46 protein-coding genes and 1 rRNA gene are annotated in these 50,294 nt (G+C 70.9%); 25 read left to right on the top strand and 22 right to left on the bottom strand.

The genetic code is table 11. The features are described 5' to 3' along the window. The 9 genes from rrf to ACGF2Y_RS33680 form a co-directional block, all read left to right on the top strand. Positions 1-74, top strand: a 5S ribosomal RNA gene (rrf, locus tag ACGF2Y_RS33720); the annotation flags it as partial. Between the two features lie 71 nt (positions 75-145). After that, complete coding sequence (locus ACGF2Y_RS33715; protein WP_392955299.1) at positions 146-790, top strand: HAD family hydrolase; 645 nt, start codon at positions 146-148, stop codon at positions 788-790. Between the two features lie 42 nt (positions 791-832). After that, positions 833-2,044 carry an MFS transporter gene (locus tag ACGF2Y_RS33710; RefSeq protein ID WP_392955297.1) on the top strand — a complete coding sequence of 404 codons (1,212 nt, stop codon included), beginning with the start codon at positions 833-835 and terminating at the stop codon, positions 2,042-2,044. Continuing rightward, positions 2,013-3,185, top strand: a complete 1,173-nt coding sequence (locus ACGF2Y_RS33705) for an acetoin utilization protein AcuC (protein ID WP_392955296.1) — start codon at positions 2,013-2,015, stop codon at positions 3,183-3,185. The genes ACGF2Y_RS33710 and ACGF2Y_RS33705 overlap by 32 nt, the downstream gene beginning before the upstream one ends. 108 nt (positions 3,186-3,293) lie before the next feature. Beyond that, positions 3,294-4,109 carry a phosphatase gene (locus tag ACGF2Y_RS33700; protein ID WP_392955294.1) on the top strand — a complete coding sequence of 272 codons (816 nt, stop codon included), beginning with the start codon at positions 3,294-3,296 and terminating at the stop codon, positions 4,107-4,109. A gap of 128 nt (positions 4,110-4,237) precedes the next feature. Next, positions 4,238-4,450, top strand: a complete 213-nt coding sequence (locus tag ACGF2Y_RS33695) for a helix-turn-helix domain-containing protein (protein WP_003968329.1) — start codon at positions 4,238-4,240, stop codon at positions 4,448-4,450. Between the two features lie 110 nt (positions 4,451-4,560). Further along, positions 4,561-4,659, top strand: coding sequence for a 30S ribosomal protein bS22 (locus tag ACGF2Y_RS33690; RefSeq protein ID WP_003948845.1), 99 nt, complete (start codon positions 4,561-4,563; stop codon positions 4,657-4,659). 147 nt (positions 4,660-4,806) lie between these two features. Next, the gene (locus ACGF2Y_RS33685) at positions 4,807-5,895 is read left to right on the top strand and encodes an NAD-dependent epimerase/dehydratase family protein (protein ID WP_392955292.1); all 1,089 of its coding nucleotides are present in this window, start codon (positions 4,807-4,809) and stop codon (positions 5,893-5,895) included. Positions 5,896-5,910: 15 nt separating this feature from the next. Next, positions 5,911-6,990 carry a lysophospholipid acyltransferase family protein gene (locus ACGF2Y_RS33680; protein WP_392955290.1) on the top strand — a complete coding sequence of 360 codons (1,080 nt, stop codon included), beginning with the start codon at positions 5,911-5,913 and terminating at the stop codon, positions 6,988-6,990. A gap of 101 nt (positions 6,991-7,091) precedes the next feature. Here ACGF2Y_RS33680 and ACGF2Y_RS33675 read toward each other — a convergent pair whose 3' ends face one another. The 3 genes from ACGF2Y_RS33675 to ACGF2Y_RS33665 all read right to left on the bottom strand — a co-directional run bounded on the left by ACGF2Y_RS33675 (position 7,092) and on the right by ACGF2Y_RS33665 (position 10,696). Then, positions 7,092-8,294 carry a DUF5667 domain-containing protein gene (locus tag ACGF2Y_RS33675; RefSeq protein ID WP_392955289.1) on the bottom strand — a complete coding sequence of 401 codons (1,203 nt, stop codon included), beginning with the start codon at positions 8,292-8,294 and terminating at the stop codon, positions 7,092-7,094. A 211-nt stretch (positions 8,295-8,505) separates the two neighbouring features. Further along, positions 8,506-9,282, bottom strand: a complete 777-nt coding sequence (locus ACGF2Y_RS33670) for an ECF subfamily RNA polymerase sigma factor, BldN family (RefSeq protein ID WP_003968333.1) — start codon at positions 9,280-9,282, stop codon at positions 8,506-8,508. A gap of 433 nt (positions 9,283-9,715) precedes the next feature. Further along, positions 9,716-10,696 (bottom strand): HAD family hydrolase, encoded by a 981-nt coding sequence (locus ACGF2Y_RS33665; protein WP_392955287.1) that lies wholly within the window; start codon positions 10,694-10,696, stop codon positions 9,716-9,718. A gap of 246 nt (positions 10,697-10,942) precedes the next feature. Between ACGF2Y_RS33665 and ACGF2Y_RS33660 the strand changes: the two genes are divergently transcribed. The 6 genes from ACGF2Y_RS33660 to hemB all read left to right on the top strand — a co-directional run bounded on the left by ACGF2Y_RS33660 (position 10,943) and on the right by hemB (position 17,565). Then, positions 10,943-11,233, top strand: coding sequence for a glutaredoxin family protein (locus ACGF2Y_RS33660; RefSeq protein WP_392955285.1), 291 nt, complete (start codon positions 10,943-10,945; stop codon positions 11,231-11,233). Positions 11,234-11,490: 257 nt separating this feature from the next. Then, positions 11,491-12,252, top strand: a complete 762-nt coding sequence (locus tag ACGF2Y_RS33655; protein ID WP_392955283.1) for a redox-sensing transcriptional repressor Rex — start codon at positions 11,491-11,493, stop codon at positions 12,250-12,252. Continuing rightward, entirely contained in the window at positions 12,249-13,757 is a 1,509-nt protein-coding gene (locus ACGF2Y_RS33650) for a glutamyl-tRNA reductase (protein WP_392955281.1), read from the top strand. The genes ACGF2Y_RS33655 and ACGF2Y_RS33650 overlap by 4 nt, the downstream gene beginning before the upstream one ends. Then, complete coding sequence (gene hemC / locus ACGF2Y_RS33645) at positions 13,754-14,740, top strand: hydroxymethylbilane synthase (protein ID WP_392955279.1); 987 nt, start codon at positions 13,754-13,756, stop codon at positions 14,738-14,740. The genes ACGF2Y_RS33650 and hemC overlap by 4 nt, the downstream gene beginning before the upstream one ends. Beyond that, positions 14,737-16,407, top strand: coding sequence for a uroporphyrinogen-III synthase (locus tag ACGF2Y_RS33640; RefSeq protein WP_392955278.1), 1,671 nt, complete (start codon positions 14,737-14,739; stop codon positions 16,405-16,407). Before hemC ends, ACGF2Y_RS33640 begins: the two co-directional genes overlap by 4 nt. A 150-nt stretch (positions 16,408-16,557) precedes the next feature. Further along, entirely contained in the window at positions 16,558-17,565 is a 1,008-nt protein-coding gene (gene hemB, locus ACGF2Y_RS33635) for a porphobilinogen synthase (RefSeq protein ID WP_392955276.1), read from the top strand. Positions 17,566-17,590: 25 nt separating this feature from the next. Here the strand turns inward: hemB and ACGF2Y_RS33630 are convergent, their stop codons facing one another. From ACGF2Y_RS33630 to ACGF2Y_RS33615, 4 genes are read right to left on the bottom strand one after another with little or no spacing between them, the layout of a single operon-like run. After that, positions 17,591-18,067, bottom strand: coding sequence for a hypothetical protein (locus ACGF2Y_RS33630; protein WP_392955274.1), 477 nt, complete (start codon positions 18,065-18,067; stop codon positions 17,591-17,593). Between the two features lie 18 nt (positions 18,068-18,085). Beyond that, positions 18,086-18,469, bottom strand: coding sequence for a hypothetical protein (locus ACGF2Y_RS33625; protein ID WP_392955273.1), 384 nt, complete (start codon positions 18,467-18,469; stop codon positions 18,086-18,088). Between the two features lie 48 nt (positions 18,470-18,517). Further along, positions 18,518-20,566 (bottom strand): hypothetical protein, encoded by a 2,049-nt coding sequence (locus ACGF2Y_RS33620; protein ID WP_392955271.1) that lies wholly within the window; start codon positions 20,564-20,566, stop codon positions 18,518-18,520. After that, positions 20,545-21,375: a DUF4253 domain-containing protein gene (locus ACGF2Y_RS33615; RefSeq protein ID WP_392955269.1), complete on the bottom strand. Its 831-nt coding sequence runs from the start codon at positions 21,373-21,375 to the stop codon at positions 20,545-20,547. Before ACGF2Y_RS33615 ends, ACGF2Y_RS33620 begins: the two co-directional genes overlap by 22 nt. Positions 21,376-22,019: 644 nt before the next feature. Between ACGF2Y_RS33615 and ACGF2Y_RS33610 the strand changes: the two genes are divergently transcribed. Both ACGF2Y_RS33610 and ACGF2Y_RS33605 read left to right on the top strand, forming a co-directional pair. Continuing rightward, a complete protein-coding gene (locus tag ACGF2Y_RS33610; protein WP_392955268.1) occupies positions 22,020-23,261 on the top strand; it encodes an amidohydrolase family protein in 1,242 nt (413 codons plus the stop codon). Then, positions 23,258-23,911, top strand: a complete 654-nt coding sequence (locus ACGF2Y_RS33605) for a dihydrofolate reductase family protein (RefSeq protein WP_392955266.1) — start codon at positions 23,258-23,260, stop codon at positions 23,909-23,911. The genes ACGF2Y_RS33610 and ACGF2Y_RS33605 overlap by 4 nt, the downstream gene beginning before the upstream one ends. Positions 23,912-23,924: 13 nt before the next feature. Here the strand turns inward: ACGF2Y_RS33605 and ACGF2Y_RS33600 are convergent, their stop codons facing one another. The 3 genes from ACGF2Y_RS33600 to ACGF2Y_RS33590 all read right to left on the bottom strand — a co-directional run bounded on the left by ACGF2Y_RS33600 (position 23,925) and on the right by ACGF2Y_RS33590 (position 25,813). After that, on the bottom strand, positions 23,925-24,167 hold the full coding sequence (locus tag ACGF2Y_RS33600) for a DUF397 domain-containing protein (RefSeq protein ID WP_392955264.1): 243 nt from the start codon (positions 24,165-24,167) through the stop codon (positions 23,925-23,927). Then, on the bottom strand, positions 24,164-24,949 hold the full coding sequence (locus ACGF2Y_RS33595; RefSeq protein ID WP_392955262.1) for a Scr1 family TA system antitoxin-like transcriptional regulator: 786 nt from the start codon (positions 24,947-24,949) through the stop codon (positions 24,164-24,166). The genes ACGF2Y_RS33600 and ACGF2Y_RS33595 overlap by 4 nt, the downstream gene beginning before the upstream one ends. A gap of 156 nt (positions 24,950-25,105) precedes the next feature. Next, positions 25,106-25,813: a DUF4232 domain-containing protein gene (locus ACGF2Y_RS33590; RefSeq protein WP_392955260.1), complete on the bottom strand. Its 708-nt coding sequence runs from the start codon at positions 25,811-25,813 to the stop codon at positions 25,106-25,108. A 193-nt stretch (positions 25,814-26,006) separates the two neighbouring features. On the opposite strand from ACGF2Y_RS33590, the gene ACGF2Y_RS33585 reads away from it, so the two are divergent. Continuing rightward, positions 26,007-27,407 carry a helix-turn-helix domain-containing protein gene (locus tag ACGF2Y_RS33585; protein ID WP_392955258.1) on the top strand — a complete coding sequence of 467 codons (1,401 nt, stop codon included), beginning with the start codon at positions 26,007-26,009 and terminating at the stop codon, positions 27,405-27,407. Between the two features lie 97 nt (positions 27,408-27,504). Here ACGF2Y_RS33585 and argS read toward each other — a convergent pair whose 3' ends face one another. Next, a complete protein-coding gene (gene argS, locus ACGF2Y_RS33580) occupies positions 27,505-29,277 on the bottom strand; it encodes an arginine--tRNA ligase (RefSeq protein WP_392955256.1) in 1,773 nt (590 codons plus the stop codon). 135 nt (positions 29,278-29,412) lie between these two features. On the opposite strand from argS, the gene lysS reads away from it, so the two are divergent. Continuing rightward, the gene (gene lysS / locus ACGF2Y_RS33575) at positions 29,413-31,185 is read left to right on the top strand and encodes a lysine--tRNA ligase (RefSeq protein ID WP_392955254.1); all 1,773 of its coding nucleotides are present in this window, start codon (positions 29,413-29,415) and stop codon (positions 31,183-31,185) included. Between the two features lie 110 nt (positions 31,186-31,295). On the opposite strand, the gene ACGF2Y_RS33570 is transcribed toward lysS, so the two are convergent. The 6 genes from ACGF2Y_RS33570 to ACGF2Y_RS33545 all read right to left on the bottom strand — a co-directional run bounded on the left by ACGF2Y_RS33570 (position 31,296) and on the right by ACGF2Y_RS33545 (position 38,062). After that, positions 31,296-32,747 (bottom strand): DUF2637 domain-containing protein, encoded by a 1,452-nt coding sequence (locus tag ACGF2Y_RS33570; RefSeq protein WP_392955252.1) that lies wholly within the window; start codon positions 32,745-32,747, stop codon positions 31,296-31,298. Positions 32,748-32,943: 196 nt separating this feature from the next. Then, entirely contained in the window at positions 32,944-33,465 is a 522-nt protein-coding gene (locus ACGF2Y_RS33565; RefSeq protein ID WP_392955251.1) for a lasso peptide biosynthesis B2 protein, read from the bottom strand. After that, complete coding sequence (locus tag ACGF2Y_RS33560; protein WP_392955249.1) at positions 33,462-33,719, bottom strand: lasso peptide biosynthesis PqqD family chaperone; 258 nt, start codon at positions 33,717-33,719, stop codon at positions 33,462-33,464. Before ACGF2Y_RS33560 ends, ACGF2Y_RS33565 begins: the two co-directional genes overlap by 4 nt. 68 nt (positions 33,720-33,787) lie before the next feature. After that, positions 33,788-35,596, bottom strand: a complete 1,809-nt coding sequence (locus ACGF2Y_RS33555) for an asparagine synthase-related protein (protein WP_392955247.1) — start codon at positions 35,594-35,596, stop codon at positions 33,788-33,790. A 528-nt stretch (positions 35,597-36,124) separates the two neighbouring features. Then, entirely contained in the window at positions 36,125-36,982 is an 858-nt protein-coding gene (locus tag ACGF2Y_RS33550; RefSeq protein ID WP_392955246.1) for a DUF3558 domain-containing protein, read from the bottom strand. A 192-nt stretch (positions 36,983-37,174) separates the two neighbouring features. After that, positions 37,175-38,062 (bottom strand): DUF3558 domain-containing protein, encoded by an 888-nt coding sequence (locus ACGF2Y_RS33545; RefSeq protein WP_392955245.1) that lies wholly within the window; start codon positions 38,060-38,062, stop codon positions 37,175-37,177. A gap of 175 nt (positions 38,063-38,237) precedes the next feature. On the opposite strand from ACGF2Y_RS33545, the gene ACGF2Y_RS33540 reads away from it, so the two are divergent. Beyond that, entirely contained in the window at positions 38,238-39,431 is a 1,194-nt protein-coding gene (locus tag ACGF2Y_RS33540) for an RtcB family protein (RefSeq protein WP_392955243.1), read from the top strand. A 124-nt stretch (positions 39,432-39,555) separates the two neighbouring features. Here ACGF2Y_RS33540 and ACGF2Y_RS33535 read toward each other — a convergent pair whose 3' ends face one another. Then, on the bottom strand, positions 39,556-40,203 hold the full coding sequence (locus ACGF2Y_RS33535) for an HAD family hydrolase (RefSeq protein WP_392955241.1): 648 nt from the start codon (positions 40,201-40,203) through the stop codon (positions 39,556-39,558). Between the two features lie 117 nt (positions 40,204-40,320). Next, entirely contained in the window at positions 40,321-41,061 is a 741-nt protein-coding gene (locus ACGF2Y_RS33530; protein ID WP_392955239.1) for a GntR family transcriptional regulator, read from the bottom strand. Positions 41,062-41,369: 308 nt separating this feature from the next. Here ACGF2Y_RS33530 and ACGF2Y_RS33525 point away from each other — a divergent pair, with 308 nt between their 5' ends. The 4 genes from ACGF2Y_RS33525 to ACGF2Y_RS33510 are packed head-to-tail and all read left to right on the top strand — an operon-like array spanning position 41,370 to position 45,389. Next, positions 41,370-42,518, top strand: a complete 1,149-nt coding sequence (locus tag ACGF2Y_RS33525) for an extracellular solute-binding protein (protein ID WP_392955237.1) — start codon at positions 41,370-41,372, stop codon at positions 42,516-42,518. A 2-nt stretch (positions 42,519-42,520) separates the two neighbouring features. Continuing rightward, the gene (locus ACGF2Y_RS33520; protein WP_392955235.1) at positions 42,521-43,498 is read left to right on the top strand and encodes an ABC transporter permease; all 978 of its coding nucleotides are present in this window, start codon (positions 42,521-42,523) and stop codon (positions 43,496-43,498) included. Continuing rightward, complete coding sequence (locus tag ACGF2Y_RS33515) at positions 43,486-44,328, top strand: ABC transporter permease (protein ID WP_392955233.1); 843 nt, start codon at positions 43,486-43,488, stop codon at positions 44,326-44,328. Before ACGF2Y_RS33520 ends, ACGF2Y_RS33515 begins: the two co-directional genes overlap by 13 nt. Continuing rightward, positions 44,325-45,389: an ABC transporter ATP-binding protein gene (locus ACGF2Y_RS33510; protein ID WP_392955232.1), complete on the top strand. Its 1,065-nt coding sequence runs from the start codon at positions 44,325-44,327 to the stop codon at positions 45,387-45,389. The genes ACGF2Y_RS33515 and ACGF2Y_RS33510 overlap by 4 nt, the downstream gene beginning before the upstream one ends. Positions 45,390-45,530: 141 nt before the next feature. Here ACGF2Y_RS33510 and ACGF2Y_RS33505 read toward each other — a convergent pair whose 3' ends face one another. Further along, positions 45,531-46,289, bottom strand: coding sequence for an SDR family NAD(P)-dependent oxidoreductase (locus ACGF2Y_RS33505; protein WP_392955230.1), 759 nt, complete (start codon positions 46,287-46,289; stop codon positions 45,531-45,533). Between the two features lie 230 nt (positions 46,290-46,519). Here ACGF2Y_RS33505 and ACGF2Y_RS33500 point away from each other — a divergent pair, with 230 nt between their 5' ends. Next, positions 46,520-47,071: a hypothetical protein gene (locus ACGF2Y_RS33500; protein WP_392955228.1), complete on the top strand. Its 552-nt coding sequence runs from the start codon at positions 46,520-46,522 to the stop codon at positions 47,069-47,071. Positions 47,072-47,170: 99 nt separating this feature from the next. Here ACGF2Y_RS33500 and ACGF2Y_RS33495 read toward each other — a convergent pair whose 3' ends face one another. Further along, the gene (locus tag ACGF2Y_RS33495; protein ID WP_392955226.1) at positions 47,171-47,905 is read right to left on the bottom strand and encodes a Mut7-C RNAse domain-containing protein; all 735 of its coding nucleotides are present in this window, start codon (positions 47,903-47,905) and stop codon (positions 47,171-47,173) included. Between the two features lie 690 nt (positions 47,906-48,595). Next, entirely contained in the window at positions 48,596-50,167 is a 1,572-nt protein-coding gene (locus ACGF2Y_RS33490) for a hypothetical protein (protein ID WP_392955224.1), read from the bottom strand. Between the last annotated feature and the right edge of the window lie 127 nt (positions 50,168-50,294).

The following is a 50,294-nucleotide window of genomic DNA, read 5'->3' as shown; positions in this document are numbered from 1 at the left end:
ACCCGGAAGCTAAGCCTTTCAGCGCCGATGGTACTGCAGGGGGGACCCTGTGGGAGAGTAGGACGCCGCCGAACAATTTTTCCGGGAAAGCCCCGTGCCTTGTGGCACGGGGCTTTTCTGCGTTCTGAACGTCTAGGGTCGAACCATGCGCTACGAACTGGTCATCTTCGACAACGATGGTGTGCTCGTCGACAGTGAGCCGCTCGCCAACACCGTCCTCTCCGGCTACCTGACCGAACTCGGTCACCCCACCTCGTACGACGAGTCGCTCCGTGACTACATGGGGTCCGCCGTGCACCGGGTCCACGACCTCGTCGAGGAGAGGACCGGGCAGAAGCTGCCCGAAGACTTCGACTCCACGCTCAACACCCGTACGTTCGCGGCCTTCCAGCGGGAGCTCGTGGCCGTCGACGGGACCGAGGAACTGCTCGGGAAGCTCGTCGCGGACGGGGTGGACTACTGCGTCGCCTCCTCCGGGAGCCACGAGAGGATCCGGGTCGCGCACCGCAAGACGGGGCTCGACCAGTGGTTCGAGGAAGAGTGGATCTTCAGCTCGGAGGATGTCGGGCGGGGCAAACCGGCACCGGACCTGTTCCTGTACGCCGCCGAGCGGATGGGCGTCGCGCCGGAGAGGTGCGTCGTGATCGAGGACAGCCCGCTCGGGGTCGAGGCGGCGCGGGCGGCCGGCATGGACGTGTACGGGTTCACGTCGATGATGCCCGCGGACCGGCTCACCGGAGTGACCGGGCACTTCTCGGACATGGCCCAGCTCCCCGAACTGCTCGCCTGATCCCTCTACCCATGGGTAGAGCCTGGCTCTACGCTCGCGGCCATGACTGATGCGGGCTTGCGGCAGGGCAGGGCATCCCTGGGGTTGAGCTTCGGCGTCCAAGGGGTGGCCTTCGCCCTTCTGGTGACGCGTATCCCCGCCATCCAGGACCAGTACGGGATATCCGACGGGCTGCTGCCCGTCTTCCTCGCCGCTGTCCCGATCCTGGCGGGGGCCGGCAGCGTGGCCACCGAGAAGGTGGTAGCGCGGGTGGGGCCCGGCGTCGTCCTGCGGTGGACCCAGCCTCTCGTCCTGCTCGCGCTGCTCGGGGTGGGTGCGGGGCGGGAGGTAGGGCACGTCGCCCTCGCGCTCGGCGTCTTCGGGCTGGCCGTCGGGGCGCTGGACGCCTCCATGAACATGCTGGGCGTCAGCCTCCAACGGGCGTACGGGCGCAGCATCATGCTCGGCTTCCACGCGGCCTACAGTCTCGGCGGGATCACGGGGGCGTCCCTGGCATGGGTCGGGGCGCGGTGGGATCTGCCGTTGCTCGTGTCCTATCTCCCCGTCGTGGTGGTGCTGCTGCCCGCAGCCCTGGCCGGGAGCCGGTGGTACACGGAGGGGAAAGGGCCGGAAGGGGCGGAGAAGACCGGTCCCGGGCCCGGGGGTGCGGGCGGGGGCGTTTCGCTGAAGCTGTTGCTGCCGCTGTGCCTGGTGATGAGCTTCGCGTACATCGGGGACTCGACCGTCTCCAACTGGAGTGCCAAGTACCTCCAGGACGTGCTGGGCGGTTCGGAGCAGCTCGCGACCGTTCCGTACAACGTCTACATGGTGACGACCCTGCTGGGGCGGGCCGTGGGGGACCTCGGGGTGCGGCGGTTCGGGGCGGTGGCCGTGGTGCGGGGCGGGAGTCTGCTGGCGGCCGGCGGGTTCGCGGTCGTGGCGCTGGCGCCCGGGGCCTGGGTGGGGATGCTCGGGTTCACGATGCTCGGGTTCGGGCTCTGCGTGATCGTGCCGCAGACCTTCGCGGCGGCCGGGCGGATGTTCCCGGGGAACAGCGACGCGGCCGTGGCCCGGCTGAACATCTTCAACTATGTCGGGTTTCTGGTCGGTTCGCCGCTCGTGGGCGCTCTGGGGGATGCGTGGAGTTATCGGGGAGCCATGCTCGTACCGATGGTTCTGGTGCTGGCGACGCTCGTGTATGCCCGCTCGTTCGGGCCGGAGCCCGCCCGATACGGTGGCGGGCATGAGCGGCCGCACACAGCTGATGTGGGATGACGCAGTTACGGGATACGACTTCGGGGACACCCACCCCATGGACCCGGTCCGGCTGGACCTGACGATGGGGTTGGTGCGGGCTTTCGGGCTCGACGGGGCGGTGGATCTGCGGTCGGCGAAGTCCGCCGGGGACTCCACCCTGCGGCTCGTGCACCGTGCGGATTACGTGGCCGCGGTACGGGCCGCCTCCGCGGATCCGCGGGCGGCCGACCAGGACTACGGGCTCGGCACCGTGGACGATCCGGCGTTCGCCGGGATGCACGAGGCGTCCGCACTGATCGCGGGGTTGTCGCTGGGCGCCGCCGAGGCCGTGTGGCGGGGGGAGAGTGAGCACGCGGTGAACTTCACCGGGGGGCTGCATCACGCCATGCCCGGGTCGGCCGCCGGGTTCTGCGTCTACAACGACCCGGCCCTCGCCATCGCCCGGCTGCTGGAGCTGGGCGCCGAGCGGGTCGCGTACGTCGACGTGGACGTCCACCACGGGGACGGGGTGCAGGCCGCGTTCTGGGAGGACCCGCGGGTGCTGACCGTGTCGCTGCACGAGCATCCGCGGACGCTGTTTCCGCAGACCGGGTGGCCGGAGGAGACCGGGGCCGGGGACGGTGAGGGCTCCGCGGTGAACGTGGCGCTGCCGGCCGGGACCGGGGACGAGGGGTGGCTGCGGGCGTTCCACGCGGTGGTGCCCGAGCTGCTGGCCGATTTCCGGCCCCAGGTGCTCGTCACCCAGCACGGGGCCGACACGCACTTCGAGGACCCGCTCGCCCACCTCGCGGTCTCCCTGGACGCGCAGCGGGCGGTGATGGAGTCCTGCCACGAACTGGCCCACCGGTACGCGGAGGGCGGGCGCTGGGTGGCGCTCGGCGGCGGCGGGTACGCGGTGGTGGACGTGGTGCCCCGGTCGTGGACGCATCTCGTCGGGATCGCGGCGCACGCTCCTGTCGATCCGGAGTCGGTCGTGCCGTCGTCCTGGCGGGATCTCGTCTACGCCCGTACGCGGCAGTTGGGGCCCGGCAGGATGACGGACGGGCGTACGCCGTCCTGGAAGGCGTGGGAGGACGGGTACGACCCGGCGGACCGGCTGGACCAGGCGGTGCTGGCGTCCCGGAAGGCGGCGTTCCCGCTGCGGGGTCTGCTGACCTGACGGGCGTGGACCGGGCGGGTGCGGGCATTGTGCCCTGCGTTACGCCAACGGTGGGGCGTACCGGGATTCCCGCCCGTCGGCGTTCCGCGATGCGGCAGCATCCCAGGGGTGTTGAGCACCGGGGCGTTGCGCGCCCATCTGCTGGCGGCCCGGCTGGCCGGGACCGTGGCCACTTCGCGCGAGAACAGTCTGCGCAGCTACCGGCTGTTCGCCGCCCGGGATCCGCGGGTGATGCTGGGGCTCGCGCCCGAGCGGGCCTGGAGCGAGGGCGAGCTGTTGCGGCTGATGGCGGACCGGTGCGGGGTCTCCGCGGACCCCGCGCATGTCTCCGGGCCCGACGCGATCGACCCGGAGCGGACGGTGGCCGCGCTGGACGCGTTCGCCGAGCGGCTGGCGCTGGTGGCCGAGCGGCGGGCTCCGGTGCTGCTGGGGACCGGCCATCCGCACCGGCTGCTCGGTTTCTACGCCGGGCTGGCAGACGCTCTGTCGGCGGCGGGCTGTCCTGTTCTCACCCCCGCGCAGGGGAGATGTGTCGACATAACGACCCGGTTTGGCGTACGCACGTACCACCTCGACTACGTACGGGGTGTCGCCCTGGTGCGCGAACCAGGGGGGCGGCCCACGGGTGGCGAGACCGGCGCGCACACGCATTCGCCGCTTCCGGTGCGGCTCGCGCTCCAGGACGCGGCGGAGCGGCTCGGGGTGCTGCCCGAGCTGGTGATCGGGGATCACGGCTGGGTCTGCGGTGCAGGTCAGCTGGGGATCGAGGCGATCGGGCCGGCGGACACGGATGATCCGGCGCTGTTCGTGGGGGAGGCGGAGGGGCGGGTGTCCGTCGTCGTTCCGCTCGACGACGGCGTACGGGCGCCGTTCTACCGGCCGTTGACGCGCTATGTGCTCAATCGGGCCTGTCTGTCACCGTAGGCCGCCGATCGCCTCTCCTCTTCCCCACTCGCACCACCCGCCCCTAATCTGGTGAGTGAGCGCACAGCGACGAAGAGTCACCGGAGGGGAAGCCGGTGCGCGTCCGGTGCGGAAGGTACAGGTGGGTCATGGCTGCTGGCAGCGAGAGGCCTCTCAACGAGGTCAAGTTTCTGACCGTGGCGGAAGTCGCCTCGGTCATGCGAGTGTCGAAGATGACCGTGTACCGCTTGGTGCACAGCGGTCATCTGCCGGCGATCCGGGTGGGCAGGTCCTTCCGGGTGCCGGAGCAAGCGGTTCACGCGTATCTCCGCGAGTCCTTTGTGGGGGTGGAATCAGCCTGAGGTTGCCTGCGGATTACGCCCCTCGCACGGTGGCGGGTAGGCTAGGCCGACGTAGGTCGTGTGGGCCCAGACGCCCCGCACCAGTGAAGATGAAGTAAGCGAGGGTAGTCGTGGGCTCTGTTATCAAGAAGCGGCGCAAGCGGATGGCCAAGAAGAAGCACCGCAAGCTGCTCAAGCGCACGCGCGTTCAGCGTCGCAACAAGAAGTAAGCGAACGCAGTTCGTGAGATCCGCAGCCCTTCCGCCGTCCTGGCGGGAGGGCTGCGGTGCGTTTCGGAGCGGGGGTCATTGCGCTGCGGCGTCCACCCGCTACGGTGACGGCCAGGAAGTTACCGCGGGAAGCAGGGGAGCCGGGTCTTGGGAAAGGTCGTGCTCGTCACCGGAGTGGCCCGGCAGCTGGGGGGCCGATTCGTCCGGCGCGTCCAGCGTGAGCCCGGGGTGGACCGGGTGATCGCCGTCGACGCGGTCGCGCCCGCGCATCAGCTGGGCGACGCGGAGTTCGTGCGCGCGGACATCCGGCAGTCCGCCCTGGCGCGGATCCTGGCCGAGTACTCCGTGGACACGGTCGTGCACCTGGACGTCTCCGGCAAGGCGCTCGGCGCCGGTGGCCGGACGGCGCTCAAGGAGACCAACGTCATCGGCACCATGCAGCTGCTCGGCGCCTGTCAGAAGTCCCCGGCGGTGCGGCGGCTCGTGGTGAAGTCCAGTACGAGCGTGTACGGGTCGGCGCCCCGCGATCCCGCCGTGTTCACCGAGACCACCCCGCCCAAGTCGCTGCCCAGCGGCGGCTTCGCGAAGGACGCGGTGGAGGTCGAGGGGTACGTACGGGGCTTCGCCCGCCGCCGTCCGGACGTGGCGGTGTGCGTGCTGCGGTTCGCCAACATCCTGGGGCCGCGGCCGGACTCGCCGCTCGCCGACTATCTGTCGCTGCCCGTCCTGCCGACCGTCTTCGGCTACGACCCCCGGCTCCAGTTCGTGCACGAGGACGATGTGATCGACGTCCTGGGGGTCGCGGCGGGCGAGCCCCGGCGCGGGACGCTGAACAGTGGCACCTTCAACATCGCCGGTGACGGTGTGCTGCTGCTGTCGCAGTGCTCGCGGCGGCTGGGGAGGCCGACCGTGCCGGTGCTGCTGCCCGCTGTCACGTGGGTCGGCTCGGCGCTCCGCACGATCGGCATGACCGACTTCTCGCCGGAACAGATCCGGCTGCTCACCCATGGCAGGGTGGTCTCGACCGTGCAGATGCGCGAGACCCTCGGTTTCCGGCCGGAGTTCAGTACGGCGGAGACGTTCGCGGAGTTCGCGCGGAGCAGGGAGCCCGGTCTGCTGCCGCCGGCGACGATGGGCAGGGCGGTGGACCGGCTGGCGGCGCTGCCGCTCCCGGGGGGCGCCGGGCCGCGGGAGCGCGGGGCCGGTGCGGTACAGACGACTCACGGCGCCAGGTAGAGGAGCGCACCGACGATGGCGGACGCCAAGGTCATTCCGTTCGACGACGACCGTTCGCGGTCCGGTGGCGCGTCGCGTCCGGCTCGGCGCCGGACCGGGGCGGCCGGCCCCGGCAGCGGCCGGGGCGACGGCTCCGCCGCTCCGGTGAGCGCCCTGCCGGGGGCGCAGGTCCCCGAGCAGCCCGCGGAGGCGGGGGAGGCAGGGGAGGCGGAGCACGAGGAGCCCCGTCACGCGATGGGCGCGGACGGGTCCTCCGGCGGCTGGGACCGGCGGATCGCGGGCGGGCTCGCGTTCCTGCGGCGGCGGGTCACCGGTGACTACGACGTCGACGAGTTCGGGTACGACAAGGAGCTCACCGACCAGGTTCTGATGTCGGTGCTGCGGCCGCTGGCCGACAAGTATTTCCGGGTCGAGGTGAAGGGCATCGAGAACATCCCGTCGGACGGCGGGGCGCTCGTCGTGGCCAACCACTCCGGGACGCTGCCGCTGGACGGGCTCATGCTCCAGGTCGCGGTGCACGACCACCATCCGGCCGAGCGGCATCTGCGGCTGCTCGCCGCCGATCTGGTCTTCCATCTCCCGGTCGTCAACGAGCTGGCGCGCAAGGCCGGTCACACGCTGGCCTGTGCGGAGGACGCGCAGCGGCTGCTGGAGAGGGGCGAGATCGTCGGGGTGATGCCGGAGGGCTTCAAGGGCATCGGCAAGCCGTTCGGCGACCGCTACAAGCTTCAGCGCTTCGGCCGGGGCGGGTTCGTGTCGACGGCGCTGCGGGCGGGTGCGCCGATCGTGCCGTGCTCGATCGTGGGCGCCGAGGAGATCTACCCGATGATCGGCAACGCGAAGACGCTGGCCCGGCTGCTGGGTTTCCCGTACTTCCCGATCACGCCGACGTTCCCGTGGCTGGGGCCGCTGGGCGCGCTGCCGCTGCCGACGAAGTGGACGATCCAGTTCGGTGAGCCGATCCCGACGGACGGGTATCCGCCGGAGGCGGCGGAGGACCCGATGCTGATGTTCAACCTGACGGACCAGGTGCGTGAGCAGATCCAGCACACGCTGTACAAGCTGCTGGTGCAGCGGCGGTCGGTCTTTTTCTGACCTGGTGTGCGAGAAGGAGGGGGCCGGTACGCGGATCGCGTACCGGCCCTTTCCGTCCGGCTCTTCCGTCCGGCCCTTTCCGTGCGGCTGGGCCCGTCGTCCTACGGACGGAGGTCCTCGCCGTCGATGCCGAGGCCCGGGAGGAGCCCCGGGAGGAGCGGGGGCAGGGTGACGTCCGGGGCGGCCGGTGCGCTGGGCCGGCCTTCGGGGGACGGCGGGGCGAGGCCGTCCGTCGGGAGTTCGTCCAGCAGGCCGTCCGTGCCGCCGCCCAGCAGCCCGTCGTTCGTGGCGTCGGCGGAGCCCGATGAGCCGGAGGGCTTGGGGGCGGTGCTGCCGTCGGTGCGGTCCCCGGGCTGCTCGGAGGCGGCCGGGGGCGCGGGGGCGTCGGTCCGGGGCGAGCCGGTGTCCGGGGTGGTGGCGTCGGCGCGTCCGGTGCCCTTGCCCGGGGGGCGGGGGAGGAGGGACTGGAGCGGTGCGACTTCTTCCTCTATGGCGTCGAAGACCGAGCTGACCTCGTCGCGGACGTCGGTGAGCTGGACGGGCAGCCGGTCGCGGAGGCTGCTCCAGGTGTCGCGGTGCGAACGGGAGAAGGTGTCCAGGGTCTGGATCGGGCCGATCGCTCCGTCGTGCTGATAGGCGGAGTGGAGCAGGCGGTGGCCCTCGGAGGCGTCGTGGGACATGCCGTTGAGCGCGCGTCTGACGGCGCCGAGGGATTCGTGGTCCAGCGCCCCGGACCGGCCGCGCTCCATGAGTCTGCGGGCCTCGCTGAGCCGGGTGGAGGCCTGGTCGAGATAGGCCTCGCCGCGGTCGGCGTCGCCGTTGGCCATGCCGAGGCTGATGTCCTCCATCCCGCGCTTCAGCCCGTAGAGCGAATCACCGGGGAGGGCGTCGGAGCTGGCGGCGGCCACTCCGCCGAACGCTCCAGCGGCCACGCCGACGGTGAGCCCGCCGGCGGTGAGCCCCTTCGCCCAGCGGGAGCGGGGGCGCAATTTGCGCAGTGGTGAGGCCCGGTGGACCCCCTTGCCCCGTTGCACGGGCACCGTAGGGCCCGTTGACGCGCCGCCCTCGGCGAGCATGGCCTCCATGGCCGCGACGAGCTGGGCTCGCTGCACCACTTTGACCTCGGGGTCCAACTGCGGCTTCGGTAGCTCACCGAGGCCGTTCGCCAGGGCCAACAGCGGTCCGCGGTCGGCCTGGTCGGCCGGCTCCGCGGGCTGTTCGGCCGCCGCACCCTGGGGGGTCTGCTCCTCCAGGGCCTGGGCGAAGGCGTTCGCCCGCCGGTGTGCCGAAACGTTTGCGATCACTGGCGGCACCTCCTCTCGTCATGACGGTCGACTCCCCTGGCGGTCCGGAAGGTTGCACACCTTGAGCGTTTCCACTCGATGGAGTGAGTGGATACGGACAGGGGGTGACGACAGGGGGCCTGCAACCGGCACAACGAGTCGCGCGGCACTTGGGTTACGCACGAAAGATGATCGGACCAGTGCGTGACGGGACGGTCACGCACTGGTCCGGTCAGCGGGCGTCGTCCGGCAGGAGTCGGGCGAGCGTCCGTACGGCTCGGTACTGGAGGGTCTTGATCGCGCCCTCGTTCTTGCCCATCACCCGGGCGGTCTCGGCGACCGAGAGGCCTTGGAGGAACCGCAGGGTGACGCACTCCTGCTGCTGGGGGTTGAGCCGCCGCACGGCCTGGAGCAGTGCGGCGTTGGAGAGGGACTCCAGGACGGAGTCCTCGGGGCTGCGCGCCACCTCGTTGGCGTCGAGCATTTCGCCGGTGGTCACTTCCAGCCGGAAACGACTGGATTTGAAGTGGTCGGCGACCAGGTTGCGAGCGATGGTGACCAGCCAGGCGCCGAAATCGCGGCCCTGCCAGGTGAACGTGGAGATGCGGCGCAGCGCGCGGAGGAAGGTCTCGCTGGTGAGGTCCTCCGCGGTCGCCTTGCCGCCCACGCGGTAGTAGATGTACCGGTACACGGTGTCGCTGTACTGGTCGTACAAGCGGCCGAAGGCGTCGGCCTCACCGGCCTGTGCGCGCTCGACGAGATCCATCATGCGCGCGCTGTCGCTGTCGGCGGTGGGACGGCGGACGGTCGAGGTGGTCGAGGCGGCGCGGGTGCCGCGTCTTCCGACTGCCGCACTGCGTTCGGCCAGGGCGTAGCAAGGGCCGGCAGGTGCAGGGGTGGCAAAAGCGGGGACGGCGTACGCGGTGGGGACGAAGCCGCGCAAGCGGTCAATGACCGATGCACGCAGCGTAGCCAGGCCCGAGGCGTCAACCCCGACGTGTGGGTACACGGGACTCCCAGAGGCAGAGCTTCCATCACGAGCAGTTCGAAAAACGTCACCCGTGGTAGCGAGTGGCGGTCTCCGTGATGCGTCTGAGGAGAATAACGCTTCGTGCAGGCAGCACTACACCCAGTTGTCTAAATCACCGGTTCCGTCGTTTCTGTTATCGCTAGGTGACGTATCAAGTAGCACATGGTGACCGTTTATTGATCGGATTACTTCGTGATCTGTCTGCGGGGGCGACGGGTTGTGGCCGGGCGCAGGTGATCCGACTGGCCGGAGGGGGTGTCGCCCGCGCCGGCGGAGCGGCTCGTGATCGGGCGCCCGGCTCCGGGCGTGGCTGTTCCCCGTGTCCGGACGGAAGATCGGGCGGACCGGCGGATGGGCGGACACGGGTGCGGGCGCGGAGAGTGCGGGCGCGGAGGGCCCCCGGGCGCGAGGGTCAGCGGCGGCGGCGGTGCAGGGCTACGGCGGCGGCCGTGCCGCCCGCGAGCGCGCCGACCCCGGCGGCGGCCGGGATGCCGACCTTGGCCGCCTTGCGGCCGGTGCGGTAGTCGCGCAGCCGCCAGTCGCGGGCGCGGGCGTACTTGCGGAGCTTGGTGTCCGGGTTGATCGCGTAGGGGTGGCCGACCAGCGAGAGCATCGGGATGTCGTTGTGCGAGTCGCTGTAGGCGGCGCAGCGCTCCAGCTCCAGGCCTTCTGCGGCGGCCAGGGCGCGGACGGCCTCGGCCTTGGCGGGGCCGTGCAGGGGTTCGCCGACCAGCCGGCCGGTGTAGACGCCGTCGACCGATTCGGCGACGGTGCCGAGCGCGCCGGTCAGGCCGAGGCGGCGGGCGATGATGGTGGCGGTCTCCACGGGGGCGGCGGTGACCAGCCAGACCTTCTGCCCGGCGTCCAGGTGGGCCTGGGCCAGGGCGCGGGTGCCGGGCCAGATGCGGTCGGCCATGTACTCGTCGTAGATCTCCTCGCCGATGGACATCAGCTCGGAGACGCGGTGGCCCTTGACGATGGACAGGGCGCTGTCGCGGGCGTCCTGCATGTGTTCGGGGTCCTCGACGCCGGCCAGCCGGAACCACGCCTGCTGCCAGGCGAACCGGGTGAGCTCGCGGCGCTCGAAGAACTTCCGCTTGTACAGGCCGCGGCCGAAGTGGAAGATCGCGGCGCCCTGCATCACGGTGTTGTCGAGGTCGAAGAAGGCGGCGGCCCGGTCGTCCCCGGCGACGGGGAACGCGGGCTCTTCCGGAGGTGTCGCGTCCGCGTCCCGCGGGGTCCTGGCCGGTTCTTCCGGGGCCCTGGCCAGGAGGGCGGAGTCGTCGTCGGCGGCCGAGGTCTTGCGTGCGGCCTCGGCGGCGGCCTCGCCTGCCAGGACGCTCCGTGCGGTAGCGGAACGCCTACGGGGTGTGAGCCATCCAAGAGCGGCCATGCGGTGAGCATAGCCAGTCCGTCCGTACCTGCCCGACCTGCCGCGATGCGTGGGCGTGAACGCTGCGGGTCGGGATGGTGAATCGGGCGATTCCGGGCGGTCCGGGGCCGGGGGCGCGCGGGCCCGGAAGGTGAGCGTCGCAGGCTCAGGGAGTGAGCGTCGCAGGCCCGGAGGGTGAGCATCACAGGCTCGGTAAGTGAGCATCACAGGCGAAGAAAGTGAGCGTGAAAGGCGCAGAATGAACGCATGAGTGCTCTGCTGCGACGTACGAGGAAGAGGCCCGCCGAGCGGGTGGTCACGCTGGTCGGGAAGCCCGGGTGTCATCTGTGCGAGGACGCGCGCACGGTGGTGAGCGCGGTCTGCGAGGAGACCGGTGCGTCGTGGGTGGAGAAGGACATCACCGAGGACGAGGAGCTGTACAAGGAGTACTGGGAGCAGATTCCGGTGGTGCTGATCGATGACGAACAGCACACGTTCTGGCGCGTGGACCCGGCGAGACTGCGCAAGGCGCTGGGTGCGGACGCGAAACCCGGTTAACATCGTGGGCGTTTTGAGTAGCCTCGGGGGCTTAGTTGTGAGGAGTGTGTTCGGCTTTGCCCTCTTCGAGGCTGCAACGGGCTGATGCGGTCCCTGGTTCCGGGATCGCGCGGGGAGTATGCGTGACCCCGGTCACTTTGACCAGACAAAACGGACACCATCTTTGTGCACGCGTTCACAAAGACATAGCCTGCATTCGACGGGGCGGTCTTGGGACATACGGCCGCCTGCAGCCCCGCTCATCCCGCAGGAGCACCGTGGCAACTGGCCGAACTCACCGACCGGCGACCCGTAGCCGAGGAATTCCCGAGGCCACCGTCGCCCGACTTCCGTTGTATCTGCGCGCCCTGACCGCGCTCTCCGAGCGATCGGTCCCCACGGTCTCCTCCGAGGAGCTGGCCACGGCGGCCGGGGTCAACTCGGCGAAGCTGCGCAAGGACTTCAGCTACCTGGGGTCCTACGGCACCCGTGGTGTCGGCTACGACGTCGAGTACCTCGTCTACCAGATCTCGCGCGAGCTCGGCCTCACCCAGGACTGGCCGGTCGCCATCGTCGGCATCGGTAACCTCGGCGCGGCCCTCGCCAACTACGGCGGCTTCGCCTCGCGCGGCTTCCGGGTCGCGGCGCTGATCGACGCCGACCCCGCCATGGCTGGTACGCCGGTGGCCGGGATCGCCGTCCAGCACACGGACGACCTCGACCGGATCATCAGCGACAACGGTGTGTCCATCGGCGTGATCACCACCCCGCCCGGCGCCGCCCAGCAGGTCTGCGACCGGCTCGTCGCCGCCGGTGTGACCTCCATCCTGAACTTCGCGCCGACCGTGCTGTCGGTGCCCGAGGGCGTCGACGTACGCAAGGTCGACCTCTCCATCGAGCTCCAGATCCTCGCGTTCCACGAGCAGCGCAAGGCCGGCGAGGACACCGCCGCCGAGGACGAGGGCGCGCCCCCGATGCGCGCCACGCCCGCGAGCCGGAAGGGACCCGACGGGGACATGCCCGCCGTGATGCCGGCATGAGCCTCCTCGTCGTCGGGCTGAGCCACCGCAGCGCCCCCGTCTCCGTACTGGAACGGGCCTCCCTCGCTGCCGACACCCAGGCCAAGCTGCTCCAGGACACCCTCGCCGCGGAACCCGCGACCGAGGCCGCCGTGCTGGCCACCTGCAACCGCATCGAGCTGTACGCCGACGTGGACAAGTTCCACGCGGGCGTCGCCGAGCTGTCGACCCTCCTCGCCCAGCACAGCGGCGTCGGGCTTGAGGAGCTCACTCCGTATCTCTATGTGCACTACGAGGACCGGGCCGTCCACCACCTCTTCTCGGTGGCCTGCGGTCTCGACTCGATGGTCGTCGGCGAGGGCCAGATCCTCGGCCAGATCAAGGACGCGCTCGCGCGCGGCCAGGAGCTGCACACCGCCGGACGGCTGCTGAACGACCTCTTCCAGCAGGCCCTGCGGGTCGGCAAGCGCGCCCACAGCGAGACCGGCATCGACCGGGCCGGGCAGTCGCTCGTCACCTTCGGGCTCCAGCAGCTCGCCGCCGGGGCCGACCCCGAGTGCTGGGCCCGTGGCAAGCGGGCCCTGGTCATCGGCGCCGGATCCATGTCCTCGCTGGCCGCCGCGACCCTCGCGCGTACCGGCGTCGCCGAGATCGTCGTCGCCAACCGGACCCGCTCCCGCGCGGACCGGCTGGTGGAGATCCTCCAGCAGGGCGACGATGCCGCGGTGCGCGCCCAGGCGGTCGGGATGTCCGCGGTCGGGGACGAACTGACACGTGCCGACATCGTCGTCTCCTGCACCGGTTCCACAGGCCTCGTACTCACCGCCAACGCCCTCGCCGACGCCCTGGGCGTGAGCCTGGACGCCGCGCCCGAGCGGCCGGCGGTCACCGTCCCCCCGGCCCCGGCCGACGTGGACCAGCACGCCGCCTGGGTGGAGAACGGTTCCGCCACCTCCGCCGCGCACGCCGGTCCGGCGACCGCGCTGCGCCGGGTCACCGTGCCCGCCCAGTCCACCGGACCGGTCAGGCTCGCCCTGCTCGACCTCGCCATGCCGCGCGACATCGACGGCGCCGCCCACCGCATCGACGGGGTGCGCCTCGTCGACATCGAGTCGCTCGCGGAGGCGTCCGCCGACGCCCCGATGGCCGCCGACGTGGACCGGGTCCGCACCATCGTGTCCGACGAGGTGGCCGCCTTCGGCGCCGCCCAGCGTGCCGCGCATGTCGCCCCGACCGTGGTCGCCCTGCGCACCATGGCCGCCGACGTGGTCGCCGGCGAGATCGCCCGGCTGGACGGCCGCCTCCCCGACCTGGACGAGAAGCAGCGCGCCGAGATCACCCAGACCGTGCGCCGCGTCGTCGACAAACTCCTGCACGCGCCCACCGTGCGGGTCAAGCAGCTCGCCAGCGAGCCCGGCGGTGCCGGGTACGCGGACGCGCTGCGAGAACTCTTCGACCTCGACCCGCAGACGGTGGCCGCCGTCTCCCGGGCAGACCTGAACGACCCGAATAGAGGGCGGTCATGACCGACAACTCATCCCCGGGCGCGCGGAGTTCCGCGCCGCTCCGGCTGGGCACCCGGCGCAGCAAGCTCGCCATGGCCCAGTCCGGACTCGTCGCCGAGGCGGTTCGCGAGGTGACCGGGCGCGCCGTCGAGCTCGTCGAGATCACCACGTACGGGGACACCTCCCGCGAGCACCTGGCGCAGATCGGCGGCACCGGCGTGTTCGTCGCGGCCCTGCGCGAGGCGCTGCTGCGGGGCGAGGTGGACTTCGCCGTCCACTCCCTGAAGGACCTGCCGACCAGCCAGCCCGACGACCTCGTGCTGGCGGCCGTGCCGCAGCGCGAGGACCCGCGCGACGCACTGGTCGCCCGGGACGGGCTGACCTTCGAGCAGCTGCCCGAAGGCGCCCGCGTGGGCACCGGTTCGCCGCGCCGCATGGCGCAGCTCAACGCGTACGCCCGTGCCCACGGACTGCGGATCGAGACCGTCCCCATCCGGGGCAACGTCGACACGCGGATCGGGTTCGTGCGTGACGGCAAGCTCGACGCGGTGGTACTCGCCGCCGCCGGGCTCAGCCGTCTCGGCCGGAGCGGTGAGGTGACCGACTTCCTGCCGGTCCACACCGTCCTGCCCGCTCCCGGCCAGGGAGCACTGGCGATCGAGTGCGCCGCGTCCAGCGCCGACCTCGCCGCCGCGCTCGCCGAGCTCGACGACCCGTACACCCGGGTCGCCGTGACCGCCGAGCGTGCCCTGCTCGCCGCCCTGGAGGCCGGCTGCTCCGCACCTGTGGGTGCGCTGGCCGACCTCCTGGTCGACGGGCAGGTTGTCAACGAACTGCGCCTGCGCGGAGTCGTCGGTACCACCGACGGTTCCTCGCTCGTACAGCTGTCCACCACCGGTCCCGTCCCCACGTCGCACGACGACGCGGCGGCCCTCGGTCGCGAACTCGCGGCCGAGATGCTTGCCAAGGGTGCGGCCGGTCTTATGGGGGAGCGAGCACTTTGAGCCCCACCGGCCCCGCCGCATCCGACTTTCCGGTCCTGTCCGCCCAAGGCCAGGTCACCTTCCTCGGCGCCGGTCCCGGCGACCCGGGACTGCTGACCCTGCGCGCCGTCGAGGCGCTCGCGAGCGCGGACGTCCTTGTCGCCGAGCCCGATGTGCTCGACGTCGTCCGCAGCCATGCGCGGGCAGGCGTGAGCACGCCTGAGCTGACGGTTGTTGACGTCTCGTCAACAACCGCCGGTGTACCCGTTCTCAGGGATGCGGCCAATCTTGTCATGGAGGCCGCGAAGGGCGGCAGGCGGGTGGTCCGCGCTGTCGCGGGCGACCCGGGCCTGGACGGGGACGCGGGGGCGGAAATGCTCGCCTGCGCCGCCGCCGGGGTGCCCTTCGAGGTCGTCCCGGGCATCGCGAACGCCGTCGGCGTGCCCGCGTACGCCGGGGTGCCGCTGCGCGACGCGCAGGGCGCGGACGTCCGCTTCGTCGACGCCCGTACCGCCTCCGACCGGTGCTGGGGCGAGGTCGGCGCGAGCGACGCGACCGCCGTCGTCTCCACCACGCTGGACTCGGTCGCGGCCGCCGCCGGCGAGCTGGTCTCCGCGGGCCGCAAGCCCGACACCCCGCTCACCGTGACGATCGCGGGCACCACCACCCGCCAGCGCACCTGGACGGCGACCCTCGGGACGATCGCCCAGGTCCTCAAGCAGGCCAAGGTGCTGCCCTCGCCCGAGGGCCACCGGCCGGTCATAGCCGTGGTCGGAGAGCGCAGCTCCGCCGCCCAGCGCGACCAGCTCGCGTGGTTCGAGTCCAAGCAGCTGTTCGGCTGGAAGGTGCTCGTCCCGCGTACGAAGGAGCAGGCCGCGTCGCTCTCCGACCAGCTGCGTTCCTACGGTGCGGTGCCGCACGAGGTCCCGACGATCGCCGTCGAGCCGCCGCGTACGCCCCAGCAGATGGAGCGCGCGGTCAAGGGCCTGGTCACCGGGCGCTACGAGTGGATCGCCTTCACCAGCGTGAACGCCGTCAAGGCGGTCCGGGAGAAGTTCGAGGAGTACGGTCTCGACGCCCGTGCCTTCGCCGGGATCAAGGTCGCCGCGGTCGGCGAGCAGACTGCCGCCGCGCTGATCGACTTCGGCGTCAAGCCGGACCTGGTGCCCTCCGGCGAGCAGTCCGCCGCCGGGCTGCTGGAGGACTGGCCGCCCTACGACCCGGTCTTCGACCCGATCGACCGGGTGTTCCTGCCGCGTGCCGACATCGCCACCGAGACCCTGGTGGCCGGGCTCATCGAGCTGGGCTGGGAGGTCGACGACGTCACCGCGTACCGCACGGTCCGCGCCTCGCCGCCGCCGGCCGACACCCGCGAGGCGATCAAGGGCGGCGGCTTCGACGCGGTCCTGTTCACCTCGTCCTCGACGGTCCGCAACCTGGTCGGCATCGCGGGCAAGCCGCACAACGTGACCGTGATCGCGTGTATCGGCCCCGCCACCGCGAAGACCGCCGAGGAGCACGGCCTGCGGGTCGACGTGCTGTCCCCGGAGCCGTCCGTGCACAAGCTCGCCGAGGCGCTCGCCGCCTTCGGCGCGCAGCGCCGGGACGCGGCGAAGGAGGCCGGCGACCCGGTGACCCGGCCGAGCGAGCGGCGCCCGGGTGCGCGCAGGCGTCGGACGACGACGTAGTGTGATAGTGGTACCAGGGTGAGCGGGCCCGGTCGCTTCGGCGGCCGGGCCCGCCGCCGTTTCCGGGGCCGGCCGCCGGGGCCTGTTCGCGGGCCTTTCCCGGCGTCGGTGTCGGTAAGACCGTGCTGCGTACGGGTCTATCGTCGGAGGATGACTGCGTACGGAAACTTCCCCGGCTCCCGCCCCCGGCGGCTGCGGACGACCCCGGCGATGCGGCGGATGGTCGCCGAGACACGGCTCGACCCCGCGAACCTGATCCTTCCCGCGTTCGTACGGGAGGGCATCGACGCCCCGGTCGCCATCTCGGCCATGCCCGGCGTGCACCAGCACACCCTGGACACCCTGCGGAAGGCGGCCGTCGAGGCGGTCTCGGCCGGGGTCTCGGGGATCATGCTCTTCGGGGTGCCGCAGGACGAGAAGAAGGACGCCCGGGGCACGGCGGGCACCGACCCCGACGGCATCCTCCAGGTCGCGCTGCGCGCGGTCCGCGAGGAGGTCGGCGACGACCTCGTCGTGATGTCGGACCTGTGCCTGGACGAGTACACCGACCACGGGCACTGCGGGGTCCTGACGGCGGACGGCCGCGTGGACAACGACGCGACCCTGGAGCGGTACGCGGAGATGGCCCGGGTCCAGGCGGACGCCGGGGCCCATGTGGTGGGCCCCAGCGGGATGATGGACGGTCAGGTCGGCGTGATCCGCGAGGCCCTGGACCGGTCCGGGCATGAGGACGTGTCGGTCCTCGCCTACACCGCGAAGTACTCCTCCGCCTTCTACGGCCCCTTCCGCGAGGCCGTCGGCTCCTCGCTCACCGGCGACCGCAAGACCTACCAGCAGGACCCGGCCAACGCCCGCGAGTCGCTGCGGGAGCTGGCGCTGGACCTGGCGGAGGGCGCGGACATGGTGATGGTGAAGCCCGCCGGACCGTATCTGGACATCCTCGCGAAGGTCGCGGAGTCCGTGGACGTGCCGGTCGCGGCGTACCAGATCAGCGGCGAGTACGCGATGATCGAGGCCGCCGCCGAGAAGGGCTGGATCGACCGGGACAAGGCGATCCTGGAGAGCCTGACCGGGATCCGGCGGGCCGGGGCGCAGATGATCCTCACCTACTGGGCGACCGAGGCCGCCGGGTGGCTCGGGCGGGACGCGCGGGGCTGAGCCGGTCCGCTCGGCCTGTCGTGGTTCACGGCCCGCCCGCTCCGGTCCTCTGGAGCCGGTGGGCCTCCTCGATGGAGAAGCGGGCGCTGTCCCGTACGAGCGGGTCCTCGTCGGCCCGTGCGGTGGTGTTCAGGACGGTGGCGACGACCGGGTCGTCGGTGTAGGGCGCCAGCGACATCGCCGCGTACTGGCGTACCAGGTCCTCTTCCGGGTCCTGCAGGGCACTGACCAGGGCGCGGCCCGCTTCGTGGCGCAGGGCGGGGTCGGCCGGGGGCCACAGGCGCAGGACGGTGGCGCTCTCGACGCGGGCGAGGTCGTATTCGCCCGGGTCCGCGACGACCGAGACGAGGAACGGCAGCGCCTGGACGTTGGCGTCCAGCTCGGTGATGATCTCGCGCTTGCGGTCGCTCCCGGCGGGCAGCGCGTGGAACTCGGCTATCAGGCGTTCTGCGGCTGTCGTCGCTGCCGTCGCTGCCGTGGTCGGGGAGTGCGTGTCGTTCATGGGGGTGGACACTTTCTGTCAGGGCCAGTCGACCAGTGCCATGAATGCTACGAAAGTGACCACCACGGTGGTGGGTGCGGCGAGCGCCAGGCCTACCCGCCGGGCGGCGTAGCGGACCTGGTGCGGGACGGCCCAGCTCGCGATCAGCGGGATCAGGGCGAGGAGCAGGCCGATCCACAGGACGGTCCACGCAGTGGTGAAGCTCGCGTCGAAGCGGTCGGCCGCCGCCCCGTTGCAGGAATCGCACGCCATCGGGGAGAGCCCGCCGAAGAGCAGGGCGAGCAGCCCCATGGGCAGCGTCACGACCGTGGAGACCAGCGGGGCGATCCAGGCGCGGGGGCCGGGTGTGTGCGCGCGGCCGGGTGCCGGGGTGCTGCCGCCGCCGTGGCTGTTCTCGCTCATGCGTCCGAGTCAACCTCGGGGGCCTGGCGTCCGCATGAGTACGAGGGCTCAGTCCACGGCGGTCCTGTCGGCGCGGGCCTCCGACCAGGCGCGCGCCGCCGCCAGTTGCCCGTCCGTGAGGGCCGGGCGGACCTGGTCCGGGTAGCGGAACGCATAGTGCTCGCGGGCGGTCTTCAGCCCGATCGCGCGGGCCGCGTCGGTGAGCCGGGGGTCGTCGGCGACCTCCTGGGCGCGCCGCAACCAGCTGTGGCTGCGCGGGTCGACGGCGTAGTGCCAGAGCGGCTGGGACGGATCGGCCACCCCGACCAGGACCCGGTGCAGGACGTACTCGCGGACGCCGCGCTGCCCGATCAGCCGCTCGGCGACGAGCAGCGGGTGTGTGCCGTCGAGCCGGGCGCGGAGCAGCACCCAGGTCATCAGATGCCCGGTGTCGTGGGCACCGGACACCACGAAGTCCCACAGCTCGGCGGCCTTCGTCTCGTCGGGTGCCCCGAGGTGGGTCAGCAGCCGGACCGGGTCCTTCCAGAGCGGCTTGGGCTTCATCCACCAGGCCAGCAGGTCGGCGGCGGCCGGGTGGTCCAGGTCCAGGGCGAGGCAGGTCAGGGTGACCAGGGGATGACGCCACTCGGTGTACGTGGTGCGGTACTGCTTGGTCAGCTCCTTCTTCCAGCGCGGCAGGAGCGCTTCCAGCTCGGTCGGCGTGGCCTCGCCGTGGGAGTGGAGCAGTTCGAGGCAGAACGCGATGCCCTGGACGCCGGTGGACGGATCGGCCAGCTGGGCCCGCAACCACCGGACGTCGGCGGGGGCCAGGGTGCGGTAGCGGTGGTAGAGGTCGCCGAGCCCGCCCTCGTAACCGGTGAGGTCGGGGCCGGTGCCCGCGAGCAGGTCGTCGCGGGCGGCTTCGTACCGGTCGACGGCGGCGAGGACCTCGGCCTCGGCGATGCCGGGGTGCAGGGCCGCCTGCTCCCGTACGTGGGCGGCCTGGTCGTACGCTGCTCGCGCGGCGGCCACGCGCAGGGGGCGCGGCAGGTCGTCGTCGGTGGCGAGGCGGACGGCGGTGAGGGCCGCGAACGCCGGGGCGGCGCCGCGGTCCGCCGCCGGCCGGGCGGCGCGCCAGTCCTTCGTGACGGCGGCGCTGAGCGCGGTGAACAGACTGCTCAGGGATGTCTCGGGGGCGTCGTGTGCGGTCAGCTCCGCGGCGAGCCCGCCGGCGGACCGTACCGCGTCGCCGGACCCGTGGACCGCCCGGTGCACGTCGAGCCACGCGGGGATCGCCGCGCGGTGGTCGGCGAGCGCCCACCCGCGCAGGACGTCCAGGGACCGGGGGGAGGGGAACGCGCGAAGGACATCGGACGCCCGGTGGCCGACGCCGGCCACCGTGTCCCAGACCTCCTCGTGGGCGTGGCGCAGCAGCGCGTTCAGCAGGGCCGCCCAGGCGGGCCACTCGGTGAGCCGCCCGGCGTACTCCTCCCGCCAGGCGGGCAGCAGCCGTGATGTCTCCTGCTGTGTCAGCGCCTGCCGCAACTCCAGTGCCGTGACGAACCCCGCCGCCCCGGACAGCTCCACCGGACCGGCCAGCCGGTCGTGCAGCCAGCGCTCCTCGGCGGCGGCCGGCGGGGAGGCGTCGAGGCGGTGGAGAAACTGGCGTACGCCTGCCTCGTCCTGAGGGTCGGGCAGCCCGTCGGGGTCCGTCGTCGTGATCCGGTCCAGCCGAAAGGCTCCCCGGGGGCCGCCGTCGACGATCCGGTAGCCGGGCGGGCCCTGGCCGAGACGTGCGGCGACCGTGGCGTGGTCGCCGCCCCAGTGCAGGTACAGCGCGTCCCTGAGGGCGCCGGACCGGTCGAAGGCGGCGTGGGACTGCCAGTGCCAGTACGCGAAGGAGGCGGTGTCGGGGACGCCTCGGGTCGCGAACAGCTCGGCCGCGTCCTCGTGGCCGTCGGACTGGGTGTAGCGGCCGCGGGTGGGCGGGGGCAGGGCGACGAAGCGCTCACCGCCCAGCGTGCGCCACCACGCCTTGATCCGGGACAGGTCCGAGTGCTGCCCGGCCGAACGGTTCTTGTCCGGTCCCATCGTGTTCAGTCCCACCAGAACGACCACGCTTCCTGGTTGAGCACGGCCTTCTCCGCGTACACGTCGAGGTCGTGCGGCGGGGACTGGTCGATGTTGTCAGGACAGAACGCGTAGTGCTCGGCGGCCAGGGCGCGGGCCTCCTCGATCGTGGCGGGCGGGCGGCCCACGGACACGATCATCGTGTCGAAGCCGAGCACCACGACCCGGGCGTCGTAGCGGTCCTCCCAGGAGCGGAGCACGGCGCAGAGCCGGGCCACGTCGTTCTCGTGGTTCACCGGGCCCGACCAGCCGATCGCCGCCGGTATGTCCGCGCTGCGGCGGGCCGGGACGAGAGCTATCCGGGCCCCGCCGAGCCACTCGTCCGCGTCAGCGGCGATCACGCCCGCGAGACCGGCGGCCGCCGTGTCCGCGTCCTCGGCCGCCTCCCGGGCGGGGACGGGCGCGAGACCGGGCCAGGAGCCGGGGCCCCCGGACTGCTCCCCGCTCTCCCCGGCCGCCGTCCCGTCGCCCACCGCGTCGGCCGCGTCGTCCGTCCAATAGCCCGCGAGGACCTCGTCGGCGTCGTGGTCGCCGGGATATGACGTGCCGTCCGGGCAGAGGTCCCACTCCTCGGGCCACTGGTCGCGGTGGCCGCCCGTGACCAGCACCGGCAGCAGCCCGACCCGCCGCCCCGCCGTGCGCAGGGCCGTCCAGTCACGGGGAGCGGCGGGCCCGTCCGCGTACCAGAGCAGCGGCTCGTGCCAGGGGCCGTCCAGCGTGGCGTCCACCAGGGAGCCGGGCGGGAGTTCCAGGCCGGAGGAGGCCAGCGAGGGCAGGGGGTTCGGGAGCGTCGCCATGGTGGTGAGCCTAGGCGGCGGCACTGACAGGCAGGCGCGAGCGGGCAACGTTCGCCTCCGGCACCCTTGGCCGGGCAGATCGGACCCGGGCGGTGCCGTCGTACGCGGACCTGGCGGCCCGGACGCGGCCGGGACGGCAAGCGGCTCCGGCTTCTTCGGGGGCCGAACGAGTGACAGGAGACGCCGCTGCTTCCCCACGGGGAAGGGATGCCTTCGCAGGAACAGGAACGGCCCCGCTTCGGCCGGACGCTCGGCCTGCGTGAGTGACGGGCCGGCCGGTGCGTCGGTGTCGGCGGCGATATGGACGGCGACGGGCGACGGCGACGGGCGAGGGCGCCGGAGACGGTATGCCGGGCCGCCTCTTGCCGGGCAGGTGTCCTGTCGGGCCCTTCGCCCGGCCGTCCGTGGGTCCGGGGCGCCGCCGGTGGACGGGACTGCCGGGACCCGACGCCCGGGGCCTGGGGCCTGGAGTCCCGGGGAGTCGGGAAGCCCCGGAAGCCCCGGAAGCCCCGGAAGCCCCGGAAGTCCGGAGCCCTAGCGGCCCGGGAGGTCCCGGAAGTCCGGAGGTCCCGGGGGCCCCGGGGCTTCGGCCGCCTTCTGGTCCGCCCTGTGTTCTCGACCAGTTCACGATCGAAGGGATGGCGATGACCACACTGCTTACCGGAGCGACCGTGTGGGACGGGCTGAAGGAAGCGCCCGCCGGAATCCGCGACATCCTGGTCGAAGGCGGCCGGATCACGAGGATCGACGAGAGAATCCCGGCCCCCGACGGCGCCGAGGTGATCGACCTGTCCGGGCACACCGTGACCCCCGGCTTCATGGACTGTCACACCCACGTCACCATCACCCCGGACATCGCGGGGGCCTTCGGCCGCTCGGCCACGGCGACCGCGCTGGCCACGCTTCCGATTCTGCGTACGCTGCTGCACAACGGGTTCACCACGGTCCGGGACCTGACCGGCGCCGACCCCGCGTACAACACGCTCGACCTGCGGGACGCGGTCGCCGAAGGGCTGATCGAGGGGCCGCGCATGCTCGTGGCCCCTCACCTGATCTCCGCACGCGGCGGGCACGGCGACTTTTCGAGCACCCTGGGCGACCAGTACCAGAGCCCGCCCCGGCTGGCGGAGCTGGCCGCGGCCGACGGCTGCGACGAGATCCGGACCCGGGTCCGTACCGAGATCCGGGCCGGCGCCGACTGGATCAAGTTCGGTGCCACCGGAGGGTTCTCCAGCCCTTCCGACGAGCCCACCCAGACGACGTACACCCAGGACGAGATGGACACCCTCGTCGCCACCGCCCGGGACCTGGGCCGCCCGGCGACCCCGCACTGCTACGGCGACGAAGGCGTGCGCAGAGCGGTGCGGGCCGGTGTCCGCAGCATCGAGCACGGAAACCTCGCCACCGCCGAGACCCTGCGGATGATCGCCGACCACGGCGTCTACCTCGTACCCACCCAGTTCACCGTCCTCGACGACGCCCGCAAGGCCGACGACGACGCGGCCTGGAAGGGGAAGCCCGTCTACAAGCGCCGCAAGTTCCAGCTTCACCAGAAGGCGCTGCTGGACGGCGCGGAGCACGTCGCGGCATCCGACATCAAGATCGCTTTCGGATCCGACGCCGGGATGTTCCCGCACGCGGAGAACTGGCGGGAGTTCCCCACCATGGTCTCCACCGGCATCACCCCTGTCCGCGCCCTGAAAGCGGCTACCAGCGTCGCCGCCGAGCTGCTCGGACTCGACGACCTCGGCGTACTCGCGCCCGGCAGGATCGCCGACATCATCGCCATGCCCGGCGATCCCTTCACCGACATCGAGGTCACCGGCAAGGTGGCCTTCGTCATGAAGGAAGGCACCGTCCACAAACGTCCAGGAGTCCCCCGGTGAACAGGATCGTCACGTCCATCTCGCTCTCCCTCGACGGCTTCTTCGAAGGGCCCGGCCAGGACATCGACTGGCACACCGTCGACGAGGAGGTGCACCAGCACTTCAACGACTACCTGCGGACGATGGGCGGCTTCGTCGAGGGACGCGTCACCTACCAGCTGATGGAGGAGTTCTGGCCGACCGCCGACCGCCGACCGCCGACCGCCGACCGCCGACCGCCGACCGCCGACCGCCGACCGCCGACCGCCGACCGCCGACCGCCGACCGCCGACCAGGACCCCGCCAACGAGGGGCCGATGGCCGAGTTCGCGGGCATCTGGCGGAACATGCCGAAGTTCGTCTTCTCGCGGACGCTGGAGAGCGTGGGGCCGGGGGCGACGCTGCTGCACGAGGTCGACCCCGAGCAGGTGCGCTCGCTGCGGGACGCCGCTTCGGGGGACCTGGTGGTCGGCGGGGCGGACCTGGTGGAGTCGTTCCGGCGGTTCGACCTGATCGACGAGTACCGGATCTACATCCATCCGGTCATCCTCGGCCGGGGCCGCCCTTTCTTCCGGGACACGGAGGAGCGGCAGATGCTCCGGCTGTTGGAGACCCGGACCTTCGGGAACGGAGTCGTACTGCTCCGTTACGCGACGGTCCGGGAGGGATAACGGCGGTGCGAGGTCAGGCGGTGGCCGCGTAGGCGGCGAACGCCGACCAGGCCGTGGGCGCGACCGTGAACGTCGGGCCCTCGATGTCCTTCGAGTCACGGACGTGGACGGCGGCGGGGTGGGCGGCGATCTCGACGCAGGCCCCGCCTTCGTCGGAGCTGTAGCTCGACTTGCGCCAGTCGTACGCGACTTCGAGGCACTGGCCGCCTTCGTCGCTGCTGTAGCTCGACTTGAACCAGTTCAGTGCGGTGCTCATGTCTCTCCCAGTAAGCGGGCCAGCAGGCGCAGGGTCTCAAGAGGGGTGAGCGCCTGGGCTCGCAGCATCGCATATTTCTGGGCGAGGATGCTGATCTCATTCCGGTCGGAGATCAGGTGGCTGCCGCGCTGGGTTTCGGTGTAGGCGACGTGCTGGTGGTCCGGTGTCTCCAGGAGGATGAAGGGGCCGGCGAGGCCCGCTTGAACCCTGCTGTCGAGCGGGAGCACCTGGAGGCATACTCCCGGGAGTTGGGCCATCGCGTAGAGGTGGCGGAGCTGTTCCCGGTGCTCCTCGTCCGACGTCAGTTTCATCATCAGGACCGGTTCCCAGATCACCATGCTGATCGTCGGCGGCTTCTTCCGGTCCAGGATCCGCTGGCGTTGCAGTCGCGTCGCCGTCTGCGTCTCGATCTCCTCCGGGCTGTAGACCGGAATCCTGTTGCGGAACACCGCCTCCGCGTACGCCTTCGTCTGGAGCAGGCCCGGGATGACCTGATTGTCGTACCAGGACAGCGCCAGCGCGTCATGCTCCATGTCGAGGTACTGCTCGGCCCACAGCGGAATCAGGTCGTATTCCGGCATGTTGTCGACCGCTGTCGACAACGCGCCCTTGGTGTCCAGCAGATCGTCGATCTTCTCCGCCAGATCCGGGACCAGCGAGCGCCTGCCCTGCTCGACGGAGGCGATCGTGTCCTCCTGTACGCCTGCGGCCTGGGCGAGTTCGGTCTGCGTGAGGCCCGCCTCCTTGCGGAAGCGTGACACCAGTTTGCCCACGAGCTTCATTGTCGACGCGTTCCTACGCTGTCGCTTTCTGGGGTGCATACGGTTCCCCATGCCACCCCGGAACCCACTTCACGCACGCGCGACCCGTACAACAAATGTGTACGGGTCGCGCACAGTTACCGCACGTCAGGCGTTGGCCCGGGGCGCCTCGTACGCTCAGTACATCAGGGCGGTCTCGACGTCCGACTGCCAGTAGGTGACGAAGCCCAGGCTGTCCGTGTAGGTCCCCGCCGGGAGCTTCACCGTGGCCTCGCCCTTCGGCTCGCTGTTCCTGTCGACCATGGTGACGCCGAGGTTGTCGCTCCTGACCGGCTCGCCCTCGCCGGGCTGGCCGAGCAGGCCGATGCCCGCGTACGCCTTCTCGCCCGGAGAGAGCACGACGACGGCCTGCGGCTTGCTGTCGTTGAGGATCGGGTAGACCGCCTGCGCGTCGTCGAAGCGGAGGAACGGCGCGTGGTACGCGGCGCAGTCCTTGGAGCCGGTGTTGGTCACCGTGAGCAGCAGGTGGTTGATCGGGCGGCTCACCTTGGAGACCTTGACCGTGGAGTTCTTGGGCGTGCACGTCGGGATCGAGGCCGCCGCCTCCGCGTTCGGCGCGGTCTCCGGCTTCTTGGCGCGGCTGTCGCCGTTGCCGCCCGCGTGCTTGCCCTGGGTGGGGACGGTCTGCGTCTCCGGTGCGCCGGCCTCCGGCGCGTCCTGCTGTGCCTCGCCGTCGGTGCTCGTCGCCGTGGGGGCCGCCGTCTCGGCCGAGCCGGCTGCCTTGGTCCCCATGGCCTTGTCCTCGCCGCCGCAGGCGGTGAGCGAGAGAGCGGCGGCGAGGGCGGTGGCGGCGAGGGCGGTGGTGCGGATGCGGTTGGTGCGCATGGCGGTGTACTCCCCGTACTCGGTTGATCTGCGGTGCTGCTGTGGTCTGGTCCGAGCTTGTGGGGCAGTGGATTCCGGCCGCAACGCCTGCCGAACCATTGGGGACGCTGGAACGTCTACGCGTACGGTGACCTGCGGGAATCCCGCGTCCCTGGAACGCCGTTCCGGGACGCACGAGGAAGGGAACGCCGTCGTGGCGACGCCGGAGGCCGAGCATTTCGCGGCCCTGCTGAAGGAACTGAAGGGCCGTTCGGGACGCAGCTACGGGGTCCTGGCGGGGAAGCTGCACGTCAGTACGTCGACCCTTCACCGGTACTGCAACGGTGACGCGGTGCCGACCGAGTTCGCACCGGTGGAGCGGTTCGCGCGGGTGTGCGGGGCGTCCGGCGACGAACTGGTGGAGGTGCACCGGCGGTGGATCGTGGCGGACGCGGCGCGACGGCGGCCTCCGGCGGGTGCGGTGCCGGGGACGTCACCGGGGGCGGCTGAATCTGCTTCTGCTCCTGCCGGTGCTCCTGTGCCTGCTGCTGTTCCCGAAGCCGTCGAAGCCGTCGAAGTCGCTGAGGCCGTCGAGCTGTCCGAGCTGTCCGTTACGTCAGGTGGCGTCGGCGCTGGTGATCGGTCGGGGGCGGGCTCCCGGTGGTCCCGGCTCTCCCGGCGTACGTGGGTGCTCATCGCCGCCGCCGGGGTCGCCGCGCTCCTCGTGCCCACCACCGTCGTCGCCGCCGGTCTCGTCGGGTTGGGGAAGGCGGACGGCGGGAGCGCCGCGGACCGGGTGGCGGACGCGGGCGGAGACCCCGGGCCGGCGCCGGACGGCTCCGCCTCGGCTGCGCCCCTCTCCGTGAGCCCGAGTTCGGCCGGTCCTTCGGCGAGCGCCTCCGTGTCCCCCTCGGGGCCGTCGTCCGTGAAGCCGTCGGCGGGCTCCGGGCCGGGGCAGCCGCAGGGCGGTGGTGGCAGCGGCAGCGGTACGGGCCTGGGGGCTCCGCCGACCGTCAGTATCTCCTCGTACAACTGGGACGAACCCTGCGGCCAGCACTATCTGGTGAACCGGGGGCCCGACGAGCTCGACCCGCCGCCCGCGCCGCAGGACCGGCGCGGCTGGGCCGAGTCGTACGGCGGGATCGACGCCGGGAACATGCTGCTCCAGCTGACCGTGCAGGGCACCTCCCGCGAGGCGGTCGTCCTCAAGGGGATGCACGTACGCGTCGTGTCCCGCAAGGCTCCGCTGCCCTGGTCGGCGTATCTGATGGGCAACGGCTGCGGCAGCGGGATCATGCCCCAGACCTTCGCCTCCCACCTCGACGCCGGGCATCCCACCCTCCGGCCGGTGCCGGGGAGGCGGGGGGACACGGTGGTTCCGGCCGTGGACTTCCCGTACAAGGTGTCGTCCGAGGACGTGGAGGTCTTCAACCTCGACATGAAGGCCGTCGGTTACGACGTCACCTGGTACCTGGAGCTGGAGTGGAGCAGCGGCGGGAAGGAAGGGGCGCTGCGGATCGACGACCACGGGAAGCCGTTCCGCACCAGTGGGATGAAGGGGCGGCCGGAGTACGTGTACGGCAACGAGGAGGTCGGGTGGGAGCCCGTCGCCTGACGGAACTCGCCTCCCCCTGGGTCGTGCCCCACGCGCGTGGGCCCCGGCACATCACCCGCATCACCCGTGCCGGGGCCCACGCGCGTACGCTCCGGGGTCAGAGCCGCTCGGGCGTGCGGATGCCGAGCAGCGCCATCCCCTGGTGGAGGGTCCGGGCGGTGAGGTCCACCAGGAAGAGCCGGTTCGCGACGACCTCGGGGGCGTTGTCCGGGCTGAGCACCTGGCACTGGTCGTAGAACGTGGTCAGGTGGGACGCCAGCTGGTAGAGATACGCGGCCAGCTTGTGCGGCTCGTAGCCCGCCGCGACCTCGGCGAGCACCTCGCCGAACCGGTCCAGGTGCAGGCCGAGCGCGCGCTCCGCCGGGGCCAGCTCCAGCTCCGGGTGGGCGGCCGGGACCGCGTCGCCCGCCTTGCGCAGGATCGACTGGATCCGGGCGTACGCGTACTGGAGGTACACCGAGGTGTCGCCGTTCAGCGACACCATCTGGTCCAGGTCGAACTTGTAGTCCCGTACGGCGGAGGTGGACAGGTCCGCGTACTTCACGGCCCCGATCCCGACGTACCGGCCGTTCTCCACGATCTCGTCCTCGGACAGGCCGACCTTCTCGGCCTTCTCCCGGACGACCGCCGTGGCCCGGTCGACCGCCTCGTCGAGGAGGTCCTCCAGCCGCACGGTCTCGCCCTCCCGGGTCTTGAACGGCTTGCCGTCCTTGCCGAGGACCGTGCCGAACGCGAGCTGCACGGCCTGCACGTCCTCGCCCAGCCAGCCCGCCCGGCGGGCCGTCTCGAAGACCATCTTGAAGTGCAGCGACTGCCGGACGTCCACCACGTACACCAGGGTGTCGGCCTTGAGGTCCTGCACCCGGTTCCGGATCGCGGAGAGGTCGGTGGCCGCGTAGCCGTAGCCGCCGTTCGTCTTCTTCACGATGAGCGGGACCTTGTTGCCGTCCGGGCCCTTGACGTCGTCGAAGAACACGCACAGCGCACCCTCGGAGCGGACGGCGACGCCCGTCTCCTCCAGGATCCGGCAGGTCTCCTCCAGCATGTCGTTGTAGCCGGACTCGCCGACGATGTCCGGGTCGCTGATCTCCATGTCGAGCTTGTCGAAGACCGAGTGGAAGTAGATCTTCGACTCGTCGACGAAGCCCTGCCACAGCTCCAGCGTCTCGGGGTCCCCGGCCTGGAGGGCCACCACCCGGTCCCGGGAGCGCGCCTTGAACTCCTCGTCGGAGTCGAACAGGACCCGTGACTCCTTGTAGACCCGGTTCAGCGTCGACATCGCCGCCTCGCCGTCGCTCGCGCCGCCCTCGTGCTTCAGGGCGCCCGGGTGCTCGATCAGATACTGGATGAGCATCCCGAACTGGGTTCCCCAGTCGCCGATGTGGTGCCTGCGGACGACGTTCTCGCCGGTGAACTCCAGGATCTTGACCATCGCGTCGCCGATGACCGCCGACCGCAGGTGGCCGACGTGCATCTCCTTGGCGACGTTCGGCTGGGCGTAGTCGATGACCGTCGTCCCGGCCTGCGCCTTCAGCGGCACGCCGAGCCGGCCGCCGTCGTCCGCCGACCTGGCGGCCAGCGTCTCGACGATCGCCCGGTCGGTGAGCGTGATGTTGAGGAAGCCGGGCCCGGAGACCTCGATGTCCTTGATCAGCCCGCCCGCCGGGAGGGCGGCGGTGACCTGGGCGGCCAGCTCCCGCGGATTGCCCTTGAGCTTCTTGGCGAGCGCCAGGATGCCGTTGGCCTGGAAGTCGGCCCGGTCGCTTCGGCGCAGCAGCGGGTCCGCGGTGCCGGCATCCGGCAGAGCTGCCGTCAGGGCGTCCGCCAGCTGCTGCTGGAGCGTGGAAGCGAGGGAAGGGACCGAGGCCATGGCTGGCTGCCGTTTCCGTAGGGGTACAAGGGATCACCCCAGTATCCCACGGGGCGTAAAGCCGTTTTCGCGCTGCGGGGGGTAGCTGGGAGAATGGGCCGTACCCCATCGGGAAACGACAGACGAGAGAAGGACGTGCCGACCGTGGCCGAGAGTCAGACCAGCACCGAGACCGACTGGGTCTCCCGCTTCGCGGACGATGTCATCGCCGAATCGGAGCGTCGTGCGCCTGGCAAACCGGTCGTCGTCGCCTCCGGTCTGTCCCCCTCGGGCCCGATCCACCTCGGCAACCTCCGCGAGGTCATGACCCCGCACCTGGTCGCCGACGAGGTCCGCCGCCGCGGGTACACCGTGCGCCACCTGATCTCCTGGGACGACTACGACCGCTACCGGAAGGTCCCCAACGGGGTTCCGGGCGTGGACGCGTCCTGGGCCGAGCACATCGGCAAGCCGCTGACCTCGGTGCCCGCCCCGGCAGGCTCCGCGTACCCGAACTGGGCCGAGCACTTCAAGGCCGCCATGACGGCGGCCCTGGACGAGCTGGGCGTCGAGTACGACGGAATCAGCCAGACGGAGCAGTACACCGCCGGGACCTATCGCGAGCAGATCCTGCACGCGATGAAGCACCGCGCCGACATCGACGCCGTCCTGGACCGCTACCGGACGAAGAAGGACCCGGCGGCGGCCGGTTCCGCGGCCAAGGGCGGCAAGAAGCCGCAGCAGCAGAAGAAGGCCGACGAGGCCGAGCTGGAGGCCGCCGAGGGCTCCGGCGCCGCCGACGAGGACGACGGCAGCGGCAACACCGCCGGCTACTTCCCGTACAAGCCCTACTGCGGCAACTGCGAGAAGGACCTCACCGTCGTCACCTCCTACGACGACGACACGACCGAGCTGAACTACACCTGCTCGGCCTGCGGTTTCGCGGAGACGGTCCGCCTGAGCGAGTTCAACCGCGGCAAGCTCGTGTGGAAGGTCGACTGGCCGATGCGCTGGGCCTACGAGGGTGTGATCTTCGAGCCCAGCGGCGTCGACCACTCCTCGCCCGGCTCCTCCTTCGTCGTCGGCGGCCAGATCGTCCGCGAGGTCTTCGACGGCGTGCAGCCCATCGGGCCCATGTACGCCTTCGTCGGCATCTCCGGCATGGCCAAGATGTCCTCCAGCAAGGGCGGGGTGCCCACCCCGGCCGACGCGCTGAAGATCATGGAGGCGCCGCTGCTGCGCTGGCTCTACGCCCGCCGCAAGCCCAACCAGTCGTTCAAGATCGCCTTCGACCAGGAGATCCAGCGGCTGTACGACGAGTGGGACTCGCTGGGCCGCAAGGTCGCCGACGGTACGGTGCTGCCCGCCGACGCCGCCGCGTACTCCCGGGCCATCCGCACGGCGGCCGGGGAGCTGCCGGCCACCCCGCGCCCGCTGCCGTACCGGACGCTCGCCTCGGTCGCCGACATCACCGCGGGCGCCGAGGACCAGACGCTGCGCATCCTCAGCGAGCTGGACCCGGACAACCCGCTGACCTCGCTGGACGAGGCGCGTCCGCGCCTCGACCGCGCCGAGAACTGGATCACCACCCAGGTCCCGGCCGAGGCCCGCACGATCGTCCGGGACGAGCCCGACAAGGAACTGCTGGGCTCGCTCGACGAGCAGGGCCGCGAGTCGCTGCGCCTCCTCCTGGAAGGCCTGGACACCCACTGGTCGCTGGACGGACTCACCACGCTCGTCTACGGCGTGCCGAAGGTGCTGGCCGGTCTTGAGCCGGACGCCAAGCCGACGCCCGAGCTGAAGGCCGCGCAGCGGTCCTTCTTCGCGCTGCTCTACCGGCTGCTCGTCAGCCGTGACACGGGGCCCCGCCTGCCCACGCTGCTGCTCGCGGTGGGGGCGGACCGGGTGCGGAGGCTGCTGGGCGCGTAACGGCGTACGTGACCGCGTACGTAACGGGGAAGGGCCGCCGTCCGGATTTCCGGGTGGCGGCCCTTTCGTCTGCGTCTGCGTCTGCGGCCGCAGATCTGTACGACTGCGGCTCAGGCGCTCTGGTCGGCCGTCACGCGCCGCATGTAGAGGTCCCGGAACCGTGGCATCAGGTCCTGGAGCAGCTCGGTCGAGCGCGGGTGATGCACGTCGTGCCGGTCGGCCAGGTGGATGTCGAGGGTCTCGACGTTGGGGTACTGGCCCTCCTGGTCCGTGTACGCGCTGAACTCCTCGTACGCGCGGTCGGCGAAGTCGTTGTCCTCCTGGGACCACTCCTCCAACTGCGGCGCGTCCTCGGGGCCGGGGGCGGGGACGGCGGGCGGCTCCTCGTCGGCGGCCTGCGGCACGGGCCGCGCCTGCTGTACGGGCTCCGGACCCGCCTGCGGCTCCTCGCGGAGGCCTTCGCCGCGGGGGTGCGGGACCGCGCCGATCGTGCCGACGTCGCCGAGGGGCCGGGTGCGGCCGGGGCCCAGGGGGACGGCGGCCGGGGCGGGCTCCAGGTTCTCGGCGTGCTGCGGGTCGTACGCGCTGGGGTGCGGGGTCTCCGGGAGCTTCTGGGCGGCGAACCAGGGGCTGTCGTGGGTGGGCGGGACCTGCGAGGTCTCCAGGGCCTGGTGCTCCGGGAGTTGGGTCTGCTGGGCCAGCTGGGGCTGCTCGGGCTGCGCGGGCCCTCGCTGGGGCTGAGGTTGCTGGGGTGCCTGCTTCTGGAGTGAGATCTGCTGCTGGTGTTGTGGGTGTTGCAGCGCCTGCTCCTGCTGGGGCTCGTACGCCAGCTCCGCCTTCGGGCGGGACGCCTCGACCGGCGGCAGCAGGGCCGGTTCGATCCCGGCGGCGGCGAGTCCGGCCGGGGCGGTCTCGGCGAGCGGTACGCCGTACTTCGCCAGCCGCAGCGGCATCATCGATTCGATCGGGGCCTTGCGCCGCCAGTTGCGGCCGAAGCGGGCCTGGAGCCGGGCCTGGTAGATCAGCCGGTCCTGTTCGAGCTTGATGACCTGCTCGTAGCTGCGCAGCTCCCACAGTTTCATCCGCCGCCACAGCTTGAACGTGGGGATGGGGGAGAGCAGCCAGCGGGTGAGGCGGACGCCGTCCATGTGTTTGTCGGCGGTGATGTCCGCGATCCGGCCCACCGCGTGCCGGGCGGCCTCGACGGAGACGACGAACAGCACCGGGATCACGGCGTGCATCGCGGTGCCCAGGGGGTCGGGCCAGGAGGCGGCGCCGTTGAACGCGATCGTCGCGGCGGTCAGCAGCCACGCGGTCTGGCGCAGCAGCGGGAACGGGATCCGCATCCAGGTGAGCAGGAGGTCCAGGGCGAGCAGGACGCAGATGCCCGCGTCGATGCCGATGGGGAAGACCAGGGAGAACGTCCCGAAGCCCTTCTCCTCCGCGAGCTCGCGCACTGCGGCGTAGGAGCCCGCGAAGCCGATCGCGGCGATGAGCACCGCACCGGCGATGACGACCCCGATGAGTATGCGGTGCGTGCGTGTCAGCTGCATCGCGGCCACGCGCGATCCCCTCCCCGACCTCTGTACCCGAACCCGGCTTCAGCGCCCGGCCCTGTTCTTCAGCCGGGCGTCCGACGCCCGGCGATGGCACAGCCTGGCACATATGTGCGAGTTTTGTTGCGCGGGGAGGAGCGCGGACGGCTCTGGAGGCAGTCCACGGCAGCAACCTGACGGGGTCTCCGCCGGGCCGGGCGGACTAATCCTGCGTCTGTTTCTTTACCTGCTCCTGCGTCTGCTCCTGTGCCTGCTTCTTCGCCTGGCGCTGGTCCTGGTCCCGCGTCCGAGAGGGAAGCGGCGTGGCCGGTGGCACGGTGAACAGCCGTGAGTAGCTGTCGTAACCGCCCGTCTCGCCGATCATCTCCGGCCCGGCCTCGACCCAGGCGTGGGCGGCGAACGGCGGTGCCGTGCGCACCCCGACGCACCATGTGGGCCAGGTTCCCCGGAGCCGGCACAGCAGCGCCGTCGCCAGGGAACGGGGCAGGCAGGCGCGCAGTCCGTGCAGCCCGAGGCTGGAGGCGAGAACGGAGTCCCGCGCGGTCGTGACCTCGGCGGCGTCGGCGGCCGCCGCGCCCTTGCTCAGCCGCGTGAGGACGCGACGCAGCACGTACGGCTTGAACAGCGCCAGGATCCGGGCGAGGCAGATGGCGAGCCTGGTCTGCAGGCGGAGCTTCCAGGGGCGCGGGCGATGGTCGCGGTTGAGCGCGACGGTGACACTCACTTCTCCACCACCCCGGCCGAGCGCATGGCCTCGATCAGCGCGTGCACGTCGGCGGCGGCCCGGTCGCTCTCCACCTCGAAGCTGCCGGTGACCCGCCGGATCGCCTCATCGGGTCCCTCACCGTCCAGCAGCGTCCGGACGATCACCGCGCCGGGCGGGTTGAGCTGCCAGTACTCTCCGCTCTTGGTGTCCAGCAGCACGGCGCCGTATTCGGTGTCGGTGACGACCAGATGCTTTCGGTTGCGCAGTTTCATGCCTGGCTCATCCTTGTCTGTCGGGTGGGTTCCGTCATCGCGTCGTCACGTCATCGCGTCGTCACTCGTCACGCGATGGAACGCAGCCAGACCTCACAACTGAGCGTGGAGTTGATGGACCCGTCTGCGAGGTCCGGGGTGCCGGGCCGCGTGCACAGATCCGCGAGATGGGCGGCGTCGATCAGCCCTGCCTTGCCCAGCGCGCTCTCCTGCCACAGCTCGATGAGTTCGGCGCGATGGCGGTAGAGGCCGCCGACCGCGTCGAAGCTGCCCTCGGCCTTGGAGGTGCGGGCCCGGCACGCGTCCGGGAGGATTCCGCGCATCGCCTCCATCAGCAGCGGTTTGTACGCGTAGGGGGTCGCCCGGTCCTCGACGCGGACGGAGAGCGCGGCGTCCACCACGCCTTCGTCGAAGTAGGGCATGGTCAGCGGCACTCCGGCGAGACGGGAGGCATCGCAGGTGGACGCCATGTCCAGCGTGGTGGTGAGGAGGTTGTCCAGCTCCAGGTGCCGGCTGACGACCGGACTACGGGGCTCCGCCTCCGCGACCACGCCGGCGAGTTCCTTCGCCAGCAGTTCCCGGCAGTCCGCCGTGAGCCAGGACGGCACCACGGGTTGGCGTACCCAGTTCAGTCCGGGGGCGCTGAAGCCGAGGTCGCCCGACTTGTCCAGGTCGATGGCGGCCAGTGAGCCGTGGTAGGAACCTCTGTCGGCCAACTGGCGCAGCACGGTGGTCCAGGACCAGCCGTAGAGAATTCCATAGGCGCGAATACGCTGAAGGGAGAGAACAGGGCGACGGGCCAGCAGACTGTAATAGTGCGATCCGGAGCTGAAGAACAGATGATCTCCGCCCTGGCCGCCCATATGCAGCCGGGAGCCGCGTTCTGCCATACGGGACATGAGGATCGTCGCACGTTTCCGGCTGACCGCGATCATTCCCGGGAAATCGGAACGGCACGAGGTGTCGAGCGCACCGGAATAGAAGAGCGGCTGTTCTTCCGAGGGGAGCTGATAATGCTCCACATGAGGCCATGCGGATGCCGCGACCCGCGCCCAGTGGCCGTCCTCATTGATGGATTCGTCACCGCCATTGGTGCAGGCGATGAATTCACCCTCGCCGAGCTGGCCCGCGGCGATCGAGCTGAGCGAAGTGGAGTCGAGGCCGCCGGACAGGTCGGAACTCATCAGCCCACCGCGATGGGTTCGCGCGCCTACCGCGGCGACCAGCGCCTCCCGTACGGCCGCGGCGCCCTCGGCCATCCGCAGCCGGGGCTCGGGCGGCCGGTGCCGGCGTACCGTGCGGACCCGTTCGTCGCCCTCGCCGACCACCATGCGCAGACCGGGCTCCACGGCGTCGATGCCGAGCCACATGGTGCGGCCGTCCAGGTGCCGCGGCACCGGCAGCAGCAGCTTCCAGGCCAGTGCCGACATGTCGGTGGACGCACCGGTGAGTTCGGCCAGGCGCAGCGCCCGGTCCGAGGCGACCACCGTGCCGTCGACGCGGGCGTGGTAGACCCGCCGCGTGCCGTAGGCGGTGCCCTGGACGTGCAGAGCGCCGGCGATGCTGGCGATCACGTGGAAGTCGCCGGGCAGGGCGGACGGCAGGCTGTCGAGAGCGGCAGGGGAGCCGTTCAGCCGGGCGGCCAGGTCCTGGAGTTCGCCTCCGAGCCTTGGAAGGGTGCCGATCAGCGCCACGGAACTGCGTCCGGCGCGGGCCACGGCCAGGTCCTCGTCGTCCCAGGCGCCCAGGACCCAGGGGCGGCCCGAAGGATGGTCGATCGACTTCAGGCCGGGATGGGCGGAACGCAGGCGACGGACCACGGCCGCCGCATCGTCCCGATCAGGAAAGGCCAGGAAGTGTGGCGTGCCGTGATCCATCACAGTTATCTCCTGCTGATCGAGGTCTAGAACCAGCCGGGAGCATTCCAGTCGGCCTGGATGATGACGACCAGGCCGGTCTTGCTGCGGAAGGAGCCCGCAGAATTGAACTCAGGGGTCTCGTAGAAAGCCTTCTTCATCGGTGACACTCCTTTTCTCTGAGCGGATGGAACATGACGAGCACCATCGTGCCGAGCCCTGATGCGCCTCTCAATAGAGGTGACCGGTAGGTGCCAAACGGTGATGTGCGGATCCCGGGGGCGTTACTCGCTGAATCCGGAGTGGCACGAAAGTGTCAGGCGCATGCCGCCGGGTGGGTCGGAAACGTGCGAAACCCGGCCCTCGGGGAGGGCCGGGTTTCGGGAAATCGGTGCGGGAAGAGGGCGTTCGCGTCCTGCCCGCATCGCGGATCTCAGGTCACGTCACGGGTGCGGACGCCCGGGTGGATCGTCAGCGGCTCGGCTACGGATACGTATATGGCTGCTGATACGGCTACGGATGCGGCTATGGCTACGGATGCGGCTTCGGCTACGGCTTCGGCTTGGACTTGGACTTGGGGTCGTCGCTGTCGCTGTCGCTCCCCTTGGCCGTGTCCGTCTTGGGGTCCTTGGCGTCCTCGGAGTCCTCCTCGGCGCCGCCCTTCGCCGGGGGAGTGACCTTGGCGTCGGAGGTGTCGGCGACTGCGGCGACCGCCTCCTTCGCCGCCTTCTGGGCGCCCTTGACGATGTCCGCGGACGAAGGCGTCTTCGCCCCCGCGTAGCCCGCGCCGTTGTACGTCAGGGTGACGACGACATTGCCCGTGCGCGCCACGACGGTGGCGTACACGAAGTCCTCGTCCGTCTTGCTGAGGCCGTAGGTGATGAGGGTGGCCTCCTCGCCGATGCCGGCGGTGGGCTCCGCGGCGATCTTCTCGGCGCCCTCGGTGGCCTTCGTCTTGGTGACCTGCTTCGCGTAGTCGTCGGCGGCGCGCTTGGCGCCGCTGCCCAGCGACTGGTCCGAGTCGAACCGGGTGAAGCCGACGTCCATCCAGCGGTACTGCGAGCCCTTGACGCCCTTGTCGTCCAGGCCGTTCCAGGAACAGCTGCTCCGGGCCGCCAGGTCGTTGGACCGGCCGGCCGTGCCGTTCTTCTTCTTGGCCGACGGCACCAGGTCCTTGACCGTCTTCTTCGTGACCGAGGCGCACGGGTCGGGCAGGTCGGTGAACTTCGCCGCCTCGACGGTGGGCTCCGAGGGCTTGGTGCTGGGGGTGCCGGACGACGAGGAGCCCGCGTTCTTCTTGCCGTCGGAGTCGGAGTCGGAGTCCGACGAGCAGCCGACGGCTACGAGCATCACCGGAACGGCGGCGCAGGCGAGGATGCGGGACAGGCGCGGGGCTGATCGGTGCATGGTTCCTTCACTCGGATGGCACGGAGCTCTCGGTGCTGGAGGTCTCGGGTTCGTGCGGTGTACGGGCGGGCTCGGTAGCGGGTCGGTACGTCTTCCGGACAGCCACGGTACGACGGGCGGCGGCCGTCCCGTGCCGCCGCCGAGCGCCCCCGGCGACCGGAATCCGGCCGGTGGGGGCCCCTCGGGCGGGGGCTATTCGCTGAGCGTCTCGGCCAGCTTCCGGGCCAGTGCCTGGGCCTTCTCCTGGAGTTCCCTGCTGTCGGACGCCTGGGTGGCGAGGGCGGGCTGCTCGGCGTACCGGACGGTCACGACCACGTTCGATGTGCGGAATACCACGCTCACCGTGCGGTGGTGTGCGGTGGAACCTGCCCGAGTGGGCAGATCCTGCAGAAATGCGGCATCTCCGAGGTTGTCGAGGATGCGTGAGGGGAGGGCGGCCTCCGGACTGCCGCTGTTTCCGCTGCTTTCGCCGGTTCCGCCGGTCCGCCCGGAAGGCTCTCCGGAGGGGGACGAGGGGTCCGCCGAGGCCGTGGCGTTCCCCGCCGCGTCCTCCGACTCCCCCTCGCCGGAGCCCTTGTCCTCGTCCCTCTCCTGGCCCTTCTCGCCCGGGGTCCCGGTGTTCTTCTCGGCGTCCGGCCCGGGGGTCGCCGAGGACGACAGGCCGGCGGCCCGCACCTTCTTCGTGTACACCGCGTCGGCGCGGTCGTCGTCGCTGACCGTGGGGTCGTACGAGACGACGCGCTCGAAGTCGATGGAGAGGCGGTGCGTGGCGTCCGGCGCGTCGGACTTCCAGCCGCAGCCGACCTTGCGGTCGGTGTCGTACGTGACGGACGCCGTACCCCGGAACGCCTTCTCCTGCTGGCCATCGGGCAGTTCCGCGGCTCCGGGCAGCAGGTCCTTCAGCGTGCCGCGCGGCACGGCACGGCAGGGGGCGGGCAGGGTCAGGTACTTGCCGCGGGGCGCGGGCGTGACCGTCGGGCTGCCCGCGTCGCCGCCGGCGCCGTTCGCGTTGCTGTCGGCGCCGGCGCTGCAGCCGACGACGAGCGCTGCGAGAAGCGCGACGCCGGGTACGTACGCCATGTGTCGCACCGTCCCAGGCTCCCTTCGGTACGAAATAAAACGGGTTGCCGCTCGGAGGCGGCCGATGGACACAATGTGTATCGCACGCGCCGCTGTGAATGCCGGTCGGCCGACAGGTTTGCCGATCTTGGCACCGGTTTTGCGCTTTCTGTCTTTTCGGGGGAATCGAGGAGTTATGTCGTACGTAGAAGTGCCGGGAGCGAAGGTTCCCATCCGGATGTGGGCGGACCCCGGGTCGGTCGAGGACGTCGCGATGCAGCAGCTGCGCAACGTCTCCACGCTGCCGTGGATCAAGGGTCTCGCCGTCATGCCGGACGTCCACTTCGGCAAGGGGGCGACGGTCGGTTCGGTGATCGCGATGCAGGGCGCGGTGTGCCCGGCCGCGGTGGGGGTGGATATCGGCTGCGGGATGTCCGCCGTCAAGACCTCCCTCACCGCGAACGATCTTCCCGGCGACCTGTCACGGCTGCGCTCCAAGATCGAGCAGGCCATTCCGGTCGGCCGGGGGATGCACGGCGACGCGGTGGACCCGGGGAAGCTGCACGGGTTCTCGACGGCGGGATGGGACGACTTCTGGGGGCGGTTCGGGGGGATCGCCGATGCGGTCAAGTTCCGCCAGGAGCGCGCCACGAAGCAGATGGGAACGCTGGGCTCGGGCAACCACATGATCGAGTTCTGTCTCGACAGTGATGGTGCGGTGTGGCTGATGCTGCACTCGGGCTCCCGCAACATCGGCAAGGAACTCGCCGAGCACCACATCGGTATCGCGCAGAAGCTTCCGCACAATCAGAGCCTCGTCGACCGGGACCTGGCCGTCTTCATCTCGGAGACCCCGCAGATGGCCGCCTACCGGAACGACCTGTACTGGGCGCAGGAGTACGCCAAGTACAACCGCGCGATCATGATGGCGCTCTTCAAGGACGTGGTCCGCAAGGAGTTCAAGAAGGCGAAGCCGGTCTTCGAGCAGGAGATCTCCTGCCACCACAACTACGTGGCGGAGGAACGCTACGACGGGGCGGACCTGCTGGTCACGCGCAAGGGAGCGATCCGCGCCGGCTCCGGCGAGTTCGGGATCATCCCCGGCTCGATGGGCACCAGCTCGTACATCGTGAAGGGCCTGGGCAACGAGAAGGCGTTCAACTCGGCCTCCCACGGAGCCGGCCGCCGGATGAGCCGGAACGCGGCCAAGCGCCGCTTCACGGTGCGTGACCTGGAGGAGCAGACGCGCGGTGTGGAGTGCCGCAAGGACTCCGGAGTCCTGGACGAGATCCCGGCCGCGTACAAGCCGATCGAGCAGGTCATGGAGCAGCAGCGGGACCTGGTCGAGGTCGTCGCGAAGCTCAAGCAGGTCATCTGCGTCAAGGGCTGACGGACCACCTGCGTCAAGGGCTGACGGGCCATCCGCGTCGGACTGACAGATCCCCTGAGTCAAGGGCTGAGGTGAGGGGCGTCGCCGCCGATGGCGGCACCCCTCACCGGCCGGCGAGGAGGCCCTACGCCGCCTCCGCCAGGTCCGCCTCCGTCAGGGAGGTGACCAGGACCGTGCGCGGTCCCGGCTCGATGCCGGGCACCGACGGGACGGCGAGCAGGCGGCACCCCGCGGCCAGTGCGGCGGCGGCGCCCGTGGGGGTGTCCTCGACGGCCAGGCAGTCCTGCGGAGCCACCCCGAGCGCGGCCGCGGCGGCCAGGTACGGGTCGGGGTGCGGCTTCCCGCGTGCCGTCTCGCCCGAGGTGACCGACGTGTCGAACCGGTGCCGGCCCAGGGTGTCCAGCACCAGGTCGGCCACATGCCGTTCGGACGCGGTCACCAGGGCGGTCGGCACCCCCAGCGCGCGCGCCCGGTCCAGGAGCCGGAGGGCGCCCGGCTGGATGCTCACCCCGGCCGCCACCCGTGCGGTGAACTCCCGGTCGAGGCGGGCGGTCGCCTCCGCCTCCGTCAGGGCGGTGAGACCGGCGCGTACGAGACGACCGGCCGCGTCGGCCACCGCGGCGCCCGCGAACGGGGCGAGCGTGTCCGCATCGGCCGGGGAGCCCTGCGTCCGCAGAAACCCGGCGACGGTGTCCAGCCAGGCGTGCTCGGTGTCGACGAGGGTGCCGTCCATGTCGCACAGCAGGGCGGCGGGGCGGGGAAGCGGGGGCATACGGGGCTCGCTGTTCCTGGGATGGACCGGGATGGACTTGGGATGGACTACCGGGGGAAATTCCCTGCTGGTCAGGGGCTGGTCAGGGGCGGATCAGGGGCGGTGCGCGGCCGGGTGTCAGTCGGCGGCGGTGCGGACCAGCGAATTGGCCTGAACCGAATTGCGTACGGTGAAGACGACCGAACCGGGCCGGTAACGGTCGTCCGAGGTCTCCACCGGGCGGCCCTCGGACGTGGTCGTGGTGCGGCGCACCCGCAGCAGCGGGGAGCCGCGCCGGACGCCCAGCTCCTGGGCGTCCGTGGTGCCCGCGGCGACCGCGTCCAGGTGGTGCTCGCCGTGGCTCATGAGCACGCCGGCCTCGTCGTACAGGCACTGGGTGACCGACTCGCAGTCGTCCGGCAGCCGCTCGACGGCCGCCGCGGCCCACCCGGCGTACACCGTGCGTTCCAGGAGCGCCGGCTCGCCGTCCAGGGTGCGCACCCGCAGGACGTGCAGGACCGGTTCGCCGGGCGCGAGCTGGAGCTGGGCGGCCTGTGCCTCGGTCGCCTTCGCCCGGCGTGAGCGGAGCACCAGGCCGCCGGGGGCGCGGTCACCGGCCCTGGCCCACTCGGCGAAGCTGCGCAGCTCGGTGAAGCTCTGGCTGGGCGTGGTGGACAGGACCGTCCGGCGGGCGCCCTGCCGGGAGCCGATCAGGCCCTCCGACTGGAGCGTGCCGAAGGCCTGCCGGAGGGTGCCCCGGGACACGCCGTGGGCCAGGGCCAGCTGGGATTCGGACGGCAGCTCGGAGCCCACGGGGTGGGTGCCTTCGGCGATGGCGCGGCGCAGCTCGTCGGCGATCTGCTGGTGCCGTCGGGTCACGTCTCTCCTTGGGGCTTTCGGGCTGCCGGGATTCTTTTGCGCGTGGTGCGCACGCGGGACGATCATGTCATCCGCACGTTGCGCGGCGCATCCTTCTGCTGCGCGCAATCGGTGTTCCCCTCGAAGTGCGAACCCTGCGTCTAACCGCTTTGGGGGTAGGTAAACCTACGTCTTCATAACGCTTCTGACCTGCAGTTTTTACCTCCGCAAAGCTTTACCTGCCGGTCTCCTGGCTGCTAGCTTCGGCTGGCTTACTGACGATGGCTTGTCCATACAGGTGGCTCGCCGCAGACCCAGGAGTACGCATCGTGAAGGCACATCATCCCCGCCGCGTTCTGACCGCCGCGGCCCTCGCCGGCCTCACCGCTCTGGTGGCCACCGGCTGTGGCTCCGCACCCGACAACGACGGTGCGAAGAACAGCAAGGCCGCGAAGGCGGAATCGGCCGCGGACCTCGGCGGTATGGAGAAGCTCGTCGCGGCGGCGGAGAAGGAGGGCAAGCTCAACGTCTACGCCCTCGCCCCGGACTGGGCCAACTACGGCGAGATGATCGCGGCCTTCGAGAAGAAGTACGACATCGAGGTCAACAACGAGGACCCGGGCGGCAGCAGCCAGGGCGCGCTGAACGCCGCGGCCAAGCGCAAGGGCCAGAGCCGGGCCGTCGACGCGCTGGACCTCGGCACCTCGTACATGCAGGAGGCCAAGAACCAGGACCTCCTCGCGCCGTACAAGGTCGAGGGCTGGGACGACATCCCGGAGTCCCAGAAGCAGCCGGACGCCTCCTTCATGAACAACTACGGCGGCTACATCTCCATCGGCTGTGACGCCAAGGCCGTGAAGAACTGCCCCGAGACGTTCAAGGACCTGCTCAAGCCCGAGTACCGGAACAAGGTCGCGCTCAACGGCGACCCGACCGAGTCCGGGTCCGCGCTGGCCACCGTCATCGCCGCCTCGCTGGCCAACGGCGGCTCGCTGGACGACGCCCAGCCGGGTCTGGACTTCTTCCAGGAGCTGAAGAAGAAGGGCAACTTCGTCCCCGCGTTGTCCACGCTCGCCACCATCCAGCAGGGCGAGACGCCGATCTCGATCGACTGGGACTACCTCAACCTGGGCTACGGCAAGAAGCTTGAGGCCAAGGGCATCGACTGGCAGGTCTCGGTGCCCTCCGACGGCCTGTACTCGCGCTACTACAACCAGGGCGTCAACAAGTACGCCCCGCACCCGGCCGCCGCCCGCCTGTGGCTGGAGTTCATCTACAGCCCCGAGGGCCAGAACATCTGGCTCAAGGGCTTCTCCCGCCCGGCACTCCTGGACGCGATGAAGAAGGACGGCACCGCCAACAAGGCCGCCCTCGCCGAGATCCCCGAGGTCCACGGCACTCCCAAGGAGCCGACCGCGGACCAGGAGGCGAAGGCCAAGGAGACGGTCGTCCAGGGCTGGGGCAAGGCGGTCAGCTAAGCATGCCCGACAAGACCGCACCTTCCCCCGCGGGCAGCGGAGCCGCCACCCTGGCGGACTCCGCGCCCGCGGCGGGCCCGGCCGCCGCCCACGCCCGTCCCTCACCCCCGGTACGGAACGGCGGCGCCCGGCGCCGCGGCGCCGGGCGGCACCGCTGGCCCGTCGTCGTTCCCTTCTTCGCGTTTCTCGCGGTGTGCTTCGGGCTGCCCGCCGGGACCATGGTGTACGGGGCGTTCACCGTCGTCGACACGGCGAGCGGCGCCAGCCACTTCTCGACACAGAACGTCAGCGGGTCGCTGTCCGGGGCGTACGCGACCGGACTGACCGGGAGCGTCGAACTCTCGCTCGTGACCGCGCTGCTGGCGACCGTCATCGGCACACTGATCGCCCAGGCCGTCGTCAGTTCCCCGCGGCCGGCCCTGCGGGGCGTCGTCGTCTCGGCCAGCGGGGTGCTCGCCAACTTCTCCGGCGCGCCCCTCGCCTTCGCCTTCATCGCGACGCTCGGCACCACCGGCACGGTCACCCAGCTGTTCCACCTGGACCGGACGGGCTTCAGCCTCTACAGCTTCACCGGCCTGGTGCTCGCCTACCTCTACTTCATGATCCCGTTGATGGTGGTGACCGTCCTGCCCGCCCTCGACGGCCTGCGCTCCCAGTGGCAGGAGGCCGCCGCGTCCTGCGGCGCGACCCGCGGGCAGTACTGGCGGCACGTCGGCATCCCGGTGCTGACCCCCTCGCTGCTCGGCGGTGCGGTGCTGATGTTCGGCACCGCGTTCGCCTCGCACGCCACCGCCGCCGTGATGGTCGGCTCGTCGCAGCCGCTGATCACCATCCAGATCGCCAACGCCCTCAACGGCAACGTCCTGGTGGGCCAGGAGAACCTCGCCCTCGCCATGAGCCTCAACATGGTCGTGATCGCGCTGCTCGTGATGGCCGTACAGATACCGCTGCAGCGCAGGAGTGCCCGATGGCTCGGATGAAGTTCACCTCGCGAGGCGTCGTCCTGCCGCTCGCCGCGCTGTATTTCCTGGTCCCCATCGGCGCCTCGATCTGGTTCAGCGTCAACGAGGTCGAGGGCATCAGCTTCGACGCGTACACCAAGGGACTCGGCGCCGAGGGGCTGACCACCAGCCTGATGCTCTCGGTGCGCCTGGGCCTGGCCACCATCGTCTGCGGACTGCTCCTGATGGTGCCGACCCTGGTCGCGATCTCGCTCTATCTGCCCAGGCTGCGCCGGATCGTCGAGGTCCTGTGCATGATGCCGCTGGTCGTCCCGCCGATCGCGCTGGTCGCGGGCGTCACCACGGTGCTGTCCTGGGAACAGGACCTGGCCGACACGCCCCTGTACATGACCTTCCAGGTCCTGCGGGACGAGGACTTCCCGCTGATCCTCGTGCTCGTCTACACGGTCATGTCCCTGCCGTTCCTGTACCGCTCGCTGGACGCCGGGCTGCGCGCCGTCGACCTGCGCACCCTCGTCGAGGCCGCCCGCAGCCTGGGCGCCTCGCGCCTCCAGACGCTGTGGCAGGTCGTCGTGCCGAACCTGCGGACCGCCGTGGTGGGCGGCGCCGTGCTCAGCCTGGCCATGGTGCTCGGCGAGTACACCGTCGCCTCCGTGCTCTCCTACCGCCCCTTCTCCGTGTGGATGGTGGAGATCAAGGACTCCGAGGCCCAGCTGTCGGTCGCCGCCGCGATGCTGAGCCTGCTGATCACCTGGGGGCTGCTGCTCCTGCTCACCACCCTGGCCGGTGGCCGGAGCCGCCGTCGTGCGAACTCCGGCCGCGAGAACCGAAAGAAGACCGTGTCATGACCGTCCCCGTGCAACTCAAGCAACTGCGCCGGAAGTTCGGCTCCACAGTCGCTCTCGACGGACTCGATCTGGACATCGCCCCCGGCGAGATGGTCGCCCTGCTCGGGCCGTCCGGCTGCGGCAAGACGACCGCGCTGCGGATCATCGCGGGCTTCGAGAGCGCCGACGGCGGCGAGCTGCTGATGGACGGCCAGGACGTCACCTCGGTCCCGGCCCACCGCCGTGACATCGGCATGGTCTTCCAGTCGTACAGTCTGTTCCCGAACATGACGGCCGCCGAGAACGTCGCGTACGGCCTGCGGGTACGGGGCCGGGCGAACGCCGAGCGCAAGGAGCGGGCCCAGGAACTCCTGGACCTGGTCGGCCTGCCCGGCCGTGAGGGCCACTACCCGCACCAGCTGTCCGGCGGCCAGCAGCAGCGCGTCGCGCTCGCCCGCGCGCTGGCCATCCGGCCCAGGGTGCTGCTCCTCGACGAGCCGCTGTCCGCGCTGGACGCCAAGGTGAGGCTCACTCTGCGCGAGGAGATCCGGCGCATCCAGCTGGATCTCGGCATCACCACCGTCTTCGTCACCCATGACCAGGAGGAGGCGCTGTCCATGGCGGACCGCGTCGCCGTGATGAAGGACGGGCAGCTCGAACAGTGCGCCGTGCCCGGCGAGTTGTACGACCGCCCGGCCACGCCCTTCGTCGCTGAGTTCGTCGGCACCATGAACCGGCTGCCGGGCACCGTCCGGGACGGCGGGGTCGTCGAGCTGTTCGGGCGGCGGCTGCCCATCCACGGCGCGACCCCCGCGGCCGGTGCCGAGGTCGACGTACTGCTGCGCCCCGAGAGCCTGGCGATCGGCGCCGCCGACGGCGGGACGGGCGCCCCCGCGACCGTACGGGTGGCGACCTTCCTCGGCCCCACCACCCGGCTGCACCTCACCACGGACTCCGGAGCCGTGTGCAAGGCCGACCTGCCCAGCTGGGAGGCGACGGCGCTGGTACCGGGAGCACGCTGCACGATCACCCCGCACGACAACCCCGTCCTCGTCGCGGAGCGCGCCGGCGCCCCGGCCTGAAGAACTCCTGCGACGACGTTCACGGACGTCTGACACCGATGTGCGAAACGTCTGCTGACGCCGATGTGCGGAACGTCTGCTGACGCCGACGTGCGGAACCTCTGACGCCGGGGACCGGAACACCGGTCCCCGGCACCCTGCTCACAGCGTCCGGTGGACCTTCGTGTTGGAGGCCTGGGCGCGGGGGCGGACCACCAGGAGGTCGATGTTGACGTGGCTGGGGCGCGTGACGGCCCAGCCGATCGTGTCGGCCACGTCCTCGGCGGTCAGGGGGGCGTCGACGCCCGCGTAGACCTTGGCCGCCTTCTCGGTGTCGCCGCGGAAGCGGGTGGTGGCGAACTCCTCGGTCCTGACCATGCCGGGGGCCACCTCGATGACGCGGACCGGGGTGCCGACGATCTCCAGCCGCAGGGTCTCGGCGAGGACGTGCTCGCCGTGCTTGGCCGCCACGTAACCGCCGCCGCCCTCGTACGCGGACAGCGCCGCGGTCGAGGAGAGGATCACGATCGTGCCGTCGCCGCTCGCGGTGAGGGCGGGCAGCAGGGCCTGGGTGACGTTGAGGGTGCCGATCACGTTCGTCTCGTACATCTGGCGCCAGTCGGCGGGGTCGCCGGTCGCGACCGGGTCGGCCCCGAGCGCCCCGCCCGCGTTGTTGACGAGGACGGCGAGGGAGCGGAACGCGGTGGCGAACTCGTCGACCGCCGCACGGTCGGTGACGTCCAGGGGGTAGGCCGTCGCCTGGTGACCGGCCTCGGTGAGTTCGGCGGCGAGCGCCTCGACGCGGTCCTTGCGGCGGGCGGTCAGCACGACCCGGAAGCCGGCGGCGGCCAGCGTACGGGCGGTCGCGGCGCCGATGCCGCTGCTCGCGCCGGTGACGACGGCGATGGGGGTGGCGGCCATGGCGATCTCCTCGGACAGCTGATCGGGTACGGGGAAAGAATAGGCAGGCGTGGTGGGCGCCCTGTTGCGCGGGCGGCCGCAGGCCCGTGAGGGGTGGTCGTGGGCGCGCATGCCGGTGCGGGGGGTGGCTGCCTGCCTTGCGGGGCGGGCCGTGGGCTGTGCGGGTGGGGGAGAGCGCGTCAGGACGGTATGTTCATCGGACTAATCGGTGTGATCGGTATGTTCCGGGCATGTTGATGCTGAGCAGAAGACTGTTGATGCCGCTGTCCGTCGCCGTGGCCGTGGCCGCGGCGACGACCGTGCCGGCCGCGACCGCGGTGCCGGTGGCCGATGCCGACCCCGTCTCCTTCGCGGCCGCCGCCCCCGCCGCCCCCGCTGTCCCTGCTGTCCCCGCCGCACCGGAGGCGGACGTCTCCCATCACGGGCACGTCTCCCTCTGGAGCGACCGGCTGGAGATCCGGCTCCGGACCGCGAACCGGGGGCCCACCGACGTACCCGCGTCGACGGTGCGGCTGCGGTTCTCCGAGCCGCTGTCCGTACGGCAGCAGCTTCCTCCGGGCTGCCTGTGGGGCGGCAGGGCGGCGGTGCTGTGCGAGACGGGCGCCCTGACCGCCGCCGGGCAGGCCCGGCGGACCGCGCTGGACCTGCGGCTGGCGGACCGCCCGGCCGAGGTGGTCGTGCGGGTCGACACAGTGTGGAGCGGCGGGACGCGCGACGCGGACTCGGGGAACGACGCGCACACGGTGCTGGCGCCCGCGACCGGGGACCCGTACGCCTTCTGACGCCTACGCCTACGGAGTCGCAGGCCTTCGGAGTCTTACGCCCACCGGGTCGGGCGCCGGGCGCCGGGTGCGGGGCGCGCGGAAGCGGGGACTCCGGGATTACGCCGCCGCGCCCCCGAATTCGCGGACCGCCTCGGACACGATCGTCTCCAGGTGGCCGTGATGGGCGCCGCGCCAGTACACCCGGGAGCACTCCGTGCACTGGGCGAACACGTCGTACGCCTGTTGCGTGCCGTGCTCCAGCAATCCGCTCACGGAGTCCTTCGCGGCCCCGGTCAGGGTGCCGTTGCACGCGGTGCAGCGGGTCCACGGGGCCAGGGCCGGAGCGAAGCGGCCGAGGACGTCGCGGAGCTGCTCCTTGGGGCGGTCGCTGTAGACGTACGCCCCCGCCCAGATCTCGCGGCGGCGCAGCAGCCCGCGATCCCGGGAGAGCAGGACACGCCGCTCCCGCGCCGAGAGGGTGGCCAGGGCGGGGTCGCCGATGTCCTCGCTCTCGTACGCGGCGTCCACGCCCAGCAGCCGCAACCGGCGGGCCAGCGTGCCGAGATGGACGTCGAGAAGGAAACGCAGGGGTGCGCCGGGGACCTGCTGGGGGCGTTCCACGGCGCGCACGTCGACGTGTTCGCCGGGACCGGGCACATGCGAGCGGGCCACCGGTGCGCCGTTCACCAGCAGCGTTCCGGCCTCGGTGAGCGGGACGCCCAGGGACTCGATGACATGGCCGAGGGTCGAGGAGCCGTCCGTGACGAGGGGCGTGGGCCCGCCACGGCGGTCATGCGGGACGAAGAGCCGCAGCTCAGGGGCTACTTCGAGGGTGATCTCGGGTCCGTTCACCCGGTCAGGATGCCACCGGGGCGGGACGGCCTGCCAGGGATTCGACGGGGATTCGACGGGGTCCGGCAGGGATGCGCCGGAGTTCGGCGGGGTTCGGCGGGGCGTGCCCCGCCGCCTCCGCGACGGCCGACGCATGGCGGTGCGGGCACGGCATCAGCCCGGCGGGCACCGCCGCGCCGGATGTGGACGAGATCCATCACATCGTGGGGACCGGACGGACGGGAGCGGTCCGTGCTCGCCGACGTCCGCCCCGCACGCGGCGATCCGCTCTGATCCACTCCGAATCGCCCTGAGCCGCCCTGAGCCGCCCTGAGCCGCCCTGAGCCGCCCTGAGCCGCCCTGAGCCGCTCTGATCCGAGCAGATCCGAAGACCTGCCCCGGACTCATGAACTCCGGGGTCAGGGCCACACCAGGCAGTACGTCTGGTGCCCCGCGTCGTGCAGCCGGTGGGAGAAGTCCTGCCACTCGTGGAGCGATTGGGTGCGGGAGGGCACTGACCTGGGATTTCCCCTGGGAATGTGCGTTGACCTGGGAAAACTCCTCTCGGTAGTTCTCACGGATCAACGCCGTTTCCCAGGCTCATGTGCCCTGGATGTGCCCTGGGTGCTCACTTTCTACCGACCTCTTTTGCCTGGAACGGGTCGGTGCGAGATCAGCGCCTGGGGTGGCTGACGTTCTGCTTGTCGCGCCTCACGGCTGCTCCGGGCAGCGGCTCTGACCGTCGCTCACTGCGTATGTCGAGACCTCTGCCGAGCGCACCGACATTACGGGATCGGGTCCGCCATGTTCCCGGACGCGCACCGGGTCCCACAGGTAGAGGACATCGCCATCCGTGCTGAAAGTGAGCAGCGGACGATCGGTCGGGAGTGGTCCGTTGTGCACGGAGAGCTTGCCTTTGAGCGGCTGTACGCAGATCCGCACTCCCTGGATGCCGAAGTAGGAATCCGGTGCAGTCGCGTTCACTACGTCACGGGCCGCGCGGTGGGCCGCATCGGAGGTCCGGCTCATGAACGCAAGTCCTCCAGTGACGACGAGCACGACTGCGGCAACAGTGGACAGGACGCTCACCATGCTCTTCTCCCAGGTCCAGTGGAAATGGCGAGCCCAGCCGTAGAGAGCCAGAGGCGGCAGGAGTAGCCCCAAGCAGCCGAGAGTGGGGAGCAGTGCAGCTGCACTGGTCCAATAGACGGGCGTGGAGACCGAGTCGGCGGGGATTCCGAAAGCGTCCTCCACGTACAGGAACTGCAAGAACGAGCCGACGAACGGCAGGACCCACGGCAGGGGCAGGACGAGCACGGTAAGCAGGCCGACGGCGTGCCTGCTGATCCAGGTCTGGCGAACGGCAAACCAGCAGCCTCGGGGTACAGACCACAGCAGAGCCAGACAGGCGAACGTAAGCAGAACGCTTCTGATCTGCGCGGCGGCGCCGTAGGGGTTCTGTTGGTGCCACATGTATCCGGGCATTGTGCTGCTGGCGAGGATCAAGGTCCCGGCCGCCCAGCGCAAGGGCCAGGGGCGACGCTGATTACTCGTGTACCAGTTGCCGACGAACCATGCGGCGACGGCGAGCGGCGCGAACATAGCCAGCTGGCCGAGCAAAGAACGGTCGTACGCGAGCCAGCCGTAGAACATGAGTAGGAATGCCAGGGCAAGGCGGAGCGTTTTCCCTCGACGGCCGTGCCACCAGGGATTTTCGTCCTCATCCGTCTCATTGGCCTTGGGCCCCACGCTTTTGCGCACGCCGTGGCGCGACTCATCAAACTCGAAGCCTCCGAGCCGCTGTCGCCCAAGTAGCTCGCGGACCTCCGGTTCATCGACGGACGGGGCAACACCGATGGTGCGCTGCTCGTCGGCGAGGCCCGACTGGGTACGCAGCGAGGACAACCAGCCGAGGCCCCGCCTGTTTCGCCAGCTGGAGGACTCCCGAAAGACGCGCCAAGTCACTATCGGCTCAGACGCCTCGGCACGGACGAGAGACCCTCCCACGATGGTTACGGATACGTGCTTTCCCACAACCTCCAGCAGACGCTGGCGGGCACCGGTTTCAGCGCCCTTGCGCGAGCCGGGGAGCCGCACTTCTACGACGTAAGCAGCTTGGTCGTCCGGCCGTCCGGGATCTTCCTGCTCACCGGCCGGTCGGATAGCCCAACCTTGTCGCTCGCACAACCCTTTGGCGAGCAACTGATCGCGCCCACGCTTCGGAGCCCGAAAGACCAGATCTACCCGCTCGTCGAACCCCGCGGTCGGCAGAGGGACTTCCACTTCGTCGACAGCTGCGCTGATCGGAGGCCCGCTGAGCTGCCCCGAGTTTCGTAGAGTCCGATCTTGATGGTTCAGGCGGACTGCGGGACTTGCTCCTGGCTCTGCCAGAAGGCTTCCTCGTACTCGG

It is taken from the genome of Streptomyces sp. NPDC048142 (genome assembly GCF_043202835.1).
GTDB lineage: Bacteria > Actinomycetota > Actinomycetes > Streptomycetales > Streptomycetaceae > Streptomyces.
This window is presented reverse-complemented; position numbering and strand designations above follow the sequence as displayed.

Coding starts and splice junctions, on each gene's coding strand:
- ACGF2Y_RS33715 (WP_392955299.1), top strand. CDS start 146: ATGCGCTACGAACTGGTCATCTTCGACAACGATGGTGTGCTCGTCGAC.
- ACGF2Y_RS33710 (WP_392955297.1), top strand. CDS start 833: ATGACTGATGCGGGCTTGCGGCAGGGCAGGGCATCCCTGGGGTTGAGC.
- ACGF2Y_RS33705 (WP_392955296.1), top strand. CDS start 2,013: ATGAGCGGCCGCACACAGCTGATGTGGGATGACGCAGTTACGGGATAC.
- ACGF2Y_RS33695 (WP_003968329.1), top strand. CDS start 4,238: ATGGCTGCTGGCAGCGAGAGGCCTCTCAACGAGGTCAAGTTTCTGACC.
- ACGF2Y_RS33680 (WP_392955290.1), top strand. CDS start 5,911: ATGGCGGACGCCAAGGTCATTCCGTTCGACGACGACCGTTCGCGGTCC.
- ACGF2Y_RS33665 (WP_392955287.1), bottom strand. CDS start 10,696: ATGGCCGCTCTTGGATGGCTCACACCCCGTAGGCGTTCCGCTACCGCA.
- ACGF2Y_RS33660 (WP_392955285.1), top strand. CDS start 10,943: ATGAGTGCTCTGCTGCGACGTACGAGGAAGAGGCCCGCCGAGCGGGTG.
- ACGF2Y_RS33650 (WP_392955281.1), top strand. CDS start 12,249: ATGAGCCTCCTCGTCGTCGGGCTGAGCCACCGCAGCGCCCCCGTCTCC.
- hemC (WP_392955279.1), top strand. CDS start 13,754: ATGACCGACAACTCATCCCCGGGCGCGCGGAGTTCCGCGCCGCTCCGG.
- hemB (WP_392955276.1), top strand. CDS start 16,558: ATGACTGCGTACGGAAACTTCCCCGGCTCCCGCCCCCGGCGGCTGCGG.
- ACGF2Y_RS33630 (WP_392955274.1), bottom strand. CDS start 18,067: ATGAACGACACGCACTCCCCGACCACGGCAGCGACGGCAGCGACGACA.
- ACGF2Y_RS33625 (WP_392955273.1), bottom strand. CDS start 18,469: ATGAGCGAGAACAGCCACGGCGGCGGCAGCACCCCGGCACCCGGCCGC.
- ACGF2Y_RS33615 (WP_392955269.1), bottom strand. CDS start 21,375: ATGGCGACGCTCCCGAACCCCCTGCCCTCGCTGGCCTCCTCCGGCCTG.
- ACGF2Y_RS33610 (WP_392955268.1), top strand. CDS start 22,020: ATGACCACACTGCTTACCGGAGCGACCGTGTGGGACGGGCTGAAGGAA.
- ACGF2Y_RS33600 (WP_392955264.1), bottom strand. CDS start 24,167: ATGAGCACCGCACTGAACTGGTTCAAGTCGAGCTACAGCAGCGACGAA.
- ACGF2Y_RS33595 (WP_392955262.1), bottom strand. CDS start 24,949: ATGAAGCTCGTGGGCAAACTGGTGTCACGCTTCCGCAAGGAGGCGGGC.
- ACGF2Y_RS33590 (WP_392955260.1), bottom strand. CDS start 25,813: ATGCGCACCAACCGCATCCGCACCACCGCCCTCGCCGCCACCGCCCTC.
- argS (WP_392955256.1), bottom strand. CDS start 29,277: ATGGCCTCGGTCCCTTCCCTCGCTTCCACGCTCCAGCAGCAGCTGGCG.
- ACGF2Y_RS33560 (WP_392955249.1), bottom strand. CDS start 33,719: ATGAAACTGCGCAACCGAAAGCATCTGGTCGTCACCGACACCGAATAC.
- ACGF2Y_RS33555 (WP_392955247.1), bottom strand. CDS start 35,596: ATGGATCACGGCACGCCACACTTCCTGGCCTTTCCTGATCGGGACGAT.
- ACGF2Y_RS33550 (WP_392955246.1), bottom strand. CDS start 36,982: ATGCACCGATCAGCCCCGCGCCTGTCCCGCATCCTCGCCTGCGCCGCC.
- ACGF2Y_RS33545 (WP_392955245.1), bottom strand. CDS start 38,062: ATGGCGTACGTACCCGGCGTCGCGCTTCTCGCAGCGCTCGTCGTCGGC.
- ACGF2Y_RS33540 (WP_392955243.1), top strand. CDS start 38,238: ATGTCGTACGTAGAAGTGCCGGGAGCGAAGGTTCCCATCCGGATGTGG.
- ACGF2Y_RS33535 (WP_392955241.1), bottom strand. CDS start 40,203: ATGCCCCCGCTTCCCCGCCCCGCCGCCCTGCTGTGCGACATGGACGGC.
- ACGF2Y_RS33520 (WP_392955235.1), top strand. CDS start 42,521: ATGCCCGACAAGACCGCACCTTCCCCCGCGGGCAGCGGAGCCGCCACC.
- ACGF2Y_RS33515 (WP_392955233.1), top strand. CDS start 43,486: ATGGCTCGGATGAAGTTCACCTCGCGAGGCGTCGTCCTGCCGCTCGCC.
- ACGF2Y_RS33510 (WP_392955232.1), top strand. CDS start 44,325: ATGACCGTCCCCGTGCAACTCAAGCAACTGCGCCGGAAGTTCGGCTCC.
- ACGF2Y_RS33505 (WP_392955230.1), bottom strand. CDS start 46,289: ATGGCCGCCACCCCCATCGCCGTCGTCACCGGCGCGAGCAGCGGCATC.
- ACGF2Y_RS33500 (WP_392955228.1), top strand. CDS start 46,520: ATGTTGATGCTGAGCAGAAGACTGTTGATGCCGCTGTCCGTCGCCGTG.